At 72.6% G+C, this 56,448-nt stretch carries 51 protein-coding genes and 1 pseudogene (2 of these 52 running past the window's edge); 25 read left to right on the top strand and 27 right to left on the bottom strand.

Going from position 1 to position 56,448, the window contains the following annotated elements:
- From GPA10_RS12970 to GPA10_RS12955, 4 genes are all read left to right on the top strand, one after another.
- Positions 1-256, top strand: partial view of an ATP-binding protein gene (locus GPA10_RS12970; RefSeq protein ID WP_157165653.1) — the 3' portion only. It extends 236 nt beyond the left edge of the window; 256 of the gene's 492 nt are visible here — the last part of the coding sequence; its start codon lies beyond the left edge, outside the window; it ends in the stop codon at positions 254-256.
- Between the two features lie 71 nt (positions 257-327).
- Positions 328-1,530: a cobalamin B12-binding domain-containing protein gene (locus GPA10_RS12965; RefSeq protein WP_246259058.1), complete on the top strand. Its 1,203-nt coding sequence runs from the start codon at positions 328-330 to the stop codon at positions 1,528-1,530.
- A 127-nt stretch (positions 1,531-1,657) separates the two neighbouring features.
- A complete protein-coding gene (locus GPA10_RS12960) occupies positions 1,658-3,223 on the top strand; it encodes a lipase family protein (RefSeq protein WP_157165652.1) in 1,566 nt (521 codons plus the stop codon).
- 115 nt (positions 3,224-3,338) lie between these two features.
- Positions 3,339-4,205 (top strand): RNA polymerase sigma factor SigF, encoded by an 867-nt coding sequence (locus GPA10_RS12955; RefSeq protein WP_058847766.1) that lies wholly within the window; start codon positions 3,339-3,341, stop codon positions 4,203-4,205.
- A 104-nt stretch (positions 4,206-4,309) separates the two neighbouring features.
- Here GPA10_RS12955 and GPA10_RS12950 read toward each other — a convergent pair whose 3' ends face one another.
- A complete protein-coding gene (locus GPA10_RS12950; protein ID WP_343040746.1) occupies positions 4,310-5,506 on the bottom strand; it encodes a PP2C family protein-serine/threonine phosphatase in 1,197 nt (398 codons plus the stop codon).
- A gap of 91 nt (positions 5,507-5,597) precedes the next feature.
- On the opposite strand from GPA10_RS12950, the gene GPA10_RS12945 reads away from it, so the two are divergent.
- From GPA10_RS12945 to GPA10_RS12920, 6 genes are all read left to right on the top strand, one after another.
- Complete coding sequence (locus GPA10_RS12945) at positions 5,598-6,119, top strand: MarR family winged helix-turn-helix transcriptional regulator (protein ID WP_157165651.1); 522 nt, start codon at positions 5,598-5,600, stop codon at positions 6,117-6,119.
- Between the two features lie 307 nt (positions 6,120-6,426).
- Complete coding sequence (locus tag GPA10_RS12940) at positions 6,427-7,317, top strand: STAS domain-containing protein (RefSeq protein ID WP_343040744.1); 891 nt, start codon at positions 6,427-6,429, stop codon at positions 7,315-7,317.
- Entirely contained in the window at positions 7,314-7,712 is a 399-nt protein-coding gene (locus GPA10_RS12935; protein WP_058847769.1) for an STAS domain-containing protein, read from the top strand. Before GPA10_RS12940 ends, GPA10_RS12935 begins: the two co-directional genes overlap by 4 nt.
- Positions 7,709-8,191: an anti-sigma regulatory factor gene (locus GPA10_RS12930; RefSeq protein ID WP_079086306.1), complete on the top strand. Its 483-nt coding sequence runs from the start codon at positions 7,709-7,711 to the stop codon at positions 8,189-8,191. Before GPA10_RS12935 ends, GPA10_RS12930 begins: the two co-directional genes overlap by 4 nt.
- A complete protein-coding gene (locus GPA10_RS12925) occupies positions 8,188-9,393 on the top strand; it encodes a SpoIIE family protein phosphatase (protein ID WP_157165650.1) in 1,206 nt (401 codons plus the stop codon). The genes GPA10_RS12930 and GPA10_RS12925 overlap by 4 nt, the downstream gene beginning before the upstream one ends.
- Positions 9,390-10,769 (top strand): PP2C family protein-serine/threonine phosphatase, encoded by a 1,380-nt coding sequence (locus tag GPA10_RS12920; protein WP_157165649.1) that lies wholly within the window; start codon positions 9,390-9,392, stop codon positions 10,767-10,769. Before GPA10_RS12925 ends, GPA10_RS12920 begins: the two co-directional genes overlap by 4 nt.
- A 210-nt stretch (positions 10,770-10,979) precedes the next feature.
- Here GPA10_RS12920 and GPA10_RS12915 read toward each other — a convergent pair whose 3' ends face one another.
- The 3 genes from GPA10_RS12915 to GPA10_RS12905 form a co-directional block, all read right to left on the bottom strand.
- Complete coding sequence (locus GPA10_RS12915; protein WP_343040743.1) at positions 10,980-11,297, bottom strand: ANTAR domain-containing protein; 318 nt, start codon at positions 11,295-11,297, stop codon at positions 10,980-10,982.
- On the bottom strand, positions 11,290-11,646 hold the full coding sequence (locus GPA10_RS12910) for an STAS domain-containing protein (RefSeq protein WP_058847771.1): 357 nt from the start codon (positions 11,644-11,646) through the stop codon (positions 11,290-11,292). The genes GPA10_RS12915 and GPA10_RS12910 overlap by 8 nt, the downstream gene beginning before the upstream one ends.
- Before the next feature lie 198 nt (positions 11,647-11,844).
- A complete protein-coding gene (locus GPA10_RS12905; protein WP_063803544.1) occupies positions 11,845-12,258 on the bottom strand; it encodes an ATP-binding protein in 414 nt (137 codons plus the stop codon).
- A 224-nt stretch (positions 12,259-12,482) separates the two neighbouring features.
- Between GPA10_RS12905 and GPA10_RS12900 the strand changes: the two genes are divergently transcribed.
- Positions 12,483-13,052, top strand: coding sequence for a DinB family protein (locus tag GPA10_RS12900; RefSeq protein WP_157165648.1), 570 nt, complete (start codon positions 12,483-12,485; stop codon positions 13,050-13,052).
- A gap of 177 nt (positions 13,053-13,229) precedes the next feature.
- Here the strand turns inward: GPA10_RS12900 and GPA10_RS12895 are convergent, their stop codons facing one another.
- Entirely contained in the window at positions 13,230-15,047 is a 1,818-nt protein-coding gene (locus GPA10_RS12895) for a sigma-70 family RNA polymerase sigma factor (protein ID WP_343040741.1), read from the bottom strand.
- A gap of 336 nt (positions 15,048-15,383) precedes the next feature.
- On the opposite strand from GPA10_RS12895, the gene GPA10_RS12890 reads away from it, so the two are divergent.
- Positions 15,384-16,790 (top strand): S41 family peptidase, encoded by a 1,407-nt coding sequence (locus GPA10_RS12890; RefSeq protein WP_246259057.1) that lies wholly within the window; start codon positions 15,384-15,386, stop codon positions 16,788-16,790.
- Positions 16,791-16,882: 92 nt separating this feature from the next.
- On the opposite strand, the gene GPA10_RS12885 is transcribed toward GPA10_RS12890, so the two are convergent.
- The 6 genes from GPA10_RS12885 to GPA10_RS12860 form a co-directional block, all read right to left on the bottom strand.
- Positions 16,883-18,184 (bottom strand): MFS transporter, encoded by a 1,302-nt coding sequence (locus GPA10_RS12885; RefSeq protein WP_157165646.1) that lies wholly within the window; start codon positions 18,182-18,184, stop codon positions 16,883-16,885.
- A gap of 14 nt (positions 18,185-18,198) precedes the next feature.
- Positions 18,199-18,729 carry a GNAT family N-acetyltransferase gene (locus GPA10_RS12880; RefSeq protein ID WP_157165645.1) on the bottom strand — a complete coding sequence of 177 codons (531 nt, stop codon included), beginning with the start codon at positions 18,727-18,729 and terminating at the stop codon, positions 18,199-18,201.
- A complete protein-coding gene (locus GPA10_RS12875; RefSeq protein WP_157165644.1) occupies positions 18,730-19,944 on the bottom strand; it encodes a type III PLP-dependent enzyme in 1,215 nt (404 codons plus the stop codon). It abuts the gene before it with no gap.
- 18 nt (positions 19,945-19,962) lie between these two features.
- Positions 19,963-21,273, bottom strand: coding sequence for a DUF6271 family protein (locus GPA10_RS12870; protein WP_157165643.1), 1,311 nt, complete (start codon positions 21,271-21,273; stop codon positions 19,963-19,965).
- A gap of 20 nt (positions 21,274-21,293) precedes the next feature.
- The gene (locus tag GPA10_RS12865) at positions 21,294-22,316 is read right to left on the bottom strand and encodes a phytanoyl-CoA dioxygenase family protein (RefSeq protein ID WP_157165642.1); all 1,023 of its coding nucleotides are present in this window, start codon (positions 22,314-22,316) and stop codon (positions 21,294-21,296) included.
- 936 nt (positions 22,317-23,252) lie between these two features.
- Positions 23,253-24,764, bottom strand: a complete 1,512-nt coding sequence (locus tag GPA10_RS12860) for a glycoside hydrolase family 3 protein (RefSeq protein ID WP_157165641.1) — start codon at positions 24,762-24,764, stop codon at positions 23,253-23,255.
- A 356-nt stretch (positions 24,765-25,120) separates the two neighbouring features.
- Here GPA10_RS12860 and GPA10_RS12855 point away from each other — a divergent pair, with 356 nt between their 5' ends.
- The 4 genes and pseudogenes from GPA10_RS12855 to GPA10_RS12840 all read left to right on the top strand — a co-directional run bounded on the left by GPA10_RS12855 (position 25,121) and on the right by GPA10_RS12840 (position 29,525).
- Entirely contained in the window at positions 25,121-26,533 is a 1,413-nt protein-coding gene (locus GPA10_RS12855) for an SRPBCC family protein (protein ID WP_246259056.1), read from the top strand.
- Positions 26,534-26,824: 291 nt separating this feature from the next.
- Positions 26,825-28,207, top strand: coding sequence for an alpha/beta hydrolase (locus GPA10_RS12850; RefSeq protein WP_246259076.1), 1,383 nt, complete (start codon positions 26,825-26,827; stop codon positions 28,205-28,207).
- Positions 28,208-28,594: 387 nt separating this feature from the next.
- A pseudogene (locus tag GPA10_RS12845) lies at positions 28,595-28,921 on the top strand (3-keto-disaccharide hydrolase); the annotation flags it as partial.
- Between the two features lie 136 nt (positions 28,922-29,057).
- Positions 29,058-29,525 (top strand): NUDIX hydrolase, encoded by a 468-nt coding sequence (locus GPA10_RS12840; protein WP_157165639.1) that lies wholly within the window; start codon positions 29,058-29,060, stop codon positions 29,523-29,525.
- A gap of 144 nt (positions 29,526-29,669) precedes the next feature.
- Here the strand turns inward: GPA10_RS12840 and GPA10_RS12835 are convergent, their stop codons facing one another.
- From GPA10_RS12835 to GPA10_RS12825, 3 genes are all read right to left on the bottom strand, one after another.
- Entirely contained in the window at positions 29,670-30,095 is a 426-nt protein-coding gene (locus GPA10_RS12835; RefSeq protein ID WP_157165638.1) for a hypothetical protein, read from the bottom strand.
- Positions 30,096-30,208: 113 nt separating this feature from the next.
- Positions 30,209-32,308, bottom strand: coding sequence for a hypothetical protein (locus GPA10_RS12830; RefSeq protein ID WP_157165637.1), 2,100 nt, complete (start codon positions 32,306-32,308; stop codon positions 30,209-30,211).
- Positions 32,309-32,516: 208 nt separating this feature from the next.
- A complete protein-coding gene (locus GPA10_RS12825; RefSeq protein WP_343040738.1) occupies positions 32,517-33,095 on the bottom strand; it encodes a putative immunity protein in 579 nt (192 codons plus the stop codon).
- Here GPA10_RS12825 and GPA10_RS44025 point away from each other — a divergent pair.
- On the top strand, positions 33,058-33,639 hold the full coding sequence (locus tag GPA10_RS44025; RefSeq protein WP_425505731.1) for an acyltransferase domain-containing protein: 582 nt from the start codon (positions 33,058-33,060) through the stop codon (positions 33,637-33,639). The two genes, GPA10_RS12825 and GPA10_RS44025, sit on opposite strands and share 38 nt — an antisense overlap.
- 46 nt (positions 33,640-33,685) lie before the next feature.
- Positions 33,686-35,212: a cellulase family glycosylhydrolase gene (locus GPA10_RS12815; protein WP_246259055.1), complete on the top strand. Its 1,527-nt coding sequence runs from the start codon at positions 33,686-33,688 to the stop codon at positions 35,210-35,212.
- A gap of 16 nt (positions 35,213-35,228) precedes the next feature.
- Here the strand turns inward: GPA10_RS12815 and GPA10_RS12810 are convergent, their stop codons facing one another.
- Positions 35,229-35,417, bottom strand: a complete 189-nt coding sequence (locus GPA10_RS12810) for a DUF4236 domain-containing protein (RefSeq protein ID WP_058847921.1) — start codon at positions 35,415-35,417, stop codon at positions 35,229-35,231.
- 65 nt (positions 35,418-35,482) lie between these two features.
- Positions 35,483-36,208, bottom strand: coding sequence for an SIR2 family NAD-dependent protein deacylase (locus GPA10_RS12805; protein ID WP_157165635.1), 726 nt, complete (start codon positions 36,206-36,208; stop codon positions 35,483-35,485).
- Between the two features lie 262 nt (positions 36,209-36,470).
- On the opposite strand from GPA10_RS12805, the gene helR reads away from it, so the two are divergent.
- The 3 genes from helR (at position 36,471) to GPA10_RS12790 (ending at position 40,698) form a co-directional block, all read left to right on the top strand.
- Positions 36,471-38,654 carry an RNA polymerase recycling motor ATPase HelR gene (helR, locus tag GPA10_RS12800; protein WP_425505730.1) on the top strand — a complete coding sequence of 728 codons (2,184 nt, stop codon included), beginning with the start codon at positions 36,471-36,473 and terminating at the stop codon, positions 38,652-38,654.
- 230 nt (positions 38,655-38,884) lie between these two features.
- Entirely contained in the window at positions 38,885-39,538 is a 654-nt protein-coding gene (locus GPA10_RS12795) for an HD domain-containing protein (RefSeq protein WP_157165634.1), read from the top strand.
- A gap of 62 nt (positions 39,539-39,600) precedes the next feature.
- Entirely contained in the window at positions 39,601-40,698 is a 1,098-nt protein-coding gene (locus GPA10_RS12790) for a GlxA family transcriptional regulator (protein ID WP_157165788.1), read from the top strand.
- A gap of 15 nt (positions 40,699-40,713) precedes the next feature.
- Here the strand turns inward: GPA10_RS12790 and GPA10_RS12785 are convergent, their stop codons facing one another.
- The 5 genes from GPA10_RS12785 to GPA10_RS12765 all read right to left on the bottom strand — a co-directional run bounded on the left by GPA10_RS12785 (position 40,714) and on the right by GPA10_RS12765 (position 47,509).
- On the bottom strand, positions 40,714-41,712 hold the full coding sequence (locus GPA10_RS12785; RefSeq protein ID WP_157165633.1) for a helix-turn-helix domain-containing protein: 999 nt from the start codon (positions 41,710-41,712) through the stop codon (positions 40,714-40,716).
- A 347-nt stretch (positions 41,713-42,059) separates the two neighbouring features.
- On the bottom strand, positions 42,060-42,956 hold the full coding sequence (locus GPA10_RS12780; RefSeq protein ID WP_058847788.1) for a geranyl diphosphate 2-C-methyltransferase: 897 nt from the start codon (positions 42,954-42,956) through the stop codon (positions 42,060-42,062).
- 16 nt (positions 42,957-42,972) lie between these two features.
- On the bottom strand, positions 42,973-44,391 hold the full coding sequence (locus GPA10_RS12775) for a family 2 encapsulin nanocompartment cargo protein terpene cyclase (protein ID WP_198351587.1): 1,419 nt from the start codon (positions 44,389-44,391) through the stop codon (positions 42,973-42,975).
- Between the two features lie 35 nt (positions 44,392-44,426).
- A complete protein-coding gene (locus tag GPA10_RS12770) occupies positions 44,427-45,839 on the bottom strand; it encodes a family 2B encapsulin nanocompartment shell protein (protein WP_058847789.1) in 1,413 nt (470 codons plus the stop codon).
- Positions 45,840-46,093: 254 nt separating this feature from the next.
- On the bottom strand, positions 46,094-47,509 hold the full coding sequence (locus tag GPA10_RS12765; RefSeq protein ID WP_246259054.1) for a family 43 glycosylhydrolase: 1,416 nt from the start codon (positions 47,507-47,509) through the stop codon (positions 46,094-46,096).
- A 368-nt stretch (positions 47,510-47,877) separates the two neighbouring features.
- On the opposite strand from GPA10_RS12765, the gene GPA10_RS12760 reads away from it, so the two are divergent.
- Both GPA10_RS12760 and GPA10_RS12755 read left to right on the top strand, forming a co-directional pair.
- Positions 47,878-48,246, top strand: a complete 369-nt coding sequence (locus GPA10_RS12760; RefSeq protein ID WP_157165631.1) for a hypothetical protein — start codon at positions 47,878-47,880, stop codon at positions 48,244-48,246.
- Between the two features lie 33 nt (positions 48,247-48,279).
- Entirely contained in the window at positions 48,280-49,062 is a 783-nt protein-coding gene (locus GPA10_RS12755) for a PIG-L deacetylase family protein (RefSeq protein WP_157165630.1), read from the top strand.
- A gap of 10 nt (positions 49,063-49,072) precedes the next feature.
- On the opposite strand, the gene GPA10_RS12750 is transcribed toward GPA10_RS12755, so the two are convergent.
- Positions 49,073-49,975 carry a serine hydrolase gene (locus GPA10_RS12750; RefSeq protein WP_343040799.1) on the bottom strand — a complete coding sequence of 301 codons (903 nt, stop codon included), beginning with the start codon at positions 49,973-49,975 and terminating at the stop codon, positions 49,073-49,075.
- 67 nt (positions 49,976-50,042) lie between these two features.
- Complete coding sequence (locus GPA10_RS12745) at positions 50,043-51,032, bottom strand: LysR family transcriptional regulator (protein WP_343040734.1); 990 nt, start codon at positions 51,030-51,032, stop codon at positions 50,043-50,045.
- A 165-nt stretch (positions 51,033-51,197) separates the two neighbouring features.
- On the opposite strand from GPA10_RS12745, the gene bla reads away from it, so the two are divergent.
- Positions 51,198-52,178 (top strand): class A beta-lactamase, encoded by a 981-nt coding sequence (gene bla, locus GPA10_RS12740; RefSeq protein WP_157165627.1) that lies wholly within the window; start codon positions 51,198-51,200, stop codon positions 52,176-52,178.
- A gap of 40 nt (positions 52,179-52,218) precedes the next feature.
- Here the strand turns inward: bla and GPA10_RS12735 are convergent, their stop codons facing one another.
- The 3 genes from GPA10_RS12735 to GPA10_RS12725 all read right to left on the bottom strand — a co-directional run bounded on the left by GPA10_RS12735 (position 52,219) and on the right by GPA10_RS12725 (position 54,751).
- Positions 52,219-53,094: a fructosamine kinase family protein gene (locus GPA10_RS12735; RefSeq protein WP_157165626.1), complete on the bottom strand. Its 876-nt coding sequence runs from the start codon at positions 53,092-53,094 to the stop codon at positions 52,219-52,221.
- The gene (locus GPA10_RS12730) at positions 53,091-53,852 is read right to left on the bottom strand and encodes a TetR/AcrR family transcriptional regulator (protein WP_343040733.1); all 762 of its coding nucleotides are present in this window, start codon (positions 53,850-53,852) and stop codon (positions 53,091-53,093) included. Before GPA10_RS12730 ends, GPA10_RS12735 begins: the two co-directional genes overlap by 4 nt.
- Before the next feature lie 116 nt (positions 53,853-53,968).
- The gene (locus GPA10_RS12725; RefSeq protein WP_343040732.1) at positions 53,969-54,751 is read right to left on the bottom strand and encodes an ABC transporter ATP-binding protein; all 783 of its coding nucleotides are present in this window, start codon (positions 54,749-54,751) and stop codon (positions 53,969-53,971) included.
- A 149-nt stretch (positions 54,752-54,900) separates the two neighbouring features.
- On the opposite strand from GPA10_RS12725, the gene GPA10_RS12720 reads away from it, so the two are divergent.
- The gene (locus GPA10_RS12720) at positions 54,901-55,899 is read left to right on the top strand and encodes an ABC transporter substrate-binding protein (protein ID WP_157165624.1); all 999 of its coding nucleotides are present in this window, start codon (positions 54,901-54,903) and stop codon (positions 55,897-55,899) included.
- 80 nt (positions 55,900-55,979) lie between these two features.
- Here the strand turns inward: GPA10_RS12720 and GPA10_RS12715 are convergent, their stop codons facing one another.
- Positions 55,980-56,448, bottom strand: the 3' end of a protein-coding gene (locus GPA10_RS12715; RefSeq protein ID WP_157165623.1) for a M20 family metallopeptidase. 674 nt of this gene lie beyond the right edge of the window; only the last 469 of its 1,143 coding nucleotides appear in the window; the start codon falls outside the window, past its right edge; it ends in the stop codon at positions 55,980-55,982.

The following is a 56,448-nucleotide window of genomic DNA, read 5'->3' as shown; positions in this document are numbered from 1 at the left end:
GTCGGAGCTGTGCACCAACTCCTTCCGGCACGCCACGGGATGGTGGCGGCTCAGAATGCACGGCCACCGCGACGGCCTGGTCGCGGATGTCGACGACGCCAGCCTGCGGCTCCCGGCGCCGCGGGCCCCCGACACCCGGGACGGCACCGGCGGCATGGGCATGCTGCTCGCCGCCTCACTGGCGACGACGCTCGACGTATTTGTGCACGCGGGCGGAAAGACCGTACGCGTCACTTGGAAGACACCCCGCGGCTGACGCGGCGACCGGCTGCGGCACGGGAGCCACGCGGCCCCGGGCACGCGGCCCCCACGCTGGAGGTACACCGGATGACATCGACGGCCACCGCTCCCGACGGCCGGGCAGCCTACTGGGCCGACGAACTGTGGGACACGGTGGTGGCCGGCGACGAGCCGTCCGCTGCCTGGACCGCCTTCGCCGCACTGCGGGCGGGGCTCGACAAGGAGACCGTCCTCCTGGACGTGATCGGCGCCGTGCAGCGCCGCGTCGGCAAGGAGTGGGCGGACAACCGCATGACCGTGGCCCAGGAACACGCCGCCACCGCCATCAACGAACGTGTGGTCGCGGCGCTCGCACGCTCCGAGGCCCCGCCCGGCGCCCCTGCCCCGCCCGCCCCGCGGAGCCCCGAACCCCCGGCCGCCGCGCCGGGCTCCCACGACACCGTCAGTTCGCGGCGCGATCCCGCAGCCGCACGCCCGTACCCCGACGGTTCGCGCCCGGGGCCCGGCGGACCCGCGCGACCGCGGATCACCGTCTCCTGTGTCGACGGCGAGTGGCACGCCCTGCCCGCCCGGCTCCTCGCCGAGGTCCTCTCGCTGCGCGGCTGGCACGTCGACTTCCTGGGCACCCAGGTCCCCACCGCCCATCTCGTCACGCATCTGCACCACACCGGCGCGGACGTGGTGGCCCTCTCGGGCTCGCTCGCGACGCGGCTGCCCACGGCCCACGCGGCGATCTCCGCGTGCCGGTCCGCGGGTGTCCCCGTGCTAGCGGGCGGCGCCGCGTTCGGTCCTGGCGGGCGCCACGCCGAACTGCTCGGCGCCGACCTCTGGGCCTCCGACGCCCGCTCGGCCGCCGCCCGGCTCGCCGGGGGCCCGCCGCCGCGCCCCGCGGGGGACCCGCTCACGGACGAATCGCTGAAGCATCTGCTCGACCAGGAGTACACACTGATCAGCCGGGCGGCCGGGCAACTGGTCCGGGCCACCCTGCAGGGCGTCGGCGCCCGCTACCCCGCCATGAGGGACTACACCGCGCCGCCGCAGCAGCACACCGCGGAGGACATCGCCCACATCGTCGCCTTCCTCGGCGCCGCCCTGTACGTCGACGACGGTGACATGTTCACCGCTTTCGCTTGCTGGACCAACGACATCCTCGCCGCCCGGCACGTACCGACGGAGTCCCTGCTGCACGCCCTGGACATCCTGGGGGCCGAGGTCCGCGACTTCCCCCGGGCCACCGCGATGCTCCGGCAGGCGGCCGAGGCCCTGCGGACGCCCGGGCCGGGGGAGTGAGTCCGGCAGCACCGACAGGCGGTCGCGCGCCGGAGCCCTTCCCAAGTCGGCGCGCGCCCCTCTAGCCACGGTCGCCCGGACCGAGGATGCTGCGTGCACAGTGCCCGCCACCGGTTCGGGGGAGCGCATGCGCAGTTCCAGGGAAGCCCGGGGAGAGACCCGGGGAGGCGACCTGCCGCGCTGGGTGATCACGTTCGACGCGGAGGGCGGCGACGGCGACGGGAAGCAGGGCGCGCGGATCGCGGAGGAGGCGCACGCCGCAGGCGTCCGTGACCTCCTGGTCATCGCCCACACCGGCCACAACGACGCGGACACGGCAGCCGGGACGGACGACCGCTTCCACGCCCTGTTCGCCACCGAGGCCGCCGGCCCCGCCGAGTCCGCCGAGACGGTCGGGAGCGCCGAGTCCGCCGAGTCCGCCGACTGGAGCCGTACGGGCCTCGGCTTCGTGAGCGTGCACTGGCCGGGCATGCGATGTCCGCCCGAGCCACGGCTCACCGACACCACCGAGGCCGCCCTCAACCGCACGTTCCCCGGCGCGGAGCGCCTCGTCGGGGAACTGCGGGCCCTCTTGGACGAGCGGCCGGTCCGCTACGGCGCCGTGGACGACGTGGGCATGATGCTGCGCCGTCTCGTCGAGGCGCCGCTTCAGTCGGACGTGAACTCCTACGCCACGGACATGAGCAACGCACTGCTGCCCCAGTCCGATCCCGCGATGCTCTTCGACAGCGCCGTCCAGGTGTGCGAAGGGTTCGCCCACGCCCTGGAGCAGGCGGGCGAGGAAGCGGAGCGGGAAGCGCAGCGGCCGGAGCGGATCGAGCAGCCGAGCACTGGTGCCGAGGCGCCCGCGGTGTCGAAGTCGGGGACGCTGGCGGAGTCGGAGACGGCCGGTCCGCGCCCGGCGGACGCACCGGCCGCATGGCTGTCGCGGCCGGAACCGCTCGGGCCCCGGATCCACCCCTTCGGCGTGACGGAGGTGGGTGAGGACCCCGACCGGCTGTGGGACGGCGCGCACCAGTTCCTGTGCCAGGCCGTGTCGTACGCGATCAGGCGGCGCGCCGCGCTGATCGGGGAGAGGGGTCTCGCCCCCGCCCTCGGCAGGATCGCGGAAGCGCTGCCGGACACCCGCGTCCACCTCGTCGGCCATGGCGCGGGCGCCCGACTCGTCGCGTACGCGGCCCGGGGCCTCGGGGGCGGCGCGCACCGCGTGGGCTCCCTGACGCTGTTGCAGGCCGCCTTCTCGCACTTCGCGTTCACCGGGCATCTGCCGAACCAGCTGCGCGGGGGCGGTGGCCTCGCGGAGGTGGCACACCGTGTCGCCGGGCCGGTGGTGTGCGGCTACTCGCACCACGACCTGGAGCTGGGGCTGCTGTTCCCGCTGGCGTCCCGCCTGCTCGGCGAGTCGCCGCCGCTGGTGGGCGCGGGCCGGGTCTGGGGGGCGCTCGGGTACGACGGGGCGCAGGGCGTCGAGGGGTGTCCGACGCTCACCCTCGCCGACGCCCTCGCCGAGGACGCCCTGCCCCGCTCGGGCTGTGTCAATGTCGACACCTCGGCCGTGGTCCGCGGCGGGGCGCCGCCCCTGGGCGCGCACGATGACGTGTTCCACCGCGAGTTGGCCCGCCTCGTGTTCGCGGCGGGGCGGATCCCGGGGGCCGGCACGGGGGAGGGGAGGGGCAGTACGGGTCGCCCCTGAGAAAAGTTTCGGATCGGCAGGTGTGAGATCGTCACGCAGGGGCAAACGCGTTTCGAGTCCCCTGTATGTGACACGGGGTGTCGTCAAGCGAAGGGTGGATGGCGTGGCTGCCGCGATGGGAGCAGTGTCCGAGGTCCAGTCGGCGAAGGCCAAGGCCTGTGCGGAGGGGGAACTGCCGCTGATCGAAGCACCGTCGAGCGTGGAGCCGCACAACGCACGCGTCCTCTCGAAGCAGTTCTTCGACCGGCTCGCCGTCCTCGAAGAGGGCACGCACGACTATCAGTACGTGCGCAACACCCTGATCGAGATGAACCTCTCCCTCGTGCGCTACGCGGCATCCCGCTACCGCGGCCGTGGCGACGAGATGGAGGACATCGTCCAGGTCGGCACGATCGGCCTGATCAAGGCGATCGACCGGTTCGACCTGTCGCGCGAGGTCGAGTTCGCCACCTTCGCCGTGCCGTACATCGTCGGTGAGATCAAGCGGTTCTTCCGCGACACCTCGTGGGCCGTGCATGTGCCGCGCCGCCTCCAGGAGGCGCGCATAGAGCTGGCCAAGGCGACCGAGGAGCTGGCGACCCGGCTCGACCGGGACCCGACGACTGCCGAGCTCGCCGAGCTGATGTCGCTGTCGGAGGAGGAGGTCATCGAGGCCCGCAAGGCCTCCAACGGCTACACCTCCGCGTCCCTGAACGCCGCGCTGCTCATGGGCGGCGGCAGCGACGAGGGCGAGGCCGCGCTCGCCGACTTCATCGGGGCGGAGGACGCCGCCTTCGAACTCGTCGAGGACTTCAACAGCCTCGCGCCCCTCATCGGGGAACTCTCCGAGCGCGACCGTGAGATCATTCACATGCGGTTCGTGGAGGAGCTGACGCAGGCCGAGATCGGCGAGAAGCTCGGCGTCTCGCAGATGCAGGTCTCCCGGCTCCTGAAGCGCATCCTCGGACGTCTGCGCGCGGGTCTGGTGCCGGCCGGCGTCTGACCGCCCCGCCACCCCCGGGTGGTGCCGGCATCCGCACCCTTCTCGCGACGGGCCCGGACCACACGGTCCGGGCCCGTCGCGCACGTCCAGGTCGGCGACGCAGGTCAGGGCCGCCCGTGCCAGTCGAGGCACACCACCGTCGCGTCGTCCTCGGCCCGCGTCTCGCCGCGGTGTCCTGCCAGTTCCCCGAGCACGGCACGCGGCACCTCCGCGGGCGGCAGGAGCCGGGTGCTCGTCAGCGCTCGGGCCAGCTCGCGTTCGCTGTAGCGCTCGCCCGCGGGCGAGGCCACGTCGTACACCCCGTCGCTGACGAACAGCAGCCGGTCGCCGGGCAGGACCTTGAAGGGCTGCTCGGTGTAGAGGGAGTCCTCGAACATGCCGAGCGGGAGCTGTGCCTCCAGGCCGGTGATCTGTTCCACCTTGCCCGAGCGCAGCCGCCAGACCTTCGGCGAGCCCGCGTCGATGACCCGCACCGCACCGGTGGCGAGGTCGAAGCGGAGCAGCAGCGCCGAGACGTGCGCGGCGCCCCGGTACTGCCCGTAGACCGCCTGGTCGGCGAGGCACGCCTGGTCGGCCAGGCCGAGGCCCGCGCGGCGGGCGTTGCGCAGGGCGTGCACCGTCAGATTGGTGAGCAGCGCCGCCGAGATGCCCTGGCCCATGCCGTTGGAGATGGTGAGGGTGAGGTGGTCGGCCGACGTCGACCAGTCGAAGTTGTCGCCGAAGACGGCGTAGGCGGGCTCCAGATGACCCCCGAGGTCGTACTCGCGGCGCGAGCAGGAGCGGCCCGGCAGGAGCTGCCACTGCATCTCCGCGGCGAGGGTCAGCCGCTCCACGCGCCGGGCCTGCACGTACAGGTCCGTGTCGCGTTCGGCGACGACGATCTCGTGGCCGAGCGCCTCGGCGATCAGGACGAGTTCGCGCAGTGCCTGCGGCGAGTACGTCTCCGGGGGCAGGGTGACGGACAGCACACCGAGGCGGTCGCCCCGCACCGTGACGGGAAGATGGATGACGACCGCGCCGGAGCCGCCGCCGAGTCCACCGGTTCCACCGGCGCCGCCGCTCTCGACGTAGGGTTCCTGGGCGCCGAACGCGCGCCCCGGGGCACTGGCGTGGACGGGAATCCGTTCCGTGGTGTAAGGGAGAGCGGGGACCGGTTGGAGTATGGTCATCGCGTAGTCGGCCATCAGAAGTTCGACCTGCGTCGCGGTGAAGTGCTCGGTCAGCGCCTTGCGGGCCGCCTGCGGAAGTTCGTGAGGAGCCGCGCCGCGCAAAGTGCGCCCGACTGCCGCGTATCTGTCCACTTACGTCCGCTTTCTCGAGTACGAGGATGAGAAGGAGCAACCCCCTCGCCGGACCATACGGCCCGGCCAGGCCGATACGGAGAGTAAAGGCATGGGCGTGAACCCGGCATCCTCGCAGCGGCGCCCCCAGAATGCCGCATCCGCGGCACGGGAAGTGATCGAACTCCTGGAGGTGCTGTGGGAGCGCGGCCGGGACTCCGTCTCGCCGGCCCCCGTCTCGACGTCGCAGCTGCGGGTCCTGTACGTCCTGGAGCGCGAGGACGGCATCAATCTGCGGACCCTCGGGGGCATTCTCGGCGCGGCCCCGTCCTCCGTGAGCCGGTTGTGCGACCGGTTGCAGGCGCTCGGTTTCGTCGAGCGCACCCAGAGCAGGGTCAGCCGCCGCGAGTTGACACTGCGCCTCACCGGCCCCGGGCGAACGTACCTCGCCGATCTGCGCGGCCGGCGCGAGGAGGCGCTGACGGCCGTGATCGCCGGGATGTCGGGCCCCGCGCGCGCCTGTCTGGTCGAGGGCCTGAGTGATTTCCGGGACTGTGCCGACGAACTGCACACAACCCGGATGCATACATCGCCCGTGACGGGGGAGACGGAAGGGCCTGCCAGAACGGCGTGAGGGAACCCGCGGGTCGAGTGCCCACCGGTGTCCCGGCGCACTTCACAGCACGCGTATGTTCTCGATCGCCCGTTCCCACACCACTCATAAGTGCCAAAGCGCTCTACGCACTTGCGGACCGTGGGGCCGGTGGGGGCAGGATTGTTGCCGTACGGATACAGTTGCCGAGCGGAAACTGTTGGGGGCCGGACAAGGCGCCCGGACGGTCGCAGGAGGCGCTGCGTGCTCCTCCCAGTGGTCCGGCCCACGGTGACAGCAAGGACACGAGGCCTGCACGGACGGGCCTCCGGATGCGAGAGGTTGGTCTGTGACTACCAGCGACACCGCGACTACCAGTGACTCCGTCGCACGGGCCCGCGTGACCGAGGTGCTGCGTGCGAACGCCGACGCCATCGCGGACCGATGGGTGCAGCTCCAGCTGGAACAGGCCGTCCTGGGCAGCGACCTGACGGAGAGCGAACTGCACGAGGAGGCGGACGCCCTCGTGGCCGCCCTCGCTGCCGCCCTCGGCGGCGACGTCCCCGTCCAGCGCCTCGCCCACGGCGACCAGGACCTCAACCGCATCGTGACCGATCTCTCGCTGCGCCGGGCGCGCGGCGGAGCCTCACCGACCGTGACCTCGCTCGCGGTGCTCGCCCTCAAGCAGGCACTCCTGGAGAGCGTGCGCGGAACCACCGGGGAGAGCGATGGACTGCTCGCCGTCGCCCTCCTGATCAACCAGCTCCTCGACGCCGCGGGCGCGCTCTCCTTCGAGGTGTACGTCGAGGGCCGCGAGGCCATCATCCACCGCCAGAGCCACCAGCTCCTGGAGATGTCCACGCCCGTCGTCCGGCTGTGGCGCCAGGTCCTCGCCGTCCCGCTCATCGGCACCCTGGACACCGCGCGCACCCAGGTCGTGATGGAGAACCTGCTACAGGCCATCCAGGACGACGAGGCGCTGGTCGCCATCATCGACATCACCGGCGTCCCCACCGTCGACACGGCCGTCGCCCAGCATCTGATGCAGACCGTCAAGGCGGTCCGGCTCATGGGCGCCGACTGCGTCATCAGCGGCATCCGGCCGCCCATCGCGCAGACCATCGCCCAGCTCGGCATCGACCTGTCCACCATCCTGACCCGCGCGACCCTGGCCGACGCCCTCGCTGCCGCCATCAAGATCACCGACGCGCCGGGCCCCGACGGAACGGACGGCCGGTGAACGGACATCCCTCCGCCGGTGTCCCGATCCTCCAGCTCGGGGACGTCCTGGTCAGCGGCCTCCTGAACGAACTCGACGACAAGTCGGCGCTGGCGTTCACCGAGGAGCTCACCGAGACCATCAGCTCCACCGGCGCCCGCGGCGTACTGATCGACATCTCCCGCCTCGAACTGATCGACTCCTTCGTCGCCCGCATGCTGATGCAGCTGACCACGACCGCGCGGCTGCTCGGCGCCCGCGTCATCGTGGCGGGCATGCGGCCGCCCGTCGCCATCACACTGGTCGAGCTGGGCATCGAGCTGTCCGGTGTCGAGACGTCCCTCAACGCCGAGCAGGGCCTGACCGCGCTCGGCTGGCACAGGGCCGCCCGCACGCCCGCAGGGGAGGCGCGGTGACCCGATCCCACGCAGGTACGACGCGGGCGCCGCAGCGCGCCGAGACGGTCGAGCCCGCATCCGACTCCGCGGAGTCCAGCACCCACCCGGTGGCCAGCGAGGAGGACCTGCTCAGCATCCGGCACGCGGTACGGGCCGCGACCCTGCACGCCGGCTTCGGCATCGTCGACCAGACCCGCGTCGTCACCGCGGCGAGCGAACTGGCCCGCAACGCCTACGTCCACGGGGGCGGCGGCACCCTCACCCTCGACATCGTCCGCAGGCTCGGCACCACCGGCATCCGGCTGACCGTCGAGGACGACGGGCCCGGCATCGCCGACATCGAGGAGGCCTTCACCGACGGCTTCACCACCGGAGCGGGCCTCGGCCACGGCCTGGGCGGCGCCCGCCGCCTCATGGACGACTTCACGCTCAGCTCCACCGCGGGGCGCGGCACCGTCGTCACCGCCACCCGCTGGAACAACAGGCGAGCCCCATGACCCTCGACCCCGCGGGCACCCTTCTCACGGAGCCCACCCGGGCCGTCCCCATCGACCACTTCAGTGCCGTGCACCTCGCCGCCGCCACGGCCCGCACCCTGGCGCGGCGCTGCGGGCTGCCCGGGGCCCTGCCCGACCGGGCCGCCGTCGTCGCCTCCGAACTCGCCAGCAACATCGCCAAACACGCCAGCGGCGGCAGCCTCTACCTCCAGCCGCTGGGCGCGGGCGAGGGCATCGAGATCCTCGCCGCCGACCGCGGCCCCGGCATGGGGGAGCTGGAGCGCTGTCTGGCCGACGGCTACACCACCACCAACTCGCTCGGCGCGGGCCTCGGTGCCGTCAGCCGCATCGCCACCTCGTTCACCATCCGCACCCGACAGGGCCATGGGACGCTCGTCTGCGCCCGGCTCCTGGCCGGGCTCTCGGGGTCTGGGGGGTCCGCGGGGTCCGGGGGGTTTGGAGAGTCCGGGGTATCCGGAGGGCCCGGGGTGTCCGGAGGGTCCGGGGGGTCCGCGAGCGCCGCCGACCGGCCCGTCGGCTCGCTGCGCCTCGCCGCCCAGGGCGAGGAGCACTGTGGCGACGCCTCCGCCATCGCCACGACCGAGCACGGCCTGACCGCCCTCGCCGTCGACGGCCTCGGCCACGGAGCGCAGGCACAGGAAGCCGCTCAACTCGCCCTGCGCTGCTTCCACCGCGCGCCCGACGCCGAACTGCCCGCCCTCCTCACCGCCACCAACCGGGCTCTGCGCCACTCCAGGGGCGCCGCTGTCGGGGTGCTGCGGTTGCGGGGCGGCGAGGTCCTCTACTGCGGCGTGGGCAACGTACGCGCGGTGCTGCTCTCCGCCGACGAGGTCGGCCACCACCTCACAGGACAGCCGGGCGTCGTCGGCTGGAACATGCCGACGCCGCAGGTCCGCCGCCTCGCCGCGCCGCCCGGCGCCACGGCCGTGCTGCACACCGACGGCATCGACGCCCGCTGGTCCCGGGCCCCCGACCCGTTCCTGCTGCGGCTGCCGCCGCCCCTGCTGGCCACCGCACTTGTCCACGGATACCGGCGCTCCCGCGACGACGCGACCGTCCTCGTCGTCAGGCAGCCCCTCGGCCAACCCCTCGGCAAACAGGCCCTCGGCAAACAGGCCGTCGGCAAACAGTCCCTCAGTAAACAGCCCTTCGTCGAACAACCCGTGCAGAGGCCCCGATGACCGCTACCGACCTGCGGACGCTGCCCGCGCTCAGACAGGCCGTGCGCACGCTCGCGGCCGATCACCACGTCGACACCGAGGTACGGGCGCGGCTCGCGCTCGCCGCCACCATCGTCGCCGAACCGGCCATCGCCGCGGACCGGACGGTCGCCCTCACCGCCACCACGGAGCAGGGTGCCGACGGGCAGCGGAGCGTGCTCGTCGTCACGCTCGACCGGCCCGACTGTGCCGTGGACGCTCCCGTGGCGGGCGAACTGCCGCTGGCGGCCCACAGCACGTCGCCACGGACGGTCACCTGGCGGATTCCCTTGGAAGGGAGCAACCGCGCAGACCGCGCAGACCGGACGAGCCGTGCCGAGCGGGCGGACCGTGCCGACCGGACTGGCCGGGCCGGAAAGGCGCCGGCCGGCCGTGCGCCACGGCCCCGCTCCGCGCGCGGCGGACGTACCGCGCCCGCGCAGCTCCCCGCGCAGTTGACGGACGAGGGGGAGACCGGCCTGCTCCTGAAGGAACTCGGCGCCGCCCTCGCGCAGATCGACGCTCTCAAGGCGGAGCACCGCCTCCTGAAGCACGAGCTGTCCGAGACCAACAACGGAGTGCTCGCGCTCTACGTCCAGCTCGACGAGCGCGACCAGGAACTGCGCCGCGCCCACGGCCGGGTCCTGCGCGAACTGGAGGACGCGCTGCGGCCGCCGGTCCTCGACGTGCCCGGCGTCGAACTCGGCGTGCACTACGCCCCCGCCGATACCGAGGCCCCCACCGGCGGCGACCTGTACGACTGGTTCGTGCTGCCCGACGGCACCGTCCACATCACCGTCGTCGACGCCCTGGGCCACGGTGTCCGCAGCACCCGCAGCGCCCTGACCGTGACCCACGCCGTGCGCACCCTCGCCCTGGAGGGCCACGCGCTGGAGTCGATCGTGGCGCGCGCGAACGAGGCCCTGACGCCGTTCGACCCGGACATCATGGCGACGGTCCTGCTGGCCCGCGTCGACCCCGCGACCGGCGACGTCCACCTCGCCAACGGCAGCCACCCGCCGGCGCTGCTGGTCCGCCGCGACGGCGACGCCGCGTTCCTCGACACCCCGGGCCGGGGCATCGGCTTCCCCCTGCCGGGCAGTGAACGGGTCCGCAGGACCCGCCTCGCCCCCGGTGACCTCCTGCTCCTGTACACCGACGGTCTCACCGAGAGCCGCCGGGACCCCCTGGAGGGCGAGTCCCGGCTCACGGCGGCAGCGCGCCGCCACGCACGGCTGCCCGCGCCCCGGCTGACCGGGGAGATCGCCAAGGAGATGCACGCGGTGATATTGCACGCCGACGACACCCTGGCCCTCGCGGTACGGCTCACCGGCCCGGGCGACGCTCCCAACGCATAGGGGATGGACGGGATAGATCCGAGCAATACGGGAAACCCGGTGCCGCAGAGGGTTCACGACCGATCTGCTCCCGGGAGAGTTCGGCAGTGAGCTCCCCCTCTGTTCACGCGGTCACCGCGGTGACCGCGTGAACAGAGGTCTTACGGAAACAAACAGAAGTCTTACGGGAACAGAGGTCTCACGGGAACAGACGCTTCAGCTGTGCGGGCTTCAGCTGGGCGGGGCAGCGCACGGCTCCTGGTGGGCGAGGCTCCGCTGCAGCTCCCGGCGCACCTCTTCGGCCAGCTCGCCGTCGCAGGTCCACTCGACGACCTGCTCGGCGACCAGACGGAGCTTGATGTTGGTGTGCTGGGAGACTTCCGTGAGCACGTCCCACGCCTGTTCGGGGCGGATGTTGGAGATCGCGGCGAGCGCGCCGATGGCCTGGTCGACGGTCGCGTGGGCGCGCACCGCGTGCTTGAGCTGGCCGACTTCCGTACGGAGTTCGGATATCTCCTGCTCCTTGGCCGCCTCGCCGCTCTCAGACACGAGGGACAGATACCTCGGCCGGGGTGTCCACGATGTCGAACACCGAGTCGGTGTGGGTCAGCCGGAACAGGTGCCGCACGTTCTCCGAGGGCCGGGCGATGACGAGAGAGGCACCCGAACGGGAGGCCTGCTCGCGCAGCCGCAGCAGCACGTTGAGGCCGCTGGAGTCGCAGAAGGTGATGTCCTGGCAGTCCAGGACGACCGTCCACCCGCCGGTGTCGAGCCCGCCGCCGGCGGTCTCGGCGATCAGGGGTGCGCCTTCGAGGTCCAGCTCCCCCTTGAGACGCCACACGCTCCGCGTCGCCTCGGAATCCGAGCTGACGGCGACGACCGAGAAGCGACCATCCATCTGCGCACTCCCTCCGGGCGGCGACCGCCCGACTCAGCCTGTCCGTGCCGTACCGGCTGTCGGTACCGCACTGGACCACGCCTGCCCCGTGTCGCGATTTCTACCGGTCTCCGGCAGCCGCGATCGTGTCGGCTTCGTCACAGGGCGACGCCACCACGGACTGCCCGTGTCTCTCTCGGTCGCAGCCGTACGGGGCCTTCACAGACTGCCGACGTAGGCGTTCGGTACGGTCGCCCGGACGCTCTTGCCGCCGGGGCGCCGCAGCACTTCCACGCCGCCGGTGAGGCTGCGCACCAGGTGCATGCCGAATCCGCCGGGCCGCCCGGGGTCGAGCGGCTGCGCCTGTGGCGGCCGGTCGTCGGCGTCCAGCACCGACACGGTGAGGCCCTGCGCGTCGTGGCTGAGGCGGAACGCGGTCACACCGCGGGCGTGCCGCAGCGCGTTGGTCACCAGCTCGGACACGACGAGAAGCACCGCCTCCCGCTGCTTCTCGTCCCCGTACCCGACGACTGTCATGAAGTCTTCCGCCATCGCACGCGCCTGGGCCGCCGACGTCGGTCCCTCCTGCTTCCACTCGCGGAACACCAACTGCTCCTCTGGGGGATGCACCATGGCAATCTCCCGTCGCTTTGAGGCTCTTGGACATCGATCGCCTGCCCCGAACGGCGACCTGTACGCGGGTGTCACCCGAGTGGAGGCGGCCGCTTCCCGGCGGCAAGCCCCTGACCAGGCCGGGAGGCCACCCTACCGTTCGAGAACGCGACGACGGGCCGGGTGGGGCAGGGGCAGGACGGGCCGGGTAAAGCAGTGGCAGGGACGAACGCGTACGGGCGACGATGGCACGCATGAATGATCAACCCGAGCGATGGACCCAGGCGACCGTCCACCTCGACATGTGGGCGGACCCCGACGACGACCCGCGCGACAGTGACGGTGCCGGCCCGGACGGTGAGCTCGCGACGCTGCTTGACTTCCTGAAGAGCTACCGCCTCACCCTGCTGATGAAGTGCGAGGGCCTGGACGCGGAGCAACTGGCCCGCCGTTCCGTCCCGCCGTCGACGATGTCGCTGCTCGGCCTGGTACGCCACCTCGTCGAGGTGGAGCGGGACTGGCGCAACTGGCTCCACGAGGGCGACCCGGAGCCGAAGCTGTACGGCCCGAAGGACGCGGACTTCCATGGCGCGGTCGCCGACCGGGCCGTGGTCGACGCCGCGTACGCCGATCTGGAGCGCGAGCAGGCCGCGACCGACGCCGCACTGGCGGAGCACCCGGACCTCGGCGAGCGACTGGGGAAGGACAAGACCTCGGTCCGGGAGCTCATGGTGCACAGAATCGAGGAGTACGCCCGGCACTGCGGGCACGCCGATCTGCTGCGCGAGTGCGTCGACGGACGAGTGGGCCAGTGACGGCGGCCGGGGCCGCCGTGCTCCGGCCCGCCGCCGGGGGTGGCGGACCGAAGCTGCCCGGTGATCGGTTCCAGGGATCGGCCGACTGATCGTTGATCGCTGCCCAGAAGCGGGTTCCGGCGGAGCTCGTGGCGCGCCGGGTGTCCCCCGGCGCCTCCCCGAACGGTCGGCGGGAGGTCAGCGGGCGCCGAAGTTCTGAGTCCACCACGGGCCGCCGGAGCCCCGCTCGATGCCCACGCCCAGTTCCTTGAACGAGCAGTTGAGGATGTTCGCGCGGTGGCCCTCGCTGTTCATCCAGGACGTCATGACGGAGGAGGCGCTCTGCTGGCCGCGGGCGATGTTCTCGCCGTAGGTGCTCCACCGGTAACCGGCGGCCGTGATGCGCTTGCCCGGGTCGGTGCCGTCGGGCGACGTGTGGTCGAAGTAGTTGCGCGCCTTCATGTCCGTGGAGTGCCGCTTGGCGGCCGTGGCGAGTTTGCTGTTGTACGTGAGCGGGCGGCACCCGGCCTTCTGCCGCTCGTCGTTGACGATCCGCAGGACCTGCTGCTCCGTCGATCCGGTCGGTGTCCGCGGTGTCGCTGTGGCGCTCGGGCGCTGCGTCCTCGGGGGTGCCGGGGGCGGCTTCGGCTTCTTCGAGCCGGTCTTCGTCGTGCTCCGCGGCTTCCGCTCCGGCTCGGCCGCCTTCTTCTCCGCGGCGGTTGTCGGCTTCGTCTTCTCCTTTTCCTTGTCCTTCGGCTTCTCCTTCGACTTTGACGGGGACGCGGAGGGCGACCGCTCGCCCTCCGGCGTGCGCGACGGCTCCGTGTCACCCGGCGTGGGCTCGTCCGTCCGCATGGCCGCGGCCGTGCTCTTGTCCGGGGCGTCGGAGTCGTCCGTGCCGAGCTGCATGACGGCGGTCAGGGTGGCTATCGCCGCGATGCCGGCACCGGCCGCGACCGCCTGCTTGCGGCGCCGCGAGGTGCGCCGCCCCTGCCGCAGCTCGGCGCGCGAGCCACGTGTACCGCTACTGGGCGGGGTGATGGCCGTGACGTCGTCGGGCGTCCAGTGGTGCGAGGGGGACTGCGGGTCCATCGGATCTTGTGAGTTCATGGTGTGGGGGATTGCCTCGGTGTCGTCGGCCGGATGGCTGTACTGCTGGTGGTCCGGGTGTGGGACGGGGTGTGCGTGGGCTGTGGGGGCGGTCGCGGCCGGGTCGGTCAGGGGAGAAATGCCCGCCGTCAGCGGCGGTACGAGTGCGAGGCCCGCCAACAGTCCCTCGGCAGGAGTGAGGCGCGCACCGTGCCCCGTACACGCGGCGCACGCGCGGGTGTGACGCGCGAGCCGCTTGCGCCACAGCGCTGAGGGGACGCCGTCCCAGGACGCGGTCAGGTCAGTGAGGCCGGGGCAGCGCGGTGCCGCCGCGAGGGCGCGCACCACGGTCCGTGCCGACACCAGCTGGGCCTTCATGCGCTGGACACGCACCGCCGTGTGCTCCGTGGTGAGGCCGAGGGCCTCGGCGATCTCGGTCCGGGAGAGTTCCCCTGCGGCCTCCAGCCACCACAGGGCGAGCAGCTCCCGGTAGTCGTCGTCCATCCAGCGGGTCGCCTGCGCGACCTGCTTGCGCTCGCCGGACAGGCCGAGCCGCAGGATGGTGACGTCGGTGAAGTCGCCGGCCGGGTCGGGCACGTCGCAGGCGTCCTGGAGGCCGCTGTCCACCGGCGTCGGCCGCTGGTGGCGGCGCGTCTCGTTCATCGCGATGGCCACCAGCCAGGACCGGAACGACGCGGGGTCCCGCAGCCCGGGGAGCCCGCGGAGCATCCGCACCATGACGTCCTGCACGGTGTCGTCGACGTCGGCGTGACCGCCGAGGGCCCGGCCGACGACGTTGTACACGAGTGGCAGGAAGGACGCGGCGAGATCGTGCCGTGCCTGCGCGTTTCCGGCCCGAGCCGCGGTGACCAGAGCGGTCAGCTCGACGTCGTCGATCTGCCCGCGCGTCCGCCGATCGTGCTCCACAACGCTTCTCCTGTCCTGGTGTCCGTGTGACCCCTGCTGTTTGGGAGATCCTGCGCGCTGCGGCGGGATAACAGAAAGCTCGAAGAGGGCAATGAGAGCCGGGTCACGTTTACACGCGGCTGCGGGGGCTGGCACCACCGTGGGGCTCGGGGCAGCAGGATGGGCGCGTGGGACGGCGTACGGAATCGTGGAAGCGGCTCCGGCCACCGGCATCGACCACCGAGAACGACGGCCACCGAGAACGACGAGCAACGAGAACGACGGCCACCGAGCACGACGAACAACGAGAACGACGAGCACCGAGCACGACGAGCACCGACAACGAGAGGCACGGACATGAGAATGGCGACGGCCGTGGTGACGGTTCTGACGCTGACGGCGGGAGCGGCCCTCACCGCGGGGACGGCGACCGCGGCGACCTCCGCGAAAGCGCCACCGGCGAGGCTGTCGGCGGAGTCGGGAATCCACGGTTTATGGCGTGCGGACGGTTATGGCACGATCTGGTCGGTTCGCCGGGGCGAGTTGCAGGAGTACGAGACCACGTCGGTGAGCTGCGCGCGGGGCGATACGGCGAAGCGGACCGGCCCCGGGCAGTACACCGTGTACGGCTCCGTGGTCACGGTCCGGGCGGCACCCGGACGGGACCGGGCGACGCTGCGCACGGACAGCTCCGTGGGCCACCAGGAGCTGCGGCGCCTGAAGAAGCTTCCCGCCGCCTGCACCCGTCCGGCCCCGCAGGGACCCGTGGCCGCCTTCGACGTCTTCTGGCAGTCGTTCGAGGAGAACTACCCGTTCTTCGCCGCCCGCGGCATCGACTGGCACGCCGTGCGCGACCGGTACCGGCCCAAGGTGCACGCGGACACCACCCGCGAGGAACTCTTCGCGCTGTTCACCGAGATGGTGGCGCCGCTCGACGACGCCCACGTCATGGTGCAGGACGGCGACCGGCACTTCACCATGGTCCGGCCGGGGACCGTCATGCCTTCGCGGGAGCTGGACGACCGGGCGAAGAAGCTGATCCTCGAACGCGACCTGAAGGGGGCGGAGAACGTACAGGACTTCGCCAGGGGACGGATCACCTACGCCGACCTGCCCGGCGGACAGGGATATCTGCGGGTGTCCGGATTCGGCGGGTACGCGGAGGACACCGCCCCCTTCAGCGCGCACCGCGCCGAGCTCGACCGGGCGCTCGCCGCCGTCTTCACCAAGAAGCGCACCCGGCGCCTCGACGGGCTGATCGTCGACCTTCGGATCAACGGCGGCGGCTCGGACGTCCTCGGGCTGCGCATCGCCGGGCGCCTCACCGACACCGGGTACGTCGCCTACCGCAAGCGGGCCCGCAACGACCCCGCCGACCCCACCAGGCACACCCGCCCGCAGCCCGCGCTGGTCACGCCCGCCCACGGCCCCCGCTACACCGGGCCCGTCGCCGTCCTCACCGGCGGGTCGACGGTGAGTGCGGGGGAGACGTTCACCCAGTCGCTGATCGACCGGCCCGGTACGACCGTGCGGATCGGGCAGCACACCCAGGGCGTCTTCTCCGACGTGCTGGGGCGCCGGCTGCCCAACGGCATGGCGGTCGGGCTGCCCAACGAGGAGTTCGTGACCCGGTCGGGAACCACCTTCGACGGGCCGGGGATCCCGCCGCACCTGAGTGAACCCGTCTTCACGGAGGAGGAGTTCGAGCACCGTAAGGACTCGGCCTTCGACAGGGCCCTGAAGGTCCTCGGGCAGGCTCGTTAGTCCCGTCGGCGGCCGTGCGCCGGCGCGGTGATCCCGTCGGCAACGGCACGGCGGGCCCCCTCACGAGGAGGGAGCCCGCCGTGCACGCCGTCTCACCCCTTCGCCTCGGCCGCCTCGGCTGCCTCGGTCGCCTCGGTCGCCTCGGTCGCTTCGGTCGCTTCGGTCGCCTCGGTCGCCTCGGCCACCTCCGCCTCCGCGGTCGCCGTCCAGCGGATCCGGGCCGCGCACACCGACACCAGCGACGCCGACACCGCCACCGCGGCCATGCCCCAGACCAGGCTGCTGCCGCTCGCGATGAACCCGATGACCGGCGGACCCGCGAGGAGACCCGTCGTGCCCATGGCCGCGACGAGCGCGAGGGCGTCGGAGCCCTGCCGTGCCGCCGCCACGTACACGCACGGCGTCACGGCCGCGAGACCGAGACCCATGCAGGCGAAACCGATCAGGGCGGGCGCCACACCGCCCGCGAGGAGGGCGAACGCCAGGCCCGCGGTGGCCAGGATGCTGCCCACGCGTACGACGCGGGCGTCACCCCAGCGGGTGCGCCAGCCGTCGGCGAACAGCCGGGCGAGGACCATCATGACGGACACGACGGCGATGCCGAGGGGCGCGAGGCGCGCCGACGCGTCGGCGACCTCCTTCATGTACAGCGCCGACCAGTCGTTCATGGCGCCCTCCGCGACGGTGCCGAAGACCATCGCGCCGCCCATCCACAGGGTGACCGAGGAAGGGATGGACCAGGTGCGCTTCTTCTTTTTCTCCGGCGCGTCCCCGGTGCCGGCGTCGGTGTCGGCGCCCGCCTCGTCGGCCGACGGGCGGGCGGGCTGCTCCTCGGGGAGCAGCGCGGGCTGCGCGTACAGCGTCAGGAGGATGACGAGCACGGTGGCGACACCGAAGTGCAGCGCCGCCGAGTGGCTGAGCGCGCTCATCCCGGAGGCGAGCAGCGCCGCCCCCAGCGACCCGGCGCTGAACGTCGCGTGGAGCTGCGACATGGCGGTGCGCTTGTGCCGGGACTCCAGGGCCGCGCCCTGCGCGTTCATGGCCACGTTCAGACAGCCGACGCCCACGCCGTCGGCGCACATGACGAGCAGCGCCACCGGATAGTTGGGCGCGGCGGCGAGGGCGAGCAGGAGCACGCCGAGGAACAGGGCCGACAGGAGCGAGAGGCGCCGTGACCCCCAGCGTCTGCTGAGCGCGGCGACCAGCGGGAAGGAGACGGCCGCGCCCACGCCGCAGGCCATCAGGAGCAGTCCGAGCTGGGCCTCGGAGAGGCCGAGGTCGGACTTGAGCGCGGGTAGCCGCGCCGCCCACGTGGCGTACTGGAATCCCAGGACGCAGAACAGCGCCGCGATGGCCAGTTGTGCGCGGCGGAACTCATCGCGAACGAGCAACATGTTCATCAGTCTCTTCAGCCTCGTCGTCCTTCCGGCACGGCCGCGGACATGTACACCGCGTCGGTGCCGTAACTCCCCGGGAGCGGTATCTCCCGATGGGCCCGGTATCCCTGTGCCGCCCAGAAGGTCTCGCTTCCGGCGACGGCGACCAGGGAAATCTGTTCGTACGTCTGCGCCCTCGCGGTCGAGGCGAGATGGCGCAGGAGCCGCCTGGCGAGCCCGTGTCCCCGGTAGTCCTCGGCGACGACGAGGTCGTGCAGATGCAGGTTCGCCGAGCGGACCGGGGCGGTGCCCGCCGTGCCCGCCTCCTCGGCCCGCGCGAGATCCGGCGACTGGAACGGCGGGTAGGGCAGGGCGAGCAGATAGCCCGCCGGCTCCCCGGCGCGGTCGAGCACGAAGCAGGTGCTCGGGGAGGCACGGGCCCGCGACTGAAGTGCCGTGCGGCCCTCGCAGAGGCCGAGGTCGGTGTAGACCGCGGCCTCCAACTCCGTGATGCTGCCCCAGTCGTCGTCGGCGATGTGCCGGATGCGTACGTCGTGGACCATCTAGCGCGCCCCTCCCGGTGCGGCGGCGGGCAGGGGCGCGCGGTCGTCACGTATGAAGGCGTGGGGCAGCGGGCCGAAGCCGTTGAAGCCCCGCGTGGTGTAACTCGTGGCGTAGGCGCCGGAGGAGAGGATCCACACGGGATCGCCGGACGCCGCCGTCCGCGGGACCTGGACCGGGCTGCCCTCGTGGCTGTACGCGTCGTCGCTGTCGCAGGTGGGCCCCGCGACGACGGCGGGGACGAAGTCGTGGCCCCGGTACTCGGGGAACACCAGCGTGTACTGGAGCGCGTCCATCTCGTACAGGCCGTTGAACTTGCCGCAGCTCAGGTACAGCCAGTACCGGCGCTCGCCGTCGGCCTGACGGCGGGCGGTGAGCCGGGACACGTGGGCGCGCACCGCGCCGTGGTCGGCCACCAGATGGCGGCCGGGTTCGATGACGAAGTCCAGCGGGGTCCCGGCGACGGCACGGAGCCGCTGCATGCCCTCCCTGATCACGGCGAAGATCTTGTCCAGGGATGGTTCCAGGGGCGTGCCGAGCCGGTCGCGGTAGCCGAGGGCGGGCAGCCCGCCGCCGAGGTTGATGTGGTCCAGGGCGATGCCGCGCCGCCGCAGGGCGTCGAGCACGTCGGCCATCCGGTCGCACGCGGCGGACCAGGCCTCGGCCGTCATCTGCTGCGAGCCGACGTGCACCGAGAGGCCCGCCGGGGTCAGGCCCGCCGCGCGCGCCGTCTCCATGACGCGCAGCGCGTCAGCGGGGGAGCAGCCGAACTTGTGGCTGAGCCCCCACAGCGCGCCGCCGCCGTCGGTGGCGAGGCGGCAGAACACGCGGGATCCGGGGGCGAACTCCGCGATCGCCCGGACGTCCTCGACGCTGTCGGTCGCGAAGTCCCTGATGCCGAGGCGGTGGGCCTCGGCGATCTGCCGGTCGGACTTGATGGTGTTGCCGTAGTGGATCCGGTCGGCCGGGGTGCCGGTCGCGAGCGCCTGCCGGATCTCCATCGGGCTCGCCGCGTCGAACCCGGCGCCCCGCCCGGCCAGACAGGACAGGACCTCGTCGACCGGGCAGGCCTTCATCGCGAACCGTACGGCCGCGCCGGGCAGTTCGCCCACCAGCGCGTCGTGGCGGTCAGCGATGCCGGGCAGATCGTAGACGAGCAGGTCCTCCGTGGCGGCCACCAGGGCCGCACGGAGCTGGGGTGTGGTCGTGTCGTACATGGTGGATGCCCTGTTCCGCTACGTGTGCAGCCGGCTGAGGGGCGTGGTGCGCGCTGCCCCGACGAGGGCCGCCCAGGCTTCGGTGAGCAGTGCGAAGTCCTCCATGTCCTGGCGCGCCTCGTCGAGCAGCCGGGAGCGCCGCGGCGTGAGGGCGTCGGCGAAGTCGGCGTACTTGCCGCCGAGTTTCCGGTAGGCGCGGTCGAGGACGCGCAGCCGCTCCGTGTTCTCCGCCGTGTCCAGGAGGGTGCTCTCGCGGACGAGGGCGGCGACGCGCTCCGCCCGCACCTGGTGGTCGTCGTCGAGCAGGGCGGGGCCCGCGGCCGTCATCTCGCCGTAGACGAAGTTCAGGTACAGCATGGAGAGGAAGAACTTCACGAACCGGTTCTGGTAGGCGACGAAGCCCGCGTCGGTCCTGCGCTCGCCCGTGTAGAAGTTCACGATGTTGCGGTTGTGTACGACGCCGGGAAGCGTGGCGTCGTACACCAGGTGCAGCAGGAAGTAGTCGCTGCCGATGGTGTCGGTGGCCGGGGGCAACGGCACCCGCTCGTGGACCTGGTGGAAGCTGACGTTGCACATGTCGACGCGCATGGGGTCGACGAGGGTGAGGAGCGCCTCGTCCTCGGTGAACGGGTCGTGCCCGGCGCCGCGGAAGGACTCGTCGACGAGTGCGCGCTTCTGCTCGTCGGTCCAGTCGAACGGCGCCCACAGGCCGACGACCTCGCGGTAGGCGTCGCGGTCGAGGGCGTACATCTCGCCGATGTCCACGGACAGTTCGCCGATGAACGACGAGCCGACGAGGGCCACGGGCTTGTCCGCGTGCCGCGCGTCGAGCGTGTTGCCGGTGACCCCGTCAGCCGCGTCGGCCGCGCGCTTGCCGAGCGACATCAGCTCGTGGTGGACGGGGTACACGGGCTGCCCGTCCAGGACCTGGTAGGTGCTGTCGGAGTCCCTGCGGTGCACCGACTCGCAGCCGAGAGCGGCGGCGACGAGGAAGGCGCGATTGGTGCAGGCTCCGTACGACACGGCGTCGGGCAGCATCAGGTCGAGCAGCAGGTCCGGCTTGAGCAGGCCGGACGTGCGGATCACGGTCCGCAGGAAGGTCCGCTGGGCGTCCTCGTCGAGGTGGTGGACCACGAGGTGCGGCGTGCCGTCGGCGGCGCGAGCGGCGCGGGCGTGCTCGGCGAAGGACTCGGGCGCCGAGGAGTCCAGGATCAGCACGTGCACCTCGACGGCGAAGGTGCGTACCGCGTACTGGGCTTCCTGGAGCAGGGCTGTGACCATCGGGGCGCAGGCCCGGTTGGTGGGCAGGGTCAGGCAGATCTTGCGCATGGCGGTTCTCCGCTTCCCCACTAGGCGTTGTCCGGGTGCCAGGAGCTGAGGCCGAGGAGTTTCTCGCCGAGGTCGCTCAGCTCGGCCGTGCCGTAGCGCAGGGACTCGTGCCGGGTGGCGTCGCCGACGAGCGTGGCGTTCCAGTCGGGCGTGGACAGGTGCCGCCAGGACTCGATCCGGGACTTGCGCAGCGCCTGGTGCTCTTCGAGCGCGGGCATCATGGAGAGGTACTGCACCGCGCGGACACCGTTGTCAGAGGTGTTCGGGGCGACGCCGTGGGCGAGCATGCCGTTCCAGATCAGCAGGTCGCCCGCCTTCAGTTCGGGTCGGACTACGGGGAATTCGGCCCGGTCGGTGTTGGGGCGCACGGGGTCGCGGCCCTCGGGCTGGTCCAGCTTCCAGCGGTCGAACTGGCGGAAGAGTTCCGGCGAGCACTGGAATCCGCCCAGCTCCGCGCGGGTGTCGTGGAGCGCAATGATGCCCTGGACGCGCTGCGGGAGCACCTCGCGGGTGGAGTCGACGTCCCAGTGCAGCTCGATGTCGAAGCCCTCTTCGGTGGGGGCGATCAGCGCGCGGTCGCGGTTCTTGACGTTCGGCGGGTTGAGGTTGAGCCGGTCGAGGGTCACCCACAGCTCTTCGCAGTCCCATACGTCGACGAAGGCGTCATAGACCCGCTGCGTTTGCCGGCTGTCCCAGATGAGCTGGTGGTGGTACGCCTCCACGAAGCCGTAGATGTACAGGTCGCGGTCCAGGTCCGTGCGGAACTCCCGCTCCTCGTACCAGGTGTCGGGCCTGGACCGGTCGAGTCCCTGGAAGTCCCAGGTGAAGTCGAGCAGGCTCTGGGCGGCGGGGGCGGGTATCGCCTCCTCCACCACCACGTAGCCGTAGGTCTGCCAGAAGGCGAACTGCTCCTCCGTCAGGACGCGCAGGGGCCGGGACTTCACGATCTCCCTGAGCGGGAACTGCGCGAGGTACGACTCGCCGTCTGAGCTGAAGTAGGGCCGGTCGGAGGCGGCGCGGTGCAGGAACTCGTGGGTGGACATGCGGGATCCTCCGGGGAGAAAGGAGAAAGGAGAAAGGAGAAAGGAGAAAGGAGAAAGGGGGAAAAGGGAGCAGTCAAGGGGGTGTTAAGGGGAAGCCGGGAAGGGTGAAAAGGCAGGAAGAGTGAAAAGGCAGGAAGGGTGAGAAAGGCAGGAGCGGTGCGAAAGGGCAGGGGAGGGCGCGGGTCCGCGGTTCGGCGCGTGGGGGGAGGCCTCGCGGGGAGGCGGCGACGAGTACGGCGGAAGCGCTGCCGTCGTCGCGGTCCGGGGGCTGCACTGCCCGCCGGGCCGGTCAAGGGGCCGGGCGCCGCTCGCCGCGACGGCACGATGCTGTCCGGTCGCGGGGGCGCGGGATGTCGACGTGCCCCGGTGGATCCGGGGTCTCCGTGCGTGCGGGGGCGTGGCCCGCGCGGGCCACGGGGCGCGGTCGTGCCGGTGGCGCGGGGGCACCGGGGTGCTCCTGGCGCGGGACGCCGTGGGTTTCGGTGTCGACAGAGCCGGTGGTGCTACCTCCTAGTGCTCGACCTGGTGCTCGACGCCGCTCCCGGGGCGGAGGGCTCCGGTGGACGCACGGTGCCGACCGGTCGTCGTCCGGTGGGGGCCCGCGCCGGTTCCTGACTCCGGCGCTGCTCTCCCGTAATGGACTAGACCAGGGGCGGTTTTCCATCAAGATGGCCTAGACCTAGGCTGAAGTCAACCCCCGCCCGATGAGGGTGTGTTGGGGCTTATGTACCTATGGGCACGGTGTGTTGTCGCCCGGTTTCGGGGGGTGCGGGGCGACGAGCGCGGGGCGGTCTGGTCGCCCGCGCCGCACTCGCCGCAGGGGGTGGCCGGTCGCCCGCGCCGCATCACTGCGGGGGGCGAGCGGTGCGCACCCTGCGGCGGTGCGGCGGTGCGGTGGGGCGGCGGTGCGGTGGGGCGGCAGTGCGGCGTGATCGCTCAGACGCTGCCGACGAGCACCTCGGCGACCGCGATGCCGGAGACGCGCGTGGCCCCGTACGTCGTCAGGTGCACCGCGCCGATCTGCTCGCCCGCGGGCACGCCCATCTCGACCACCAGCGCGTCGGGGCGGCGGCGCACCAGACCGGCGAGGGCCTCGGACATCCAGGGGTGCCGGGCCGCGTCACGGACGACGACGACCAGGTCCCGGCCGGTCGCAGGGGCGAGCGCGAGCCGGTCGAGGAGGCCCTCCTCGCTGCTCAGCTGGGCCTCGGAGAGGCGTACGGACGTCGTACCGGGGCGCAGGGCGCGCAGGGGCTCGCCGACGCCCCACGGGGTGGCGCCGTCCACGGCGAGGCTCATGGTGGGGGAGAGTTCGACGACGTGCGGGTCGGCCGTGAGCGGCAGCTCGGTGCCCGTGCCGCTGCGGTGCACGCGGACGGCGCGGCGGGCCGCGACCAGGCCGATGTCGGACGGCTTGGCGTCGGGCTCGGCCGCCCGGGTCAGGGCCGCCGACCAGGTGGCGAACTCGCCCACGCGGGCCGCGGCCTCGGTGAGCCGCTCCTCGGGCAGCGTCCCGTCGAGCACCGCGCGCACGAGGGCGTCGGCGAGGTCGACGGTCGTGGACTCCTCGGCGCTCTCGCCGCCGACGCACACGGCGTCCACGCCGGCGGTGACCGCGCGCACGGTCGCGCCGCCGATGCCGTACGGACCGCTCACGGCGCTCATCTCGATGCCGTCGGTGACGACGAGGCCGGTGAAGCCGAGCCGCTCGCGCAGCAGGCCGTTGATGACCGGGCCGCTGAGGGTGGCGGGCAGCTCCTCGTCGTACGCGGGCACCAGCATGTGCGCGGTCATGACGGCGCGGACGCCCGCGTCCATTGCGGACGTGAACGGCGGCAGGGCGGTGCGGACGATCTCCTCGGCGTCGGCGGTGAACCGCGGCAGGCCGTGGTGGGAGTCGACATCGGTGTCGCCGTGGCCGGGGAAGTGCTTGGCGCAGGCGGCCACCCCGGCCGACTGCAGACCGCGGATCCAGGCGGCGGTGTGGCGGGCGACGACATCGGTGAGCGCGCCGAAGGAGCGGACCCCGATGACCGGGTTCATCGCGTTGGAGTTCACGTCGGCGCTGGGCGCGAAGTCCAACGACACGCCGATCGCCCGCAGTTGGTGGCCGATGTCGCGGGCGACCTGCTCGGTGAGGTCGGTGTCGTCGATGGCGCCGAGCGCGAGGTTGCCGGGCCAGGAGGCGCCGGTGCGGGCGCCGATGCGGGTGACGTCACCGGCCTCCTCGTCGATGGCGACGATCAGGTCGGGGTTCTCGGCGCGCAGGGACGCGGTGAGGGCGGCGACCTGCTCGGCGCTCTCGATGTTGCGCCCGAAGAGCACGACGGAGGCGAGCCCGTCGGCGATGCGGCGGCGCACCCAGTCCGGCGCGGTGGTGCCCACGAACCCCGGTTGGAGCACGGAGTTGGCCAGCCGGGTCAGACGCGGGTGGCTGTCGCTTGCCATGAGGGACCTCCGGGTGAACGGGGTGCGGGACCGGCGGCCCGGCCGGCCGCGGCGATAGCGGTGGGAACGAGCCGGATATTGGCCTATACCAATCAGTGGTGTCAAGGAGTCGTTGTAGGGGGATGTGCGGTCAAATGTGCTGCACGTGAGGGGTGTTTGGCGTGATCGGCGGGGGAGTCTGGCCGGTATCGCTCTCCAGTCTGGGGCGTGGTGACGGAGGACCGCGTCATCCATCCGGATTGCCGACTAAGCCGAAGGATGTACCCGAATGTCGTCCAGTCTGTCGATCCTCGTCCGCGGACCGGGCCGGAGCATGGAAGGAGATCCCGGACTACCGGACTGAAGGCGGTGGCACCATGCTGCACGACGGAATCCCTCCCCTGCGCGACGGACTCTCTCACCTGCGCGATGGGCTCTCCCCCCTGCGCGAGGGGTTCCCTCCCTCGCACGGCGGGTCCCCTCCCGCGCGCGACGACCTCCCTCCCGCGAACGGCGGTCTCGCTCCCGCGCGCGACGACCTCCCTCCCTCGGACGGCGGTCTCGCTCCCGCGCGCGACGACCTCCCTCCCTCGCGCGACGGGCTCGCCCCCTTGCTCGGCGAACTGACCCGGCTCGCCGCGCTGCCCCTGGAACTCGGCGAGACGCTCCCGGCCCGCGCCTACACCAGCGAGGACTTCCACCGGCTGGAAATGGACCGCGTCTTCGGCAGCGACTGGGTGTGCGTCGGCCACGTCGACCAGGTCGCACGGCCGGGCGACTATCTGCGCACGGACGTCCTCGGCACCCCGCTGGTGATCACGCGCGACGAGGACGGCGGCCTGCACGCCCTGTCCCGGGTGTGCAGGCACCGCTTCATGGACGTCCTGCCGCCGGAGACGACCCCCGACCAGGGCTCGCTCAAGCGCCTGACCTGCCCCTACCACACCTGGACCTACCGCCTGAACGGCGAGTTCGCGGGCCGTCTCGCGGGCGCGCCCCTGATGAACAAGGTCGAGTTCGACCGCACCGCCTGCAGACTGCCCCAACACCGTCTGGAGGTGTGGCAGGGCCTGCTCATGGTGAGCGCCGACCCCGACGCGCCGCCGCTCGGCCCGCAGCTCGCCGACCTCGACGCCACCCTCGCGCCCTACGGCATCGCGGATCTCGTCGTCGCGTACACCGAGCGCTGGGACGGCGTCCCGGCGAACTGGAAAGTGGCGTTCGAGAACGGCTCGGAGAACTACCACCACATGGGTTCGCACGCGGACACCCTCGAACGGATCCTGCCCGGCAAGGACACCGTCGTGGACGAGTGCGAGGGGCGCGGGTTCAGCATGTACACCCCCTTCGTCCCCGACATGGAGCCCCCGCGGGGACCGGACGGCGCGGACCTGGCGGGCACGCTCATCCCTGGTCTCGGGATGCGGCAGCTCTCCGGGATGACCGTCGCGGGCGTGTTCCCGAACATGGTCCTCGCGCTGCTGCCCGACAGCGTGACCTTTGTGCGCTGGGTGCCGACGGGGCCGGTCACGCACGACGCGCTCGTCACGGTCCTCGTCCCGGCCGAGGCCAGGCGCAAGCACGACTTCGACGGGTACGTGGCGGCCTCCAAGAAGCAGTTCAAGGTTATCCAGACGGAGGACCTGGTGGCGATCCGCGGCGTCCAGCGCGGCCTCGCCACTGACCCCGCCCCCTCGGGCGGCCGCTTCTCCCACCTGGAGCGACCGCTGTGGCAGTTCCAGCGGTATCTGGCGGAGCGCCTGACGGGGGAGGCCGGGGTGGCGCCCTGAGCAGCGCGCGGCACGTCGAAGAGACAGTGCCGCCCTGATCAATATGAACGCAATCGCGCAACTGTCGAATGTCGCTTCCGTGCTGCCTAGCATCGAGCCCTCCGCGCGAGGACCGCGTCCGGAAAATCCGGGGAGTGCGGGGAGTGCGGGGAGCGCGAGGATTCCGGAGATTCCGGAGAGCCCGGGGAAGGAACACACATGGGCGACTGGCTGAGTGCACGGCGACCACGCCTCCGCGCAGGCATCTTCGGAGGTCGCGGCCGATCCGCCGCCCGCATCGGTGGCCTCGTCATGGCCGTCGCGGCGGGCCTGGCGGCCCCCGCGTCGGCCGCGCCCGCCGGCGCACAAGGCCCGCGTCCGGCGGACTGCCCGAAAGCCGTGACCGCCGCAGCCGACTGCTACACCGGCCGCGACGACAAGGGCGCCCACTACGCCATAGCCGTGCCCGAGAACTGGAACGGCTCGCTCGTCCTGCACGCCCACGGCGGCCCCGACCTCGGCGCGCACTCCGACCCCGAGCGCAGCACCGAGGACCTCGGCCGCTGGGCGGTGATGGTGGACCAGGGGTACGCCTGGGCGGGTTCCTCGTACCGACGCGGCGGCTACGGCACCCGCATGGCCGCGCAGGACACCGAGAACCTGCGCAAGCTGTTCACACGCGCCTTCCGCACCCCCGCGCGGACCTACCTGCACGGCCAGTCCTGGGGCGGGAACGTGGCCGCCAAGGCCGCCGAGACCTACGGCTCGGGCGGCAAGGGGGCGTACGACGGAGTGCTCCTCACCAACGGTGTGCTCGGCGGCGGCTCACGCGGCTACGACTACCGCGTGGACCTGCGCGTGGTGTACCAGTACTACTGCCGCAACCACCCCCGCCCCGCCGAGCCCGCCTACCCCCTGTGGAGCGGGCTGCCGCAGGGCTCGACGATGACCGGCGCCGACCTCGACGCCCGACTGCAGGAGTGCACAGGCACAGCGTCCCCGCCCGCCGCCCGCACCGCCCGCCAGCAGCGCAACCTCGACGACATCCTCGCCGTCACCCGCATCCCGGAACGCGCCCTGCAGTCCCATCTGCGGTTCGCGACGTTCACCTTCCGCGACCTCGTCCACGCACGCCTCGACGGCCGCAACCCCTTCGGCAACCGCGGCGTGCGCTACACCGGCTCCCACGACGACAAGGCCCTGAACGCGGGCGTCGCACGGTTCGCCGCCGACCCCGCCGCGGCCCGTGACCTGTCGTACGACAGCGATCTCACCGGCAAGGTGCCGGTCCCCGTGCTCACCCTGCACGCCATCGACGACCCGACCGCGTTCGTCGAGCACGAGGCGGCCTACCGCGCCACGCTGCGCGGCGCGGGCCGGGACCGGAATCTGGTGCAGACGTTCACACGGGAGAACGAGCACAGCGGGCTGAGCGCGGCAGAGTACGCCAACTCCCTGGCCGCCCTCGACACCTGGGTGCGCACGGGCAGGAAGCCCACTCCGGCCTCCGTCGCCGCGTCCTGCCCCGCCTTCGACGCCACGTACCGCACGGGCTGCTTCTACGACGCCCGCTTCGTACCGAAGGAGTACGCGACACGGGTGCGCCCCCGGCCGGGCGGTCACATATGGCCCGCGATGACGGCTGCGCCGGAGAGGGCGTGGCGGCACGTCCCAGGGGTGGGTATCGCCCCCTGACGCGACCTCCGGGTGCGCGGGGGCCCGCGTACCCGCTGCCCGCGCGAGCGCTCTTTGTCCTGATGCGAGAAAAAGTCGTGTTCCTTGTCGCGCAAGGGGTTCCCGCTACGACGAAAGCTGGCTAGCGTCCCGCCCCAAGTCACCCGCACGCGCCACGCCAGGTTCTTCCGCCTCGTCACCTGCCGGGAGCAGCAATGAGCGCACGGCCGTACCGACACCGAAGATTCCGCGCCCGTCTGGGCTTGCTCCTCGTCGCCTCCTTCCTCGCCGGGGCCGCCTGGGCGGCCCCGGCGGGCGCCGAGGAGGAGCCGAGCCCCTTCGTCGAACTCCCGCCCCAGGAGCCCGGCGTGACCCAGCGCATCTACGACGTGCAGCAGCCGCTGAAGGGACTCGTACGACGACACGTCTCCCGCCGACAACGAAGCCGGCGCGATCTACACGAAGAAGGCCCCCGACAAGAACGCCGCCAAACCACCCGAGACCTGGCAGACGTACGACATCACCTTCCGCGCCGCCCGCTTCGACGACGGCGGCACGAAGACGCAGGACGCCCGTGTCACGGTGGTGTGGAACGGCGTCAAGGTCCACGACGACGTGGCGATCGACGGGCCGACGGGGGCGGGCGACGCGGAGAGTCCGGCGGCGGGCGCCGTCCGGCTTCAGGACCACCGCAACGCGGTGCGCTACCGGAACATCTCGGTCCAGCCCTTGTAGGCCCACCTGCCCTGGTGGACCGGGCAAGCCTGTGGCAGGGGCCGGGCGGGACGCGCCGTCGCGTGCGCGTCCCGCCCTCCCGCGCCGCCCGGGGCGTAGGGTCCGACGGCATGCAGCCCTCTCGTCGCTCCCTGTCATGACCGGCCGCCGCAGCGCCGGACTGCTCCTCTTCCGCGACCCCGGCCCGGCGGCCGAGGTGCTCGTCGGCCACATGGGCGGACCGTTCTGGGCCCGCCGCGACCACGCGGCCTGGTCGATCCCCAAGGGCGAGCACGGCGACGAGGAGGAACCGCTGGCCGCCGCGGTGCGGGAGTTCGAGGAGGAACTCGGCCTGCCGGCCCCTGCCGGGCCCTATGTGTCGTTGGGCGACGTACGGCAGGCGGGCGGCAAGACGGTGGCGGTCTGGGCCGTCGAGGCCGACCTCGACCCGGAGAGGGTCGTGCCCGGCACCTTCCAGATGGAGTGGCCGCGCGGGTCGGGCCGTGTGCGGGAGTTTCCCGAACTCGACCGGGTGGCCTGGCTGACCGTCGACCGGGCCGCCGAGAAGCTCGTGGCGGCCCAGCGGGTCTTCCTGGAGAGACTGGCCGCGCACTTTTCCGCTTGAGCGGGAGCGGGTGGGTGCCGAGGTGCGGGCCAGGGTGGGGCTGCGGGTCCGGGTGAGGCTGCGGGGCCGGGTGAGGCTGCGGGGCCGGGTGAGGCTGCGGATGTGGGTGGGTGCGGGCTCGGGTGCGGTTCGCCTGCGTCGGCCTCAGCCGTGCCCGTCCCGGGTGTCCCGCACCGACAGATCGCCGTGCTGATTCATGAACACCCGCCCGTGCCCGTCGGCCGTGCCGGTCTGGTGGTATGTGGTCGACGCCGCGGGCGCGGGCGGCGGGAAGGCGGCGATCGCCGCCTGGAGCTCCGCTGCCGCGTCCGGGTGCTCTTCCAGGAAGTCCTGGAGCCGCACGTGCCAGGTGCCGCGGGCCCGCGCCAACTCGGCTTCACCGCCGGGCCGCCGTGCGACGGCCCGCAGCGCGTCGAGGCGTCGCCCGGCTGTCCGGCTCTGCTCGGGGTCGCCTCGCCCGAGGACCCGCACGAAGCGGTCGCGGGTGCTCTGCCAGGCGTCGTCCGCCGCCGCGCCGACGAGCCCGGCGGCGCCCGCGGCGGCCAGGGTGGCCAGCCATTCGGGAGTCAAGTGGTCCGCCTCCTCACATGTAGGTGTTGCATGTGTTCCGTATGTGTGACGTGTCTCGTGTGCTGTGTGCTGTGTGCTGTGTGCTGTGTGTCGTGCGGCGTGCGGCGTTGGGTTCAGGGAACGCGTTTGGCAGCCCACCCCCCCTTCGCGCCTCCCTGGCAGGCCGTGGAGAACTCACCCTTCATGGAGTCGCCGCTGACGGTGCCGCTGAAGGTGATCGCCGTCGTGCCACCCGCGGAGCCGAAGGTGATCCGGTCGCCGTTGAGCGTTCCGGTGAGCGCTCCGTTCAGGTCGCAGCCTTCGATGCCGCTGACGGTGAGGTCACCGGTTATGCGGCCGCCGTCCTCTTTGAGGCTCGCGTCGAATGTGCCGTTCACCACGATCACGGACCAGTTGCCCGCCCAGCGCCCGTCGAGTTGTACGGCGGAGTCGGAGGCTGGTGCGGAGGAACCCCCGCCGGCAGAAGGCGTGGGTGGTACGGACGGGGTGACGGCGAGTCCGAAGTGCGAATAGCGGGCGGACACGGCGGCGGCACCGCCCGGCTGGGACACCGCGTCGACGTCGAGCCGTACGAGGCGCCCGCGTTTGTCGATCCGCGCGGTGAAGGCGGTGGCAGAGCCGGACGGACGGGAGGGACGGGAGGGGCGGGTCGAGAGCGAGGGTGAAGGAGAGGGGGAGGCGGAGGGGGCGGAGGGGGCGGCGCGAAGAGCGTTCCAGGACGGGGCCCGTAGCGCGTTCCGAGTGGTCGCGGGATCGGCCCGCAGCGCCTTCGACCGAGCGCCGGGGGCGTGCTGCGGTCGCCACGCGTTGGGCTCGGCATCGGCGACCGTCTCGCCACGGTTCGATGCTGAGGGCGCGGACGGCGGCGCCGCGGGCCGCAGCGTTCCCTCGAAGTCGCACCCGTCGCGCTCAGCGGTGATCACCGACCGCAGCAGCCGTGCGGCGGCGGTGGGGTCGACCGCGTCGGTGAAGGCGCCGTCGGACCGCACCAGGCCCCTGTCGGCCCCCGCGGGGACGGCGGTGCCCTTGGGCAGGATGACCTTGCCCCGCGCGATGGTCCCCGCCACGGAAGGGCCGTCGCCCACCTGTTGGGTGAACCACGCGGAGCGGGACCTCGGGTCGGCCGCCCCCATGACGCGGTGCGTACCCCGGTGAACGGTGAAGCGGTAGCTCGTGTTCCCTGTCCTGCGGGCGGCCTCCGCGAGCGCGGCGGTGGCCGAACGGCCGTCGACGGCGGATCCGCACGACGCGCGCTCGCCGGTCCGGGACACGACGACGGTCACGGAGGTGACGGCGACGGCCACGACGGTGACCATGGTGATCACGGCGGGCATGCCGACACCGGCGCCTCCCGCGCCCATCGCCCCCGCCGCCTTGCTGATGACAGTCGTGGTCTTGGTGACGGCCGCGCCACCGGACACGGGCCCCCCGGCGCCAACGGAGGGCGGCACGGGCGGGGGAGGAGGAGCGGCGGGCGGCGGGCCGGGCGCGGTGACCGGGGCGGCGGGATCGGCCAGCGGCCCCTGCGGAAGATCTGCCGCTGCCGCGTCGTCCCCCGCGCCCGCGAGGTGCGGGGCGGCCACCGTCCCGGCGACTGCGGCACCCGCACCCGCGACACCGACCACCGCGCCCGCGGCGCCTCGGCTCATCCGGCGCGGCCGCTCGGTGTGGCCGAGGACCACTTGGTGGTAGATGTTGCCGTGCTGTACGGCGTTGACTGTGCCATGCCCGTCAGCGGTCGCGATCTGCGCGGATGCCGTACCCGTCGTTCCCTTCGTGCTCTGCGTACCCGTCGTTCCCGTCGTACTCTGCGTACCCGTCGTATCGGCCGTACCCGTCAGACCTGTCGTGTCCGCCGTCGTCAGCAGATCGTGCACGGTGTTCGTCAACTGCCGTGCCTGCGAATCCTGTTGCGGATGCGCGGCGAGTGCGGAGGCCAACTCCTGCTGCACGTAGGGAACGGAGTCAAGGAGGAACTCGTCCTGCCCGGTGGCATCGCGACGCTGGGCCTCCGCGGCCCACGCCCGGATCCGCTCGACCGCCGAGCCGTCTCCCGGATCGAGCAGGGCGGCCGCTCCCGCATGGGCGACCGACCACGCCTCCGTGCCGATCGCCGCCGCCAGATGTTCGGCGACGTCGGCAGCGGTGTCCGCCGGCCGGAACGGAGCGGAGTCCGGGGGCCGCACGTGTGAGCCAGGTGTGTCGTCGGTCATCAACGCCGCCTCCCCCGATGCGTCACGCCGCTGAGTTCGTGAAGCTAGCAGCCGGAGCGGCACCCCAGGAGGCGCTCCGCAAGGCACGGCAGGGCGATGGCAGTGAAAGGGCGCACAAGGCGCATTCGGCTGGCGGAGTGCGCCGTCTGGTGATGCGGAAGTGGCCTTCTATGGCTGTCTACGGCCTTCTATGGCTGTCTATAGCTGTCTATTCGCGAAGAGCGGCGTCCAGTTCGCGGATCAGCTCACCCACGCGCCCTCCGCCTGCCGGTGCGGCGGGCAGTCTGCCGAGTACGGCGCCGACGGCGGGTGGAGCGTGTAGGCGCGCCCACTCCAACGTGTCGGAGGACCCGCGCCGTTCCTGCACGCCGCCTTTCGATTGCAACTCTTCGGCCCGCGCCGCGTGTGCCGGTGCACCGAGGATGTGTTTCACCTGATGGGGGCTGGCTCTGGGGTGAAGATAGGCGGCGGCTGCCGCGTGGCTCGCGGCCCGTGCCGCGTCGGCGGCGGCGGGCTCGGCGACGCGCTCCGGTGCGGCGGCGTCGCCGGCCGCGCGGTACGCGGCCCATGCGCTCTGCCGCAGGGCGCCCGTGCGCCGCTCGCCCGCGGCGAAGGCGTGAGCGGCGTCGATGGCGTCACGGGGCCGGGTGTCGGCGGGGAGGCTCTGCTCGAAGATCGACAGCACTCTGCTCGCACACCGCGCGGCAAAGCCCGCGATCTCACGCAGTTCCTCTTCGCTGAGCTCGATCTTGTCGGACACCGCTTTGTCAAACACCTCTGCCTGCACAGGCGTCTCTTGCGTCCTTGGTTTCTGTGGCTTCTCTGGCTTCTCTGGCTTCTTCGGTCCGGTCGGCACGGCCCGAAGCTACCGCGGGGCTGGGCCGCCCAGGACGTACGGAGGCCCTGCTGACGTACGAGTTGACTGCGAGTGGGCTCTGTCAAAGTTGCAGGAGCGATGCCTGGAACCGAGCGCCCGTCCGGGCGATGCATCGGTGTCGGGTGAACCGGCGGTGCTGGACGGACTGGTGGTGACCTGTGGGACGGAGGGGATGCGGGTACGACGGATCCCGGTGGACTGCGCCTTCCATTCGGCCCAGGTGGACCGGATCGTCGGACGCCTCGAACAGGAACTGGCGGGGCTGTCTCCGCGGCCCGCGCGCCTACCGGTGTACTCCACGGCGGAAGCCGCCTGGACCGCCCTGAGCACCCCCACCCTCTGCGTACGCCCGGCCCGCTGTGTTCCAGGGGTGCCGGGCGAGGTCCTGGAGGACCACGAGGGGCGTGACGCAACTGCCCCTGACGGCTCACTGGTACCTGCAACGGATACCTGATACCCACGCGACGAGAACGCCGTCCGACGAACGCCGGAGGTCCGTCATGGGCAAGCGCCGTACGCACCGCCTGAGCCTCGCCACCGTGACGGCGCTCCTCGTCACCGCCCTGCTCGGCGGCGGCATCGCCCCGGCGTCCCCCAGGGACGGAACCGTCAGCGACAAAACCCCCAGGGACGGATCCCCCAGGACCGGAACCCCCAAGGACGGAACCCCGGAAAGCAGAACGACCGGACCCGGCGCCCCGGGCGGCATCCCCCGTCTCACCGACGACCGGGGCCGCGCCCTCACCCTGCGCGGCTGGAACGTCGAGGACAAGACGCACCACGGCCCCGACGCGCTGAGCGCGATCACCGAGCGGCACTTCGCCGACCTGCGGGCCCACGGCTTCAACTTCGCCCGCCTGCTGATCTTCTGGGACGATCTGGAGCCCCGGCGCGGGCAGTACAGCGAGGCATACCTGCGCAAGATCCGGCGGATCCTCGACTGGGCGCGGGCCCACCGCGTCCACGTCGTCATCGACGCCCACCAGGACGTCTTCGGGCCCGCGTTCGGCCATCGAGGGATCCCCGCGTGGGCGACACGCACCGACGGTCTCCCGTTCACGTCGCACCCCGGCGACTGGTTCGCCGAGTACTTCGAACCCGCCGTCCAGCGGGCCTTCACCCACCTTTACGAAGACGCGGACCTGCGGCGCGCCCAGGCACGCATGTGGCGGCTGCTCGCCGACCGCTTCGGCGGCCACCCCGCGGTCCTCGGCTACGACCTGATCAACGAGCCGATGGGGGAGCTGCGGCAGGGCGAGGACCTGGCGACCGCGGCCCGCCGCATCGAGGCGACCCAGCTCACACCGATGTACCGGCGCCTCGCCGCCGCGATCCGCGCCGAGGATCGTACCAACTGGCTGTTCGTCGAGCCGACCCCGATCGTCGGCGAGGGCGTGCCGACCGGCCTCGGCCGGGTGGCCGACGAACGCGTCGTGTACGCGCCGCACTTCTACAACACCGCGATGGAGGCGGGTGCCGACTACGATCCGGCCGCCGGCTGGATCGAGGCGTACGAGAAAGCCGTCACCGCCTACCCGCGCGCGCAGTCGGTCCCGGTGGTCGTGGGCGAGTGGGGCCCGCTGAACAGCGGGCTGCCGAACATGCGCAGGTTCCACGACGACGCCCTCGCCTCCTTCACCCGGTACTCGTCCGGGTGGGCGGCGTACGTCTGGTGCTACGGCGGCGGCTACTGCGCCCTCGACCGGGAGGGCCGACTGCGCACCAACAAGGAACGCACCGTCACGCCGTACGCCCCCGCCGTCGCGGGCACCGTGCGCTCCGACACGTACGCCCCGGACACCGGCACGTACCGCCTCGCCTACCGGTCGACGCCGCTTCCCGGCGCCACCGTGGTGTCCCTGCCGCCGAGCCCCACCGGCTGGCGGATCACCGTCGCAGGCCGGACGGCAGGGGCCGGCGCCGAGCACGTGCCCGCCGGACGGGCGCGGCAGGTGACGGTGTGGGCGTTCGGCGGCGCCGAGGTGCGCGTGACGGTACGACCCGACGGGCCCACCGTGTGCCGATGACCCGTCAGAGATTCCCCTAGCGCCGGTGGTTGCGGCGGTAGCGGAACGGCCCCGGCAGGTCCATGGACGAGGTGCGCCGGCCTGTGGAGCTGACGGTGTGCCGGGGGCCGTGCCTCCCGCCCAGCGTGATCGACCAAGACCGGCCGTTGATGTTGAGCCTGACCCCGGGCAGGATCCGGAACGACTTGCGGTAATGGATCGGCATCGCGGACTCCTCGCGTCCCTCGTGCTCCCGCACATGTGCTGCGAACTTTCCCGGGTGCGCGCGCCCTAACCCGACAGCCTCGCGAGGAGAGCGGGCAGCGCCGTCCCGATCGGCTCGCGCACGATCTCGTCGGCCCGGTCGTCGTACGGCGTCGCCTCGGCGTTGACGATGATGAGGCGTGCGCCGTGGTCGGCGGCGAGGCCCGCCAGGCCGGCGGCGGGATGGACCTGGAGGGTCGTACCGACCGCGACGAACACCTGACAGGCCTCGGCGATCGCGGCGGCCGCACCGATGACCTCCGGGTCCAGGTGCTCGCCGAACATCACCGTTGCCGACTTGAGGATGCCGCCGCAGGCCAGACACGGCGGATCCGTCTCGCCCGCCTCGACGCGGGCGAGGGCGTCCGCCATCGGTCCGCGCGCCCCGCAGCCGGTGCACACCACCGAACGCGCGGTGCCGTGCAGCTCCAGGACCTTGCGCTCCGGCATCCCGGCGAGCTGGTGCAGGCCGTCGACGTTCTGCGTGAGGACCCGCACCGGCGCACCGGAGCGCTCCAGGGCGGCCACGGCCTCGTGCGCCGCGTTGGGGCGGGCCCGCAGTGTCTCGTTCTCGCGCCGCAGCTGCCAGGATCTGCGGCGGATCTCCGGATCGCTCATGTAGTAGTCGTACGTCACGAGCTTCTCGGCCTCGGGATCGCGCCGCCACAGCCCGTTCGGGCCGCGGTAGTCCGGGATCCCGGAGTCGGTGGAGATGCCCGCCCCGCTCAGGAGGGCTATCAGTGGCCTGTTCATGCCGTTGAGCCTAGAACGTGAGGCCCACTCGGCCCGTACACAGGAACGCGTACACAAGAACCACAGGGACCCGTACACAAGAGCCCGTACGCAAGAGAAGGCGGCACGAGAACCCGGACACAAGAAGAGGCAAGGAGAGCACGCGCTCCTTGCCACTCTTAACTTATAGCGCACCGGGGGGCTTGCGGCAAGGCCCCCGTCGTACCGCAAAATCGCAGGCCACACCCCGAACCTGCGGACATGGGAGTCTCCCGAAGTGCACGTGCTGCCGTCAGCCAGCCCCCTGAACACCGGCGTCTTCGACCTGCCCGACCGACTCTCCGCCAAGGCCGACCCGACGCTGATCGCCGGTGACGAGACGCACTTCTCGGCCGTCGCCGCGAGCGTCGAGCAGGCCGTCGCCGAACTGTCCGACCGCCTCGACGCCGAACTCAAGGCTCCCGGCGGCACCGGCAGGCAGGCGATGGACCGGGACGCGGAGGTCCACCGCCTCACGGGCCGCCTGCGCGCCCTGCGCCGCTTCGGCCTCGACCTGTGCCTCGGGCGCGTCGTCACCGCCGACGGCCCCGAGCCCGTCTACATCGGCCGGCTCGGCCTCACCGACAGCGACGGGAACCGGCTCCTCGTCGACTGGCGCTCGCCCGCGGCGGAGCCCTTCTTCGCTGCGACCCACGCCCACCCGATGGGCCTCGTGAGCCGCCGCAGATACCGCTGGACGGGCGGCCGGATCAGCGACTACTGGGACGAGGTGTTCACCGCCGACGGCCTTGAACGGCGCGCCGCGCTCGACGACCAGTCCGCTTTCGTCGCGAGCCTCGGCAGCAGCAGGTCGGACCGGATGCGCGACGTGCTCGCCACCATCCAGTCCGACCAGGACGCCATCATCCGCGCGGGCTCCCGTGGCGCCCTCGTCGTCGACGGCGGGCCGGGCACGGGCAAGACCGTGGTCGCCCTGCACCGCTCCGCCTACCTGCTCTACTCCGACCCCCGCCTCGGCCACCGCAAGGGCGGCGTGCTGTTCGTCGGCCCGCACCGGCCCTATCTGGCGTACGTCGCCGACGTCCTGCCGAGTCTCGGCGAGGAGGGCGTGCAGACCTGCCTCGTACGGGACCTCGTCGCCGAGGGCGCCACGGCGCCGGACGAGCGCGAACCGGAAGTCGCCCGTCTGAAGTCGTCCGCGGACATGGTGAAGGCGATCGAGAAGGCCGTCGCGATCTACGAGGAGCCGCCGGCGAAGGGCATGACGGTCTCGACCGACTGGGGCGACATCCGGCTGAGCGCCGACGACTGGGCCGAGGCGTTCGAGGCACCGGACCCCGGCACCCCCCACAACGAGGGGCGCGAGCAGATCTGGGAGGAACTGGTCGCGATCCTCCTCGACAAGCTCGGCGGCGACGTCCCGATCCACGAGTTCCGTGCCTCGCTGCGCTACGACGAGGAACTCCTGGACACCCTGCACCGCGCCTGGCCGCTCCTCGAAGCGGCCGACCTGGTCTCGGACCTGTGGACGGTACCGGCCTATCTGCGGCTGTGCGCCCCCTGGCTCACGGCCGACGAGGTGCGCAGACTCCAGCGCAAGGCCGCCCCGCAGGCCTGGACGGTGTCCGACTTGCCGCTTCTCGACGCGGCACGGCAGCGGCTCGGCGACCCGGGGGCCACCCGCCGCAAGCGCCGGCAGGAGGCGATCCTCGCCACCCAGCGCGAACGCATGGCGCAGGTCGTCGACAACCTGATCGACGCGGCGTCGTCATCGGGCGCGGACGGCGACGATGGCGAAGGCCTGGTGACGATGTTGCGCGGCCAGGACGCCCAGGTCAGCCTGGTCGACGAGGCCGAGCTCCCCACCACCGACGCGGATCTGCTCGCCGGGCCGTTCGCGCACGTCGTCGTGGACGAGGCGCAGGAGCTGACCGACGCGGAGTGGCAGATGCTGCTGCTGCGCTGCCCGTCCCGGAGCTTCACCATCGTCGGGGACCGGGCCCAGGCCAGGCACGGTTTCACGGAGTCGTGGCGGGAGCGCCTGGAGCGGATCGGCCTCGACCGGATCGAGGTGGCGTCCCTCACCGTCAACTACCGGACCCCGGAGCAGGTGATGGCGGAAGCCGAGCCCGTCATCCGCGCCGTGCTCCCCGACGCCAACGTGCCGACGTCGATCCGCAGCGGCGACGTCCCCGTCGTGCACGGCTCCGTCACGGAGCTGGCGTCGGTCCTCGACACCTGGCTGGCCGCGCACGCCGAGGGGACGGCCTGCGTCATCGGCGACCCCACGTTCCAGGAGACCGCCCGGGTCCGGTCGCTGACTCCCCAGCTGTCGAAGGGGCTCGAATTCGACCTGGTCGTCCTTGTCGACCCCGACGCGTTCGGCGAGGGCGTCGAAGGAGCGGTCGACCGCTATGTCGCGATGACCAGGGCCACCAGCCGACTGGTCATCCTCACCAGTTCCTGAGGCCCGCCAGTTCCTGACGCCCGTGTCTGCCAGTTCCTGACGCCCGTGTCTGCCGGTTCCTGAGGCCTGTGTCTGCCGGTTCCTGAGGCCCGTCGGAACCCGAGGTCCGCCCGGCCGTGTGTCCGTATCTGTGGGACATACGGCCGGACCGCCATGGCGACGCCCTCCGCGCGGCGCGATGCTTCAAGTGCAGGGGAGACGGAGCCATCGACCACGTGAGGCAGCGAGCCATGACGAACACGGGCACGCGGGCGCAGGCCGCGGACATCGCCGTTCCGGACACGAAGGTGGCCAGGGAGGCCACGGAGCTGATCCGGGACACCACGAGCGAACTGATCTACCACCACTCGCGCCGGGTGTACTTCTTCGGCGCACTGCAGGGCGCGGGCCGCGGCCTGAGCTTCGATCCGGAGCTGCTGTACGTCGGCGCGATGTTCCACGACGTGGGGCTCGGTCGGGACTTCCACGGCAGCGGGCGGCGCTTCGAGATCGACGGCGCCGAGGAGGCGAAGCGGTTCCTGCGCGGCCACGACCTGCCCGAGGACAGCATCCGGCGGGTGTGGACGGCCATCGCCCTGCACACCACCCCCGGTGTCCCCGCGTACATGGAACCCGAGGTCGCCCTGGTGACCGCCGGTGTGGAGTACGACGTCCTCGGCATCGGCTACGACGACCTCTCCGCGGCCGACCGCGCCGCCGTGGTGGCCCTGCACCCCCGCCCGGATTTCAAGCGGCGGATCCTGGAGGCGTTCACCGAGGGCGTCCGCCGCAAGCCGGAGACGACGTTCGGCAACGTGAAGGCCGACGTCCTGGAACACCACGTACCCGGCTTCGAACGCGGAGACTTCGTCCGCACCATCCTGGAGTCGCCGTGGGCGGAGTGAGCGGGCAGGGCCGCGCGGGCGGGACGGCGCGCGGGGGCGGGACGGCGCGAGGGGGCAGGGCGCTGCGAGCGGGCGGCCCGGGTGCGGGCAGGGCGGCCCGGCACGTCGTCGCTCTCCTCGCCTTCGACGGCGTCCAGCTCCTCGACGTGAGCGGCCCCGCCGAGGTCCTCACCACCGCCAACTCCCACGGCGCCCGCTACGACCTGCGCGTCGTCTCCCCGACCGGACACGACGTCCGCACCTCCTCCGGCGTGCGCGTGGGGGTGGACGGCGCGCCGTCCGACCTGCCGCGCCGCATCGGCACCCTGGTCGTGCCCGGCCGCCGGGACTGGCGGCACGCGGTCGCCGACACCGAACTGGTGGGCCTGACCGCGGCCCTCGCCGCCCGCACGCCACGGATCACCTCCGTGTGCGCGGGGGCGTTCGTCCTCGCCGAGGCCGGGCTCCTGGACGGCCGGCGTGCGGCGACGCACTGGGAACTGGCCGGGGAACTGGCGGGCGCCTACCCGCGGGTGCGGGTCGCCGAGGACCCGCTGTTCGTGCGCGACGGCCCCGTGGTGACCTCGGCCGGGGTGACCGCGGGCATCGACCTGGCCCTCGCCCTCGTCGAGGACGACCACGGCGCGCGCGTCGCGCGGAGCGTCGCCCGCGAACTGGTCGTCTTCATGGCGCGGCCCGGCGGCCAGTCGCAGTTCAGCAGACGGCTCGCGCCGGAGACGGCCGAGGGGTCGGTGGTGCGCCGGGCGATGGACGCGGTCACCGCCGATCCCACGGAGGACCACAGCGTCGACTCGCTGGCACGCCGGGCAGGTGTGAGCGCACGGCACTTGGGGCGGCTCTTCCGCGCGGAGACCGGCACGACGGCAGGACAGTACGTCGAGGCGGCGCGCCTCGAAGCCGCCCAGGCGCTCCTGGAGGCGGGGTCCGACAGTGTCGAAGAGGTCGCCCGGCGCGCCGGATTCGGTTCGTCGGAGTCACTGCGCCGGGCCTTCAAGGACCAGCTGGGCATCGCGCCCACGGTGTACCGGGCGCGCTTCCGCAGCACCACCGCCGACTTCGGGGAGGCCGACCGTACCGCCGCTGCCGACCCCGGGGAGGCCGACCGTACCGCCGCTGCCGACCACGAGGAGGACGACCGCATGGCCGCTGCCGCCCCCTGACGGGACGGCGGGCGCTCACGCCCACTTCTGCTGGCGTGTGGGCGAGCAGCGCACGGCCCGCAGACCGGCGCGCCCGTCGTCCTCCAGGCACCGTCCGGTGTCCGCGTTCCTGAGGCCGACCGCCTCGTCGTGCCCCGGAGCGAACACCCACTTCTGCGAGGGCGCCGCCCCGCACCGCGCGGTGCGCAGGTCGGCCGGGTCGTGGTCGAGACACTTGCCCGTGGCGTGGTTGCGGAGCTGGCGCGCGCCGTCGGCGTACCGGCGGACGGTCCACCACTGGTACGGCATCCCGTTGCACGCGTAGGAGCGCAGCCCCTTGTCGAGGCTGTCGTCCAGGCAGTTGCCCGTGGCCCGGCTGACGAAGATCCGCGTGGCCTCGGGCGGCCTCGTGGCTCCCGCGCTCTCGGTGTACGTGGGGCCGTCCCCGGGCGGGGCCTTCGCGAGGGTGTCGGCGGGACGGGCGGGCGGGAAGGGCGCGGAGGTCTGCGAGGGGTGCGCGGGCAGGACCGGGAGGGTGGGTCCGGTGGACGAGGCGGGCGCTGCCGCGCGCGAGCCGGGCGGGGAGTCCTGGGGGAGGACGAGCACGGTGACGAGGACGCCGGTGAGCAGACCGGCCGCCGCACCGGCCGCGGCGCAGGTCCACCGGCCGTTGAGCCCGGCCCGTACGAACGCGCGGGCGGCCCGGACGCCCTGGACGGCAGCGGGCGGCGGGGGAGCGGCGGGCGGGGGAGCGGCGGCGGGTTCGGGCAGCGGCTCCGGCCGGCTGCGGTCGGCCGCCTCCCACAGGACCCGGTACTCGGTGGGGTCACCGCCGAGGGCCCGGCACACGTCGCGCACCACGGGCCAGGGCGGCACGGTGTCCCCGCGGAAGTAGCGCGAGAGCGACGAGTCGCTGATCCGCACCTGCTCCTCCAGGCTGCGCAGCGTGCGCCCCGAACGCTGTTGCAGGGCACGCAGCGCCCCGCCCAACCGCCGCGCCGCCGCGGTGTGTTCCCCTCGTCCGCGGTCGGTCATCGAGAACGGCTCCCTGGCTGGCCGGCAACGGCGAACGGCCCGCTGCTCCCTGGTGCGGGACGGACATGTCCCAGCAGGTCGGGAATGTATGTATCACGGCCTGCCGGAAGCAAGGGGCGCGCGGTGGCAGGGGGGCGCGGGCCCCGGAGAAACCTCGGATCACGGGCCGCACGAATCACCTCTACGGGTGACGGCGCGCAGCGGGCCCCGGGGACGCCGGTACGAGACGGCTGATCGGGCACCTGGAGGGCGTGGCCGCTCCAGGTGCCCGGTGCCCGGGAGTCCGCGCGCGGGCCCCCGCGTGCGGTCCTCGTACGCGGTCCCCGTACGCGCATCCGGCGAGGAGGTCAGACCCGGTCGGCCGCGATCAGGAGGTACTGGAAGGAGCCGTCCTTGTAGGAGTTGATGAACGCGTCCTCAATTCCCGTGACCAGCGAGGACGTGGCCCGCAGCTCCCAGTACGGCAGGGTGTCGGGCGTGAGGTCGACGACGGCCTGCGGCACCAGGCGGTTGTCGGCCATGGCGCGCAGGTACTCACGGCGCGAGTGGATGTTGCACTCGAAGTGCGCGTTGATCTGCGAGACCCACTTCGAGGGCTGGCCGTACCGCGGGTTCCAGCAGCCGGTGATGGTCACATAGCGGCCGCCGACGCCGAGGACGCGCGCGTGCTCGGCGAACAGGTCCTGCAGGTCGACGTACATGCTCGACTCGTTGTTCCACGAGGCCGCCGCCTCCCCGGTCGCGAACGGCATGGCGAGCATGTTGCACACGCGGGCGCGGACGTGGTCCTGGATGCGCAGTTCGCGGGCCCGGTTGTTGGCGAAGGCGGCCTGCTTGGCGGACAGCGTCACGCCCTCCACCTTGCAGCCGAAGCGCTGGTGCGCCATCACCATCGAACCGCCGCGGCCGCAGCCGGCGTCCACCAGGGTGTCGTCACGGCCGATGTCCCCGAGGTGGCCCAGGAGGAACTCGGCCTGGGCCGACTCCAGGCGGTGCAGCTCGGCGATCAGCTTCTTCTCGCTCTCGCTGTCCTCGGCGTCACCGAGCGCGGCGTGGTCCACCTCCCCGATGCCGTAGTGGTGGTGGTAGAGGCCGTCGACGTCACCGAGACGCAGGTTCACGGGCCTGGCCTCGCCGTCCCAGTACCGGGCGATGTCGCCCTGGTAGGGCGTCGCGGGGCCCGGGATGCGCAGGGAGGTGCCGGAGGTGCCGCTCGACGTGGCGGTGAGTTCGGTGCTTGTCACAGATGAATCCATTCTCTTACCAGAAGTCGGGCAGGCTGTAGCGGTAGGTGTTGGTCCGGTGCCAGTAGTGGTTGCCGTCGACCCACGTGGCCACGCCGCGCAGGAAGCGCTGTGCACTCGGTACGGGCAGGGCCGCGGTCAGCTCCGCGGCCGCGGTCTCGAACTCGCGCATGAGGTCGTTGTGGACCTCGACCGACTTCAGATAGGCGTCCCGCTCCGAGAGGCCCTCGCGGTCGGCGATCACGACCGGCAGGTTCAGGTGCCGGCCCGGCGAGTCGAGTTCCTTGGTGTACGAGTAGAGGTCGTTCACGATGGTCGTCGCGTTGCCCGCGAGTGCGATGACCCGCTGCATGGCTGGCTGTGCGTGCAGGTCCGCCGGGAGTTCGTAGCCGCCGACGGTGTCGGTGATGGTGGGGCAGGGGCGGAAGTTGTTGAACTGGCGCATCGCCAGGTACTCCCACACCTCGGGTACGCGGTCCTCCTTGGCCCAGGCCGCCTCGGCGAGGTAGCCCATGTGCAGCCGGGCCATGTCGTGCCGGAACCGGTCGGCCTGGGAGGCGCTGCCCGCCTGGACGAAGTACTCCATGGCGGAGCGGTAGGCGCGCCGGGGCGCGTCCGCGTGCAGGGACCGCGCCCACTGCGGCTGGTACTCCTGCGTCGTGTACAGCGGGTCGAGGGCCGTGTGCGCGAGGAGCAGGCGTTCACCGAGACCGTCGGGTGAGCCTCCGTGGTCCTCGCAGTAGCAGTCGTCCACCGCGTTCTCGGCCACCATCAGACGGGTGGCGATCATCAGGTGGTCGACGGTGGGGGCGTCCGGATGGCAGGCGACCATGTAGCGGCCCACGGAGAAGCCGTCGAACTCCTCCTCCCAGTCGTCGGGATACAGGGAGACCTCGTCGATCGCCCAGGACTTGATCCTGCGGCTGACCTCCTCGACCCGTACCGGGTCGGGGTCGGGCACCGGGTGGTGGTAGAGCCCGGGGATCGGCGTCCCCTCCGCCGCGGCGGGCGGGGCCTCCCCTGGCCCTTCCCCGGGGGCCTCGGCGGGCGGCGCCGGTTCCTCCCTCGGGACCAGGCGCAGACCGGCCGTGCCGAGTCCGCTGGGGCCGCGCAGGATCCGGGCCAGGTCGGGCTCCGGCGCGGGCGGCGACGACGCGCCGACCGGATCCCCGAAGACGGCTCTGACGTCGCAGGCACGGGCCGCCGCCTCGGCGAGGACACGCGCCCCGAAGGGGGCGACGACCTCGGGCAGGATCGACTCCGGGGGGTGCGACTGCGGAGGGTGCGACTCCGCGGGTTCCGACTGCCGGGATTCCAGCTGGGGAGAGTCCTGCTGAGGAGATTCCTGCTGTGGAGGCTCCGGCTGTGCTGGCACCTGCCGCGAAGGCGTCGGCTCGGGCGCGTGCGCGGGTGTCCGCGGCGCGTCCGCGGGCATCCATGGCTCCCTGGTGGGGCGGGCGGCCGGATCCACTACCTGCCCCAGCGGGCGATCTGCACGTTCTCCAGGACGCCGACCGCGTCCGGCACGAGGATCGCGGCGGAGTAGTAGGTGGTGACGAGGTAGGAGGTGATCGCCTGCTCGTTCAGGCCCATGAAGCGGACCGACAGCCCCGGTTCGTACTCGTCGGGCAGGCCGGTCTGGTGCAGACCGATGACGCCCTGGTTGTCCTCGCCGGTGCGCATGCACAGGATCGAGCTGGTCTTCTCCTTGGTGATGGGAATCTTGTTGCAGGGCAGGATCGGGACCCCGCGCCAGGCGGGCACCAGCTGGCCGCCGAGGTCGACGTGGTCGGGGTAGATCCCGCGGGAGTTGAACTCGCGCCCGATCGCGGCGATCGTCTTCGGGTGGGCGAGGAAGAGCTTGGAGCCGCGGCGGCGGCAGAGCAGTTCGTCCAGGTCGTCGGGGGTCGGCGTGCCCGAGTGCGGCTGGATGCGCTGCTTGAAGTCGGCGTTGTGGAGCAGGCCGAACTCCCGGTTGTTGACCAGCTCGTGCTCCTGGCGCTCCCGCAGCGCCTCGATGGTGAGCCGGAGTTGCTCCTTCGTCTGGTTCATCGGGCCGTTGTAGAGGTCGGCGACCCGCGTGTGGACGCGCAGGATGGTCTGCGCGGCGGAGAGTTCGTACTCGCGGGGTTTCAGTTCGTAGTCCACGAACGCGCCGGGCAGTTCGTGTTCGCCGGTGTGACCGGCGGACATGGCGATCTCCGCCTCGCCGCGGTGGTTCTGCCGGCGCTGCGCGCGCGACCTGAACTCCTCCAGGTGGCCCCGCAGGGCCGGGGCCGAGGACACCACGGCCTCGAAGTCGGCGCGGGACAGGGTCAGCAGGGTGCCGGAGGTCTCGGCGGTGGCGGTCTGGTCCCAGCGGGCGTCCTCGTCCAGGAGGGCGTGCTCGCCGAACCGGTCGCCGTCGGCGAGCACGTCGAGGGCCACCTCCTCGCCGTACGGGCCTGCCGAGGTCTGGCTGACGCGGCCGTGGGCGATCAGATGCAGGTGGTCCGCGGGCGCCCCGCGCTCGGCCAGCGTCTCGCCGACCCGGAAGTCGCGCTGCACGCACCGGTCGGCGATGGCGGTCAGCACGTCCACGTCGTCGAAGCCGCGCAGCAGCGCCAGTTCGCCGAGTTCGCGGGGGATCACACGGACGTCGGAGCCGTCCTGGACGAACTCCACGGTGCCGTCGCCGACGGTGTGGGTCAGACGGCGGTTCACGCGGTAGACCCCGCCCTTGGTCTCCACCCAGGGGAGCATCCGCAGCAGCCAGCGGGAGGTGATCTCCTGCATCTGCGGGGCGGACTTGGTCGTGCTGGCGAGGTTGCGGGCGGCCGCCGTGCCCAGGCTGGTCTGCCGCGGCGGCTCCACTCGCGTTTCCGGGCTCGAGTCAACAGTCATCGGGCGAGCTCTCCTTGCTCGGCGGAGTGACGCGTGTAGGTGCGCGTCACCGGCAACGGAAGGAACAGGGGTAAACGAGATATAGGCGTATACGGACGGGAATCCGTCCAGATCCACGGGAACCCTAGTGGCCACTTCGCCCGCCGGGCCAAGGAAAACTGACGACATTAACTCGATACGATGATCGTGCCCGCGCGATGTTTGCCTGCCTACCGGCGGATTTCAGCCGAGATCACGCGGTGTGGCATGCCCGCTCAGGCCACGTCCACGCCGTCCAGTTCCGCGTAGTAGGCGTCCTTGGCCAGTCGTACGGTGTTCCAACCCGCCCGCAGGAGCAGGGGAGTTCCGGCCGTCGACCGCCAGCGGTCCCAGCCGGTGTGCGGGTAGGGGACGACGCCGGCCGCCGCGCCGTTCACCGTGAGCCGGTGGGCGGCGGCGACCGGGGCGCCCGCGCCGTCCAGGGAGCCGTTGCCGTAGCGCACGAACAGCGTGTGCGTGCCCGCCGACGCGGCGAAGACCCGGAACTCGACGTGGCTGTCGGCGTGGTCGATCCCGCCGACCGCCCTGCCGCCCGAGGCGAGGGGGGCGTCCCGGACGACGGCGTGCCCGACGCGGGCGTCCTCCGCCTCGTGGAACCTCTTGCTGCCCCGCACCACCGGACGGCCGTCCGCGAAGGCGAGGTCGGCGGCGTACAGGAACCGCTGGGTGTAGTCGGCGTTCCAGCCGTGGAAGACGATGCGGTCGCGGCCGTCGGGGCCGGTCACCACGTCCTGGCCGCCGGGGCCGCGGACCGCTCCGGAGAAACCGGCCGTCGTCATCAGCGGCCCGGCGGCCTTGGTGTACGGGCCGGTGAGCCGCTCCGCGACCGCGTACCCGGTGCGGTACTGGTCGCGGCTGTAGAAGTGGGCCGAGTAGAACAGGACATGACGGCCGCCGCGCCGGACGAGGGTCGGCGCCTCCACCAGCGGGCCCTCCCACTCCCTGTCCTGCTTGACGAGGCGGGTGGCGGCGCCCGTGAGGCGGGTGCCGTCCCACGACGTCGGCTGGAGGCGCAGCCAGGTGTCGGCGCCGAGGCCGCAGCAGTTGCCGTCGTTCTTCCACAGCACGTACCGCTGCCCGGCCTCCGTGTAGGAGGCCGCGTCGATGGCGCCGCCCTCCGCGGCCGGGCAGATCAGCGGTCCGTCGCCGACCGGCCGGAACGGCCCGTCCGGTGACGGCGCCAGCGCGACGCCGACGCACTGCCGGTCGCTCGCGCGGTCGTGGGCCGTGTAGTGCATGGTGAAACCGGAGCCGTTGTCGTACACCTCAGGCGCCCACACGAGGCCGCGGTCGGGCACGGCCCAGGCGCCGAGCGCGGGCAGGACGTCGGCGGTGTCGGCGCGCCAGTGGGTGAGGTCGGTGGACGTGGCGTGCTGGATGTGCTGTCCGGCGCCGTTGGTGGCGTACGCGTGGTAGGTGGGGCCGACCTTCACGATGTCGGGGTCGGGGAAGTTCCGGTCGAGCACGGGGCCGTCGGCGGGGGCCGCCGCCACCGGCGCGGACGCCGGCGGCGCGGACGTCACCCGTGCGGCGGCGGCCGGGAGGCGGGGGCCCGCCTGCGCCTGGCCGAGGACCGGCATCAGGATCAGGGCGGCGGCGGTGAGTCCGCAGGCCGCGACACGACGTCGCATGGGGTTCCTTCCCGCGGCACCGGTCGCAGGGGGCTCACGGCTGCGGGCCCGTACCCGAACCGGTCCGCACAGGGGACGAGTCGGCAGTGTCGACCGATCAACGCGCCACCGGTCTCCGGGACACCGCCGCGTCGGCCCGCCGGCATCCGCCGTCCAGTTGTCCCGGCATCCGCCGTCGGTCATCCCGGCATCCGCCGCCCGCGTGTGCCGACACCCGCCGTGTCCGCACATCCGCACAGAAGATCGCCCGAAAGGGGTGGGAGGACGTGATCGATGGGTATGCGGTGATCACGCTCGCCCCGCACCGCGACGGCGGGCGAAAGTCTCGGCGGCCCGCCCGGCCGGGCCCACCCTCCAGGAGGCGACCCATGAACGAGCCCTACGCTCTCCGCCAGCTGCTCCTCCTCGTCGACCGCGGTGAGAGAGGCACCCTGCTGCCCGACGAGGCCGCCGAACTCCGCGCCGCGATAAGGGCGTTGTACGCCCGCCCCGCCGCCGACCGCGAGATCGCGCTGCACCGGCGCATGACCAAGGCCGTCGAGGCCGCCGTCGACGACTACCGCGCGCTCACCTGTCAGTGGACCGAGGCGGACGGCACCACGTCGGAGATCGCCCGGCGGGCCACGTCGGCGGCGTTCGGCGCGGTGCGTGCCGTGGTGCCGCTGCACGAGGAGCCGCACGGGTGCCTCTTCGACGCCGGCCGGATGCCCGTCGAGGCCGGCGCCCGGGGGCTATGATCCGACCCCTCCACGCTGGAAGGCGGTCCGTCCATGCCCGTGCCGAGCCTGCTCGCGGTCTTCGCCCACCCGGACGACGAGTCGTTGTCCGCGGGCGGGGTGCTCGCCCGGCACGCGGCCGCGGGCGCCCGCACCGCGGTCGTCACGGCGACGTGGGCCGCGGACACGCGGCGCGCCGCCGAGCTGGCCGAGGCGCTGCGGATCCTCGGCGCGGGACCGCCCCGGATGCTCGGCTACGCCGACGCCCGCGCACCGCGGTCGGCCCCGGACAGCGCGCGGTTCCGTGACGCGCCCCTCGACGAGTCGGTGCGGCGCCTCGTGGCGCACATCAGGGAGTTCCGGCCGGAGGTCGTCGTCACGCATGACGCCTACGGCGGCGTCTCCGGGCACGAGGACCACGTGCACACCCACCGCGTGACCACGCTCGCCGCCCAGGCGGCCGGGCTGGGACAGCTCTGCCCGGAAGCCGGTGCCCCCTGGCGGCCGGGCGCCCTCTATCTGGCCACCCATCCGCACTCGGCGGTGCGGGCGCTGACGGAGGTGGTGGGCGCGCACAAGACGGTGTACAGCGTTCCCGACGAACTGGTCACCACGGTCGTCGACGTCCGCCCGTGGCTGGAGCAGAAGACCGCCGCCGTGCTCGCGCACCGTACGGAGGTGGCACGCGGAGCCGTACCGGGCCTGGTCGCCGCCCTGCCGCAGGACGCGCGGGAGCGCCTGCTCGGCACCGAGTGGTACATCCGCCAGGGCCTCGCCCCCGAAGTCCCGCAGGGCTCCGCGTATCACGTCCGCACTGAACTGACCGCGACCGTCTGAAGCCCGCTGCCTAGAGCTGTCGCAGATGGTCCCGCAAGGTGCGGGCCACGTACGCCATGAGGGCGTCCGCGCCGAACTGGGTGCTCGCGGGGACCAGGGACTCGGTGAGCACGGCGACGGCGAAGGCCTGGCCGTCCGCGTGCTCGACGACGCCGATCTCGTGGCGCAGGTTGAGCAGCGTGCCGGTCTTGGACGACCAGGCCGTCGCGTCGGAACTGAAGTCCGGCGCCAGCCGGTGCCGGATGAGGTTGTGGGCCATCAGCTCCCGGACCCGCCCTGCCACCTCCGGGGGGATCTTCGAGGGGGTCCACAGGGCCTGCAGCAGTTCGACGCAGGCGCGGGCGCTGCCGGTGTTGGCGCGGGTGGTGTCGAGCTGGGGGATGCGGTGGCCGCGGCCGCCGGTGCCCGCGTCGATGGCCAAGGAGTGCGCGAGGTGGACCTGCTCGGCGGCGAAGCGCTCCGTCGGGGTGTCGGACAGCGCGCGCAGGCTGTGCCGGACGGTGAGGCCGCGCAGCCCGAACTCCTCGATGATGGCGGCGACCCGCGCGGGCGGGGTGAGGTCGAACAGCGCGTCGCCCGCCGAGTTGTCGCTCACCGACGTGCTCAGATACAGCAGGTCGTCGACGGCTATGCGGGCCGGGTGGCGGAAGCGGCTCACGCCGGTGGGTCCGGGCGTGGTGATCCTGCCGGGCTCCACGTCCAGCGCCGTCGCCCCGTCGATCTCGCCCCGCCGGATGCGTTCCACCGTCGCGAGCGCCAGGGGAATCTTGACGAGGGAGGCGACGGGCAGCGGAGTGTCGGGTTCGAGGCCGATCTCGTCGCCCGATTCCAGGTCGCGTACGAGGACGCAGCAGCGCAGTCCGCCGTCGTGCAACTCGCCGCGCAGGTCGCGCAGCAGCGCCTCGGTGTTGATGCCGCCGTTCATAGCGCTGTCACGCCGCGGTACTTGCCGCTGTTCATGCCGCCGTTCACGCTGTCCCTCACGCTGTCCCTTCCTGTGCGGTCGCGCCTGGCGCGGTCGCCTCCCGTGCGGTCGCACCTGGCGCGGTCGACCTCTGCGCGGTCGCACCTGGCGCGGTCGCCTCCTGGGCCGGCACCCGTGTGTCCGCGCCGAGGCAGCGGGCGACGGCCGCACCGAGTCGCACCCGGACGTGCCGGGGGTTGCCGTCCGCCGCGGCTTCGACGGCGTACCCGCGGCCGAGCGCGAGTTCGCCGACGGGACGCCAGGTCAGGCCGAGCTCCGCGGCCTGCGCGGCGGAGCACAGCAGCAGGTCGTCGCCGCACAGGACCTCCGCGGCGGCGGTCGTCAGCTGCTCGGCGGCGACGAGTTGGGCGGGGCGCAGGCCGAGCGCGTCGCGCAGCCGGGTCAGCGGGTCCCTGATGTGCGGTACGTCGTCCTCGGGCTGGATCCAGATGCGCCGGGCCGGGCCCGGCGACCCGCGCCGGAGCCGCAGCGTCTCCACGTAGACGCGCTGCACGCCGGGGTCCTCGGCGGTGGCGAGGCCGAGCGGCACGGACCACGCGGCCTCGTCGGCGGGCACCGCGAGCAGCGCGGCCCGCACCTGCTGGGCGTCGAGGAGCTCCCTGCGCCGCGCGGGCCCCTCGACGCGCAGGTCGAGGGTGACGCCCTGGTGGCGCGCGTCGGCGACGAGGCGGGCCAGGGCGGCGGTGGAGCAGACGCCGGGCACCGCGAACCGCCACGGCTTGTGTCTGACGGCCTCCGCCTCGTGCAGCAGCACATCGGCGGCCCGCACCAGCTGCCGGGCCGTCGGCAGCAGGTCCCGGCCGAAGGGGGTCAGGACCGCCCGCCGCGAGGTCCGCTCGAACAGCGGCTCGCCGAAGCGCTCCTCAAGGGCGGCGACCCGACGGCTCGCCACCGACTGCGACATCCGGGCCGCGGCGGCACCGACGGTGAAACTGCCGCGCTCACTGACGCTGACGAACGCGCGACACGCCCCCACGAGATCCACAGCCCGCACCCTATGCCAGAACGGCATGAAACCGCGCGGAAGCGTATTGGACCGCATGGCAGCTCCGCGGCGAAGGTGGTTCCGGCACTGATCACCGCACCGGGACGGGCCGTGCCGCGCCGTCCCCCTGTGCCCCGCGCGCGGGGCGCCCTGGAGGTTTGGACCATGCAGTACACCCGTGCCCGGCGTGCCGTCGTCGGCGCGCTCACCGCACTCGCCCTCGTCCCGCTCGTCGCCTGCGGCCAGGACGAATCCCCGGCGGCGTCGTCGAAGTCCCCCAGGACGTCCGGCGGGACGGCTCAGGGGACCTCGGGGGCGTCGCACACCTCGGCCGTCTCCGGGCGGCCGACGCCGGCCACGAAGCCGTACGCCCAGGCGTTCAAGCAACTGGAGCGCAAGTTCGACGCGCGGCTCGGGGTGTACGCCGTCGACACCGGCACCGGACGCGAGGTGGCCTACAACGACGGCAGGCGCTTCGCGTACAACTCCACGTTCAAGGCGCTCGCCGCCGGTGCCGTGCTGCGCAAGAACACCCTCGCGGGGATGGACAGGGTGGTGAAGTACTCCAAGGACGATCTGCTCGCCAACTCGCCCGTGACCGAGAAGCACGTCGACACGGGCATGAGTCTGCGCGCCCTGTGCGACGCGGCCGTCCGCTACAGCGACAACACCGCGGCCAACCTCCTGTTCGACGAGCTCGGCGGGCCCAAGGGCCTCGACGCAGCCCTGGAGCGGCTCGGGGACCACGTGACACGGGTGGAGCGTATCGAGCCCTTCCTGAGCCGGTGGGTCCCGGGCGAGAAGCGGGACACGAGCACCCCGCGCGCCCTGGCGAAGGACCTGCGGGCCTATGTGCTCGGCGACGTGCTCGCCGAGCCGCAGCGCGCGCTGCTCACCCGGTGGCTGAAGACCAACACCACCGGTGACCACGTCATCAGGGCCGGAGTGCCGAAGAACTGGGTGGTCGGGGACAAGACGGGGACCGGTACCTACTACGGCGCCCGCAACGACATCGCCGTCGTGTGGCGCCCCGACGCGGCCCCGCTCGTCGTGGCGATCCTGTCGCACCGCGCCGACAAGGACGCCGCGCCCGACGACCGGCTGATCGCCGAATCGGCGTCCGTGGTCGCGGACGCGCTGCCGTAGCCGGTTCGCCCGAGCCGCACGTGGTGGCGTACCGCCCGCGTCACCCCTGCGGAACGGAGCGCGCCGCCGCCACGGCCTGCTCGGCGTAGCCCCGGCCGAACAGCACCGTGTGCACGAGCAGGGGGAAGAGCTGGTGCAGGCCGACGCGGTCATGCCAGCCGTCGGCGAGCGGCGCCGTCTCCTGGTAGCCGTCCAGGACGCGGTCGAGGTGGGGGCAGCCGAAGAGGCGGAGCATCGCGAGGTCCGTCTCGCGGTGGCCGCCGTGGGCGGCCGGGTCGATCAGCCGTACGTGTCCGTCGGCGCCCCACAGGACGTTGCCGCTCCACAGGTCGCCGTGCAGCCGCGCGGGCGGCTCGGCGGGTCCGGCGACGTCGGGCAGCCGCGCGCAGACGCCCTCGATCAGGGCCGCTTCGGCGGGCCGCACCGTGCCCTCGTCGACCGCGCGGCGCAGATAGGGCAGCACCCGGTGCTCCGCGTACCAGTGCGGCCAGTCGTCGCCGGGCGTGTTGCGCAGGGGGGCGAGCCCGATGTACGCGTCCTCGGGGCCGCCCGGCGGCGCGGCGCCGAACGCGGGCGCGCCACAGGCGTGCAGGGCGGCCAGGTCGCGGCCGAACCGTGTCGCGGCGTCCACGTCCGCCCGGCCCGTCGGGACCCGGTCGATCACCAGCCGGCGCTCGTCGTGTCCGTGCACCACGGGCACGCGCACCGTCCCGGTGGCGGTGAGCCAGCGCAGTCCCGCCGCCTCGGCCCGGATCGCGCCGGGCTTCTCGTCGTGCTTGACGACCACCACCCGCCCGCCGTCCAGGACGACTTCGGTGAGCGCTCCGGAGAGTGGGCGTGCACGGACGGCGGGAAGGCCGGTGAGGCGGGACGCCGCGGCCTCGGGACTCTCGGCGGAGGCGGGGCGGGCGGTCATGTGGTGGTGGGCCGCGGTCGCGGGTGGCCCTCGTCCCGGGAGTCCTGGTGCCGCAGGCCCCCGGGGAGCAGGTCGACGGGGCGGCGCGGGTCGTGGCGCGGGTCGCTGCCATGCCCGACGCGGAGGTTGCCGACGCCTCGCACCAGTTCGCGGGCGCGGGTGCCGACGCCTCGCACCGGTTCGCGGGCGCGGGTGCCGACGCCTCGCACCGGTTCGCGGGCGCGGGTGCCGACGCCTCGCACCGGTTCGCGGGCGCGGTTGCCGACGCCGGCCTCCCCGGCTCCGGCACCCGCGTCGAGCAACTGCTCGCAGACGGGCACGAGCCGGTCGGGGAAGGAGTCGTACGGTGCTTCGGAGCAGCCGCTGTCCGACCGCGGCGCGTGGGCGAGTCCGTGCCCGGTGACCGGGAAGTCGACGAACGGGTCCGCCCCTGCACGGAGCGCCGCCGGCGGGGGCGTCGCGCTGTCGAGGAGGCGCGGGACCGCTCCGGCGCAGGCGGCGACCTGGCGGCGGTGGACGGCGACGACGAGACCGGCGCGCGTCGGATAGTGGCGGTGGAACGTGCCCGTCCCGGCGCCCGCCTCGGTGGCGGTCCGGCGGACAGGCGCATCGACCCCGGAGGCCCGGGAGGCCCCGGAGGCCCCGGAGGTGACGCACACCGCCGCGGCCGCGGCGAGCGGGGCCAGTCCGTTGCGCCGCGCGTCGGCCCGCTCGCTCCGGCCGGCCTGCCTCTGCCCTGGGCGGCTCGTTTCGGGCACCGCGCTCTCCTTCCGGATCCCGTGCTCGTTCCGGTCGTCGTCGACCGAGCGGAACAGTGCTCCGTCACATGGTACGGAGGCGAGCACGGGCTCGGCGGCGTCTCGGCGCGTCGGCGTCAGGTGACCGGCGACGCGGTGGGCACCACCACCGGCGCGCCGTCGGAGGACGCGAAGAGGATCTCGGTGTCGATGCCGTACAACTCGCGGACGAGCGCGGGGTCGATGGTCTCGCGCGGCGGTCCGGAGGCGACGACGCGGCCGTCCCGCATCGCCACGACGGTGTCGGCGTAGCGCGCCGCGGCCGCGAGGTCGTGCACGACCATCACGACCGTACGGCCGCCCGCCGCGATGGCGCGCACCAGGTCGAGCACCTCCACGGCGTGGCCGATGTCCAGCGCGCTGGTGGGTTCGTCGAGCAGGACGACGGGGGTCTCCTGGGCCAGCGCCATGGCGAGCCAGCAGCGCTGGCGCTGCCCGCCGGAGAGCTCGTCGAGCCGCCGGTCGGCGAGGGCGGCCGTGCCGGTGGCGTCCAGTGCCTCGGTGACCGCACGCTCGTCGTCGCGGGACCACTGGCGGAACAGGCCCTGGTGCGGATGGCGGCCGTACCGCACCAGGCCCGCCACGGAGACGGCCTCCGGTGCCTGTGGGGACTGGGGGAGCAGGGCGATGCGGTGCGCGGCCTCCCGCTGCCGCATCCGCCACACGTCGGCGTCACCGGCAAGGACCCGTCCCGATGTGGGTTCGTGGAGCCTGGCCATGGTCCGCAGCAGGGTGGACTTGCCGCAGCCGTTCGGTCCGACGACGGCCACCACCTGGCCGGATCCGATCGTCAGGTCGACCTCGTCGACCACCGTGCGCCCGGCGTATCCGGCGGTCAGTCTCTCCACGCGCAGTTCCACTGTGTGCCTCGTCCTCCCCGAGGAACGAGACAACCCCCTTCCTCCATGGCTATAAGGTAAGGCTAACCTTAGCTCGCGGTGCGAGGGGTGCGGCATGCCGGGCCCTGTTTCCGCGCACCGTCATGTCCCCATGAATCACGGAGCCTTCGATGAACCAGCCCCACAGATCCGCTCTCCTCGCGCCGCGCCGTGCGGCCAAGGCAGTCGCAGCCCTCGGGGCGGCCGCGCTGCTCCTCACCGGCTGCGGCTCCGACAAGGATTCGGACGACGGCAAGGGGGGCGCGGACAAGGCCGGTTCGGCGGCGACCCGCACGGTCAAGGACGCCACGGGCAAGGCGGTGAAGGTGCCCGCGCACCCCAAGCGCATCGTCACCCTCACCCAGGAGGACCTCGACGCCGTCCTCGCGCTCGGGATCAAGCCGGTCGGCATCACCAACGGCCAGGGCATGAACAAGCCCCCGGCCTACCTCGCCGACAAGGTCGAGGGCGTCGACGTCGTCGGCAACCTCCTCCAGCCGGTCATGGACAAGGTCATCGCCGCCAAGCCGGACCTGATCCTCGCCGGTGACATGCAGGACGAGCAGGTCCTCAAGCAGCTCCGTGAGATCACCCCGGCAACGCTCGTCACGATGGCGCCCACCGACGAGTGGAAGCTGTCCTTCCGTGGTGTCGGCAACGCCGTGAACGAGCTCGACAAGGCCAACAAGGTCATCTCCGACCACGAGACCGCCGCAAAGGCGGCGGGCGCGAAGCTCGGTGCGGCGAAGGGCGCCGAGGTCTCCATCGTCCGCTGGAACCCGGACGGCCCGAGCTGGATGGAGAAGAAGCAGTTCGCCAGCGGTGTCGCCCTGGAGATGGGCCTCAAGCGGCCCAAGGCGCAGGACAAGGACGGCAACGCGCACACCCCGTCGCTGAGCCTGGAGAAGATCGACCAGATCGACGGCGACTGGCTGTTCCTCTCCACGCTGACCTCCGACGGCGAGAAGGCCCTCAAGGACGTGCAGTCCAAGCCCGCCTACAAGGGTCTGAACGCCGTGAAGAAGAAGCACGCGGTGACCGTCGACGGCTCCGTGTGGTCGACTCGGGGCGGCCCGCTGGCCAGTGATGTCGTCGTGGACGACATCACCAAGGCCCTGTCCGCCTCCTGACGCCCGCCGGGTCCCCGGCCCGTGCGGTCACGACGCACGGACCGGGGACCCGGCCGCACCCGGCCGGCTCCCGGCGGGTCTCACCCGGCGCGCGCGAAGTCGGCCGCCGTCCACGCCATCGCCGTCGCCCCCTCCATGAGGGCCCGCTCGGCGGCGGGTGAGAGGGCCGCCTCGGCGAACTCCGGCTCGTGCGGCCCGCACGCCCCGCCGCTGATGTCGAGCACCGGGTGGATGGACGGCACGGCATGGGACACGTTGCCCATGTCGGTGCAGGCGAACGGCGGACGCTCGACCGGCTCGGGCCTGCCGGCGGCGCGGGCGTTCGCCGTCCACAGCGCGATGAGCGCCGGGTCCCCGCGGAAGTCCAGATAGTCCGGTTCCGGCCGCTCCAAGGTCACCTCGCAGCCGGTCGCGAGTGCGCCCGCGCGGAAGCAGTCCTCCACGCGGGCCCGCAGTTCGGTGAGGTCCTCGGCGGCCAGCGCCCGCAGTTCGTACGCGGCCGTCGTTCGGTCCGGAATCGCGTTCGGGGCCGTGCCCGCCTCCGTGGTG

It is taken from the genome of Streptomyces typhae, from assembly GCF_009755605.1.
Classification (GTDB): Bacteria; Actinomycetota; Actinomycetes; order Streptomycetales; family Streptomycetaceae; genus Streptomyces; species Streptomyces typhae.
This window is presented reverse-complemented; position numbering and strand designations above follow the sequence as displayed.

Bases quoted from the DNA above. Each gene is read 5' to 3' on its own strand.
- GPA10_RS12965 (WP_246259058.1), top strand. From the start codon at position 328: ATGACATCGACGGCCACCGCTCCCGACGGCCGGGCAGCCTACTGGGCC.
- GPA10_RS12960 (WP_157165652.1), top strand. From the start codon at position 1,658: ATGCGCAGTTCCAGGGAAGCCCGGGGAGAGACCCGGGGAGGCGACCTG.
- GPA10_RS12955 (WP_058847766.1), top strand. From the start codon at position 3,339: ATGGGAGCAGTGTCCGAGGTCCAGTCGGCGAAGGCCAAGGCCTGTGCG.
- GPA10_RS12945 (WP_157165651.1), top strand. From the start codon at position 5,598: ATGGGCGTGAACCCGGCATCCTCGCAGCGGCGCCCCCAGAATGCCGCA.
- GPA10_RS12925 (WP_157165650.1), top strand. From the start codon at position 8,188: ATGACCCTCGACCCCGCGGGCACCCTTCTCACGGAGCCCACCCGGGCC.
- GPA10_RS12920 (WP_157165649.1), top strand. From the start codon at position 9,390: ATGACCGCTACCGACCTGCGGACGCTGCCCGCGCTCAGACAGGCCGTG.
- GPA10_RS12910 (WP_058847771.1), bottom strand. From the start codon at position 11,646: ATGGATGGTCGCTTCTCGGTCGTCGCCGTCAGCTCGGATTCCGAGGCG.
- GPA10_RS12905 (WP_063803544.1), bottom strand. From the start codon at position 12,258: ATGGTGCATCCCCCAGAGGAGCAGTTGGTGTTCCGCGAGTGGAAGCAG.
- GPA10_RS12900 (WP_157165648.1), top strand. From the start codon at position 12,483: ATGGCACGCATGAATGATCAACCCGAGCGATGGACCCAGGCGACCGTC.
- GPA10_RS12890 (WP_246259057.1), top strand. From the start codon at position 15,384: ATGAGAATGGCGACGGCCGTGGTGACGGTTCTGACGCTGACGGCGGGA.
- GPA10_RS12885 (WP_157165646.1), bottom strand. From the start codon at position 18,184: ATGTTGCTCGTTCGCGATGAGTTCCGCCGCGCACAACTGGCCATCGCG.
- GPA10_RS12880 (WP_157165645.1), bottom strand. From the start codon at position 18,729: ATGGTCCACGACGTACGCATCCGGCACATCGCCGACGACGACTGGGGC.
- GPA10_RS12875 (WP_157165644.1), bottom strand. From the start codon at position 19,944: ATGTACGACACGACCACACCCCAGCTCCGTGCGGCCCTGGTGGCCGCC.
- GPA10_RS12870 (WP_157165643.1), bottom strand. From the start codon at position 21,273: ATGCGCAAGATCTGCCTGACCCTGCCCACCAACCGGGCCTGCGCCCCG.
- GPA10_RS12865 (WP_157165642.1), bottom strand. From the start codon at position 22,316: ATGTCCACCCACGAGTTCCTGCACCGCGCCGCCTCCGACCGGCCCTAC.
- GPA10_RS12860 (WP_157165641.1), bottom strand. From the start codon at position 24,764: ATGGCAAGCGACAGCCACCCGCGTCTGACCCGGCTGGCCAACTCCGTG.
- GPA10_RS12855 (WP_246259056.1), top strand. From the start codon at position 25,121: ATGCTGCACGACGGAATCCCTCCCCTGCGCGACGGACTCTCTCACCTG.
- GPA10_RS12850 (WP_246259076.1), top strand. From the start codon at position 26,825: ATGGCCGTCGCGGCGGGCCTGGCGGCCCCCGCGTCGGCCGCGCCCGCC.
- GPA10_RS12840 (WP_157165639.1), top strand. From the start codon at position 29,058: ATGACCGGCCGCCGCAGCGCCGGACTGCTCCTCTTCCGCGACCCCGGC.
- GPA10_RS12830 (WP_157165637.1), bottom strand. From the start codon at position 32,308: ATGACCGACGACACACCTGGCTCACACGTGCGGCCCCCGGACTCCGCT.
- GPA10_RS12815 (WP_246259055.1), top strand. From the start codon at position 33,686: ATGGGCAAGCGCCGTACGCACCGCCTGAGCCTCGCCACCGTGACGGCG.
- GPA10_RS12810 (WP_058847921.1), bottom strand. From the start codon at position 35,417: ATGCCGATCCATTACCGCAAGTCGTTCCGGATCCTGCCCGGGGTCAGG.
- GPA10_RS12805 (WP_157165635.1), bottom strand. From the start codon at position 36,208: ATGAACAGGCCACTGATAGCCCTCCTGAGCGGGGCGGGCATCTCCACC.
- GPA10_RS12795 (WP_157165634.1), top strand. From the start codon at position 38,885: ATGACGAACACGGGCACGCGGGCGCAGGCCGCGGACATCGCCGTTCCG.
- GPA10_RS12785 (WP_157165633.1), bottom strand. From the start codon at position 41,712: ATGACCGACCGCGGACGAGGGGAACACACCGCGGCGGCGCGGCGGTTG.
- GPA10_RS12775 (WP_198351587.1), bottom strand. From the start codon at position 44,391: ATGCCCGCGGACGCGCCGCGGACACCCGCGCACGCGCCCGAGCCGACG.
- GPA10_RS12770 (WP_058847789.1), bottom strand. From the start codon at position 45,839: ATGACTGTTGACTCGAGCCCGGAAACGCGAGTGGAGCCGCCGCGGCAG.
- GPA10_RS12765 (WP_246259054.1), bottom strand. From the start codon at position 47,509: ATGCGACGTCGTGTCGCGGCCTGCGGACTCACCGCCGCCGCCCTGATC.
- GPA10_RS12760 (WP_157165631.1), top strand. From the start codon at position 47,878: ATGAACGAGCCCTACGCTCTCCGCCAGCTGCTCCTCCTCGTCGACCGC.
- GPA10_RS12755 (WP_157165630.1), top strand. From the start codon at position 48,280: ATGCCCGTGCCGAGCCTGCTCGCGGTCTTCGCCCACCCGGACGACGAG.
- bla (WP_157165627.1), top strand. From the start codon at position 51,198: ATGCAGTACACCCGTGCCCGGCGTGCCGTCGTCGGCGCGCTCACCGCA.
- GPA10_RS12735 (WP_157165626.1), bottom strand. From the start codon at position 53,094: ATGACCGCCCGCCCCGCCTCCGCCGAGAGTCCCGAGGCCGCGGCGTCC.
- GPA10_RS12720 (WP_157165624.1), top strand. From the start codon at position 54,901: ATGAACCAGCCCCACAGATCCGCTCTCCTCGCGCCGCGCCGTGCGGCC.